The following is a 56,386-nucleotide window of genomic DNA, read 5'->3' as shown; positions in this document are numbered from 1 at the left end:
GGACGATATCTCGAAGCCGATCTTGCGCGCCTGGACGTTCTGACGCGGAATATGCTTTTCAGCGACCTTCCGCAAAAGCCATTTTCCTGTCTTGTCGCGGTGCTTATGCCGCCTCGGCAAATGGATCGCGAAGTCGATCAGCCGGTTCTCCAGGAACGGGACCCTGAGCTCGACGGACGCCGCCATGCTCAGCCGGTCGTGCCGGTTGAGTATGTCCTGCAGATGGGAATAAAGGTCATAGAGGCAATGTCCGAGGAAGGCACGATCGACGGGTGGCGCTACCGGCTGCAGGCGGTCGAAAATCTCGGTCTGGAGGAAGTTCAGCTCGGGCGACAGGGCGCGCAGGACCATGCTGCGGTCCATTTGCGACTGGCCACCAGCCGAGACCTTGTAGGGGGCATGGCGCAGATGTTCGAATTTCCGGTCGAGCGAGCGCTTCGAATGCAACAGACGCCGCGGCCACGACCAGGAACGCCACTTCCTCATGCTCAGGGCCTGCAGAGCGTAACCGCCAAACAATTCGTCGGCGCCTTCACCCGTCAGCAGCACCTTGATGCCATCGGCCCGGCATTGTTCGGCAAGCGCCAGCAGCCCGACATGGCTGGCGTGCCAGCCATCGCTTTCCAGATGCCAGATTACCCTTGGCCAAAGCTCGAAAAACCGGTCCCTGTCGACCGGCACCCGGCGCAAGGGCACACCGACATGGCGGCCCGTGCGTTCGGCATCTTCGGCTTCGCTGCGGCCGAGCTGCGGGTCGACGACATAACCATGGACCTCCGGCCTGAACCGCTTTGCCAGCGCCGTTATCAGGCCGGAATCGACGCCGCTGCTGCAGGCGGTGGCAACGCCGGTATCGGCGATGCAGTGAAGCCCGACGCTGTCCTTGAGCAGTGCCTCGAGCGTCGCCATGTGCTCGGCATCGGAGGCCACGTCGCCGGTGATGCGCGCCGTCTCCAGCACATCCAGCACGTGCCAGAAGCGGCGCTTTTCGATACCGCTGTCGGTGATCTTCCACAGGCCGGCGGGCGGCAGGCGCTCGATGCGGTCGAACAGGCTGTAGCTGGAATCGCGGCTCTGCCAGGCAAGCCGCAAGGTGATCTCGCGGCTGTCGATGTCGCGCACAAAACCGTCGCAGGCGAGGAGTGCCTTGTCCTCCGAGGCAAACACGATCCGATCCGGCATCTCCGTCACCGACATCGGCTTGATGCCGAGACGATCGCGGGCAAGCCACAGCGCACCGCTGCGGGCGTCGAAATAGGCGAAGGAAAACATGCCGTCGAACAGCGGCACGGCCTTTTCAGGACCCCAGTGATGCAGGGCTTCGAGCACCACTTCGGTGTCGCTGACAGTTCGAAAGACCAGGCCTTGCGCCTGCAGTGTTTCACGCAGCAAGCGGTAATTGTAGACCTCGCCATTGTAGACGAGCACGCCCTGGCCCGATGCGGTCAGCATGGGTTCGCGGGCGGCGGGCGAGGGGTCGATGATGGTCAGCCGGCGGTGCCCCAGCGCCAGCCGATTGTTGCTCCAGCTGTCATGATCGTCGGGGCCGCGATGCACCAGCGCCTGCATCATGCGGATCACATCCGACAGGTCGTTGGCGTCGATCGGGCTTCGCTTACGCCAGACGCCGGCTATTCCGCACATGGCCTGCCGGTCGATTTTGTCTGGATCATGAGTTGCAATCTAGCTGGAACCAAGCAAGCTGCAAGCGGGACTCTCCATGACGCAATTCCGGACGGAAAACCGCGCCCCACTTTTCCTGGAATTGCTTTTAGAACCCGTTTTCGATGCGCTCGAAGATGACGTTGGTGAAGGCCGAGATCTGGCTGCCGATGAACGGGCCGGTCAGCGCCACCACCAGCATGATGGCGACGATCTTGGGCACGAAGGTCAGGGTGATTTCCTGGATCTGGGTCAGGGCCTGGATCAGGGCGATGCCGATGCCGACCGCCATGGCCACCAGCACCACCGGCGCGGAAGCGACGAGCACCGTCCACACCGCGTACTGGACGATGTCGAGAGCGTCGGCCTCGTTCATGTGAGCGCGCCTCTACGGAAACCGGTCTAGCTGGCCGGCTTTATCGAAACGCCCGCACCGACCGGCACTTCGGTGCCGTTCTGAAGTACCGCGATCAGGCCGTTGCTGGCAAGCTTGACGGAGGCCACGACGCCGGTCGTCTTGCCGTCGGCCGAGGTGATCGAACGGCCGATCAGTGCGTCCGCCTGCGACAGCGCCGAGGACTGCATGATCTGGTCGAGCTTGGTGTTGGTCTGCACCGATTGCTCGACCTGCGAGAAGGTGGCGAGCTGGGCGACATACTGCGTCGAATCCATCGGTTTCGTCGGATCCTGGTTCTTCATCTCGGCGATCAGCAGCTTCAGGAACGACTGGTAGTCGACCGCTGTCTTCGACGTCTGCTGGGTGCCCTGGTTGGCGCCAGCCGGGATCTGTGTCGTCATGTCTACATTCATCAGTGTGCTCCCACGGCCACCGGGCGCTTCGCGCCCTGAACATCGTCATTGCCGCCAAGTGCGCGGCGTTCGAGCGGATAAAGCGCACGGATCGCCTTAAGCGCTTCATAAATATGGTCTTCGCCGACCATGCGGTCGATTTGCTTCAGCGCGCTGTTGATCTGCTCGTCCTCGAAGCTCGCCAGAAGCAAGGGCAACGAGCGGCGGAACATGGCGCGTGCCTCGACGGCGCCGGCCGGGTTCATCAGCATGACCTGCAGGATGAAGTAGAGCTGCTTGAGCGGTGTCGAGGCCTCTTCGGCCTGGATGACATGGTTCTCGAGCAGGAACTGCACGTCGTTCATCAGCTCGACGGTGACCTTGCGGTCGACGCGGATGACGGCGCCGTTGATGTAGATCTTCTCGTTCGGCTTCAGCGATATCTTCAGCGTGTTGGTCATTGAATGCCGTCCCGGATGATCTGGGACACTTCGATCAGGCCTTCGAAATTGTTGGTGCGGCCCTGGCGGATGTCCTCGGCCTCGCGCAGCAGCCACAGGCCGATGGAGATGAGGTTGGCGCGCAACTCCTTGGGCAGGACATTGTCGCTGGAGCCGAGATCCTCGACGAAGGTGGTCCAGACCCGGTTGGTGAAGTGCAGCGCCTCGATCGCCTCCATCGAAGTGTGGCCGACAGCCGCTGCCGCCGACAGCATTTCGATCGAGCGGGTCAAAAGCTGCCGCTCGCGATCCTTCGCGTCGGTGACGGAGTCGGTCTGGATGTCGGCGTAGGAGAATTGGTACATCGTTTGGCTCTACCGTTGCGGTTGAGATTGTCAGGTCAGGTAGTTCAGCAGGCTCATCTGCTGCAGGCGCGCGGTCAGCGCGAAGGACGTCTCGATATGCTGCGTCAGATCCGCGACGCGGGTGGCGGCTTCGGCCGGATCGACGCCTTCCAGATCGAGGATGTGGCGTTCGAAGAGATCGACCTGCGTCTTCATGCGGTCACTGGCGTCGGACACGCGCTTTTCGGCAAGGCCGGTCTCGGCTTGCAGCTGGCCGAGCCCGCCGAGCGCCTCGCCGACCATCGCCTGGGCGCGGCCGACAACGGTGGTCTTCGCCGCCTGGCTGATGTTGCCGGAAAGCAGGCTTGTGACCATGGCGGAAGCCATGGCGAGTTTGCGAATGCTGTCGTCATTGGCGCTGGCCGAGGTCTGGGTGGTTTCGCCGAGCGAAATGCGGCTGACGATCTGCTGGTCGGTGGCATTCGACCAGTTGGCCTGCCAGCCCGCACCCATGAACTGCGGCACGACATTGCTGGTGATGAAGCTGTCCATCTGGGCCGCGGTGATGTTGGCGGCGAGCGGATCGGTCTGCGGGAAGCCGAAATAGGAGGCGAAGGAAGCGTCGAATGCAGCCTTGGCCGGCGAGCCGGCGGCGGTGAAGTCGTCGATCGGCTTGACGTCGGTGTTGGTGCCGGCAAACAGATATTCGCCGTTGACGCTGGCGTTGAGGATCGAGGTCATCTGCTGCACGGCGGCCTTGCCGGCTTGCTGTGTGATGGTGCTCGAGGAATTGCCGGCGGCGGTCAGCGCGGTCAGCAAATTCTGCGCCGTGTCGGAGAGCTGGCCAAGCGCACTCTGTGTCGAGGACAGGCGCGCGGTGACCAGCGAATTGGAATCGATGATGACGTTCAGCCGGTCGAGATCGCGCGAGAAGGTCACCGCCTGCGAGGTGCGCGCGCCGAGCGCCAGGCCGACATCGGCGACGGTGCCGGTCGTCGATTCCTTGGTGGCTTTGACCAGTTCGGCCTGCATGCGCATCTGCTGATAGCGCGCGGCGTTGGAGAGGGCGGCTGAGGAGACGGATGTGGCTTTCATGGCTTATCCCACAGCATCGAGCAGCGACGACAGCATGTCGTCGACGGTTTTCATCATGCGCGCCGAGGCCTGATAGGTGTGTTCGAGGTCGAGCAGCAGGGACATCTCCTGATCGACATTGACGCCGGTGTCATTGGACAGCGCCTCGGCGGTGCGCGATGCCAGCGCTTCCTTGGCATCGGCATTGGTCGAGGCCTGCTGGCGCTGGCCTTCGAACCAGCCGATGGCGTTGGCGGCGTAGTCGGAGACGCTGGAGGTGACGGTGATGCCGGCCGAAGCGTCGAAAGGCATCGGCTTGTCGAGCTTGTCGCCATAGCCGATCAAAAGCTGCGAATAGGAGGCGTTGCCGGCGGTGTTGGCGATATAGGCAGCGCCATTGGCGCCGCCGTCGCGCAGCAGAACCGGGTTGCCGCCGACGCTCGGATCCATTGCGGCGTTGACCTTGATCGAGCCGGCAAGGCCGTCGATCAGCGTGCCGGCGGCCGGAATGGCGGGCGCGCCGGACCAGGTGAACAGGCCGGTTCGGTCGGGCTGCGCGGGTGCTGTCTCGGCAAAGGCGGTGATGAGCCCGCGCGCGACTTCGTCGAGCTGGCTCTGCATGGTCGCGGCGACGCCGTCGCGCAAGGTGATCAGCCCGGCGAGCTTGCCGTCGGCGCTGGAGTTGCCGCCGGTGCCGGCGCTGACCGGCACATTGTCGATATAGATGGTGTTGCCGGGCGTGCCGGCGGTGTAGCCCGCCGACGGCGTGAAGCTGACCGAGCGCGGAATGGTCTCGAACAGCGTCGTGCCGTCCTTGGTGGTGATGACCATGTCATTGTCGCCACGCGTGAAGGTCGATACCGGCACATAGTCGGCGATCTTCTTCAAAAGGGCGTCGCGCTGGTCGAGCGCGTCGGACGCGTCCGTGCCCGAACGGGTTGCGGAGATGACCGCCTTATTGGCATCCTGGAACTGGCTGAGCAGCGATTTGAGATCGTCGACGGCCGTCGATATTTCGCCATCGGCCTGGGTGCGGAAATCCTGGATCGCGTTGGTGCCGTCGTTCAGCGCGCGCACCACCTGCTGGGCCGCGTCGATGACGCTGGAACCGAGGTTCTGGTTGGATGGCGTGGCGGCGTAAAGCTGCAGCGCGTTCTGCAGGTTGCCGATCGCGGTCGAGGCAGAGGAGGCGTTGTCGACGCCGTTGACGGCAACGGCGAGGCGGTCAATGCCGCTGTAAAGCGTGCTCTGGCCGCTCCAGGCCGATTGCGCGCTGAGGTTCTGGCGAAACAGCAGGGCGTTGGCGGCGCGCTGGATTTCCACCGAGCGGGCGCCGGGCGCGCTGCTGACGACGACCGCCGTGCGGCGGGCGTAGTCAGGATTGCTAGCGTCGGCAATGTTACGGGAAAGGACGCTGGTCTGCTTCGATGTGGTCTGAAGCGACTGTTGGGCTATGGTCAATGCGGAAGTCAGCGACATGCGGGTCTTTCACGAGGCCAGTGGGGAGGGGATGACGTTTCTGCCCTGTTGGCGGCGTCAGCGTTCGGAAACCTCCAATTCCAAACCACACCGACTGGTTTGCCGGTGTGGCCTTGAATTCGAAATCCGCGCACCGCGCTGCTCTGGTTTGGGTTCATCCCACTAGCGCCCGTCGTTTATCTCTTCAGGTTGACAAGGACATCCATGAGGTCGGAACCGGTCTGGAATACTTTCGAGTTCGCGGTGTAGCTGCGCTGCGCCGCGATCATGTTGGTCAGTTCCTCGGCGATATCGACGTTGGAGTTTTCGAGCGCGCCGGAGATGATGGAGCCGAGCTTGCCTTCATTGGCAAAGCCGATGCGCACGGTGCCGGAGTCGGTGGATTGCGCATAGACGTTGCCGGGCAGTGCGGTGAGGTTGTCGGCGCTCTGGACGTCGGCCAGCGGGATCTTGAACAGCGGCTTGGTCGAGCCGTCCTGATACTGGGCGTAGATGACGCCGTCCTCACCGATCTGGATCTTTTCGATCGTGCTGGGGGCGTTGCCGTTGACCTTCGCTTCGGAGACGGTGAAGCCGGTTCCAAGCTGGGTCAGTTTAGACAGATCGAGATCGAGCGACGCGCCGCCCGGTACGGGGATCGTAATCGAGTCGACCGCGCCGGTGATTTTACCGGTGGTGGTGTCGAAGGTCAGGTTGGCCGAGGCCAGCGCGCCGCCCGTATAGGGGAAGGATGTGCCGGGCGTCGCCTTGGACTGGTCGAACACCGAAACCGACCAGGTGCCGGTGCCGGTGTTGGTGAAGTAGACATCGAGCAGCTTCTTGTTGCCGAGATTGTCGTAGGTGACGATCGAGGATTTCGACGTGTACTCTGCCGTCGCGCTGTTGGTGGACGGCAGCGGACCGGCGGGCGGGGTGGCGCCGGCCGGCAGATTGGCGTTGAAGTTGCCTGTGGTGCTGGGCGTCGCCGTCATTTCCTGGTCGGAGATCTCGACCGGCACCAGCCCTTCGAAGCCGTTGGCGGTGGCAGCAGGCACGCCGTTGGCGTAGCTGTAGGCCATCAGCTGGTAGCCGGCCGCGTTGACCAGCCTGCCCTGCGCGTCGGGAACGAAAGCGCCGGCGCGGGTGAGGAAAGGCGTTCCGCTGGGGTCCTGGACGACGAAGAAGCCGTTGCCGTTGACTGCTAGGTCGGAGACCGAGGTCGTGTACTGCAGCACGCCCTGGGCGCTGATTGCCGAGCGTATCGTGGTGTTGACGCCGCCGGAATTATAGGCGCCGCCGACCTGCGGCATGATCAGCGTCGAAAACTCGGCCGAGGATCGCTTGTAGCCGGTGGTGTCGGAATTGGCGATGTTGTCGGCTGTCGTCGACAGGCGGTTGGCCTGTGCGTTCATCCCGGAAACGCCGGTCCGCATCATTCCGTAAAGGCTCATCGAAACGTCTCCTCAATGCCCATGTCTGTGGTCGCGAGGGTATAATTTCTGTCTTGCGCGAGGCTGGCGCAGACCGCCATCAGAACACCAGCCGGTAGCCGAGGAAACGCTTGGAATCGATCGGGTCCTGGCCGAGCTTTTCGCGCAATTTCTTGCGCAATTTGGAGATGTGGCTCTCGACGACGTTTTCCTCGACCTCTTCGTCGAAGATGCCATAGATGGCGTTGAAGACCTGGGTCTTGGTGACGCGGCGTCCGCGGTTGCTCGCCAGATATTCGAGGATGCGTCGCTCACGGCGCGGCAAGGGCAATGGCTGGCCGTCGATCTCGGGATCGCGACCGTCCATGAAGATGCGCATGGCGCCGATCTCGGTGTAGCTGACGTCCTCATGGGCGCGGCGGCGGATGGCGGTGATGCGGGCCAGGATCTCGCGGATATGGACCGGCTTGCGGATGACGTCGTCGACGCCGCTCTCGAACAGCCGCAGGGTGTTTTCAAGCGAGTGCTGTTCGCTGAGCGCAATGACCGGAGCGCCGGTGCGGTCGCGGATCTGGCGTGGCGAGATGGCGCCTTCGCGGCAGTCGCCGATGAGGAAGGCGCGGACCGACTTCAAATCTGTGTCTGCTGCCGATGTCACCCACTCTCCGAATTCGCCAGGTGCGAAGCCCGCACAGGCGACCCCCTCGCGATCGAAAAGTGAGTTATACCCCTCAGTTACGAGCTCACGCTCGTCAACGATTACAATCATCGGCCCCGCCTCCGAATCAGATCATCTGCCCCGTGGGAAGAGGCGTAACCGGTGGCGAGAATCCTGAACAACCATCATTTCTTGTAGCTATTTTCTTGGGAGTTATTTCGGCTTTCGAAATAACAGCAGTCACAGGGTTGTATCGTCGGTTGCCGATACGGGTGACGCGCCGGGGCATCGGCGGGCTCGCGGCTTGGTCACATCTGCGAGAGGTGGTTGCGACTATGGGTTGCAGAAGCTGCGGGCGTTCGACGTCCATTTGCCGAAGCCGGTGGCGACCATGTTGGCGATGACGCGGCAGACATAGAATTTCTGCGCGGGATCGTTGTCGGGGCCGGCGTGGTAGCGGGCGACGGCCATCGACCAGCTGACATGGCGGGCATGCAGGCTGGCCAGGAAGCGCGCCGCGTAGTCGACATTCTGGCGCGGGTCGAGCATGTCGTCGACGCTGCGAAAATGCGATGCGTGATAGTGATGGTTGATCTGCATGCAGCCGAGATCGATGAGCGTCTTGCCCTCGCGCCGGGCCGCTTCGAAGGTCGCCAAAGCCTCGCTGCGGCTCCTTGGGAAAACGGCTTTTCCTCCTATATTCAAGGCATTAGGCTGAAGGCTGCCCTTCTTGCCGGTCTCAGTCAGGCCGACGGCATAGAGGATGCCGGCCGGCACGCCATAGCGATCGGCGGCGCGCAGGATCTCGGGCTCGCAAGGGTTGGTGGCGGCGTTGGCCGGTCCGGTGCCGAGGCTAGATAAACATATCGTCGCCAGCACGCTCGCGAACAGGCGCTGCAGGGCGGCCGAATTCCTGGGCATCGTCATTACGGTTTCTTCCCGACTGCTGGCCGCCCGAACCCGCATTGTTGCCGCTCGAGTTCCCGGGCTGAAAAGCTGACTGATCGCGGCCCTGCGGCATCGGCTGGGAGTTCGCCGCGTCGCTGCGCGCCGGCGCATGGACTGCTATCGAGGGTTGCAGGATGGTGACCTTGTCAACATCGAAACCGAGCCCGCGCAATGACTTGACGATGGCATCGCTGTCGGTGGCGAGACGGCGGTATGCCTCATGGGTTTCGGGCTTCAATTCTATCGAAAGTTGTTCCCCGGCGAGCCTGAGGCTGGCCGTGACCATGCCGAGCTCGGCCGGGTGAAGCTCGATCTTCAATATATGTGTCGGAACGGCAACAGAACCGGTCGTCTGGGCGCTCGTCGGCGGTGTCGAAACCGCTTGCTGCAGGCCGTTTTCCGAAGCGAGTGCGTCGATCAGAGCCGACGTCGTCTGGTTCATCGGGCTCTGCGCCGGTGCCGGGAAACTCTGCTCGGCGACAAGGTCGACGCGCCCCGCGGACGGCGCCTGTTTTTCGGGTGTGGACGATGCAGCGGGATGGGCTCCATCGATGGCCTTCCTCGACGGCGCAGACCGCTTTGCCTCAGATGCTGAACCGTCGCTTGCCGGCCCGTCCGCCGGCAGAGTTGGCGTCGCGCCATCCGGGATAGGCGGCTTGCCGGACTGGGGTCCGATCGTGGCCAGCTTCTGCCTCGGATCCTGTGCGGAAACGTCGGCGCCGGCCTTGGCCCGCTCGGGGCGTGGTGTCGTGTCGAGGCTGTTGTCGGGGCCGGATGTCGTGCGGAATTTCTTCAACGACAGAGGCGGCGTCTGCGCAGGAACGGTCTCGCCGTCGAGCGCCGGTTGTTCAGTCTGTTCATTCGCAGCAGGCCCGTTCCCGGTCGCCCTGGCCGCCGAGAAACGGTTGATATCATGCAACGCTATCAGCAATGGCAGATGGTCCTGCAGCGGAGCCGTGCCTGCCTCCTGTCCATCCGCCTCGGTGTCAGCTGATGGCTTGTCCGGACCGCTGTCGGCATGATCCTTTGCGGCTTTCCCGACAACCGGTTTGGCGGCCGTCTTGCCCGTCTCCGCGTGTGCTGTCTCGCCCTTGACGGGACCGGCCGCGCTGCGTCGTGTCCAGCGTGGCTCGTGCGGCGCGGCTTCGGTTGCTCCCTGGCCTTTCTGCATCGGCGGATTGTCCCCGTCGCGCACCAGTTCACCGAAGCTTTTGTCGTCGCCCTTGGCGTTCGGCGCCGACTGCTTCGATCCAGCGTGCACGGGTACAAATCCCGGCAGGGCTTGGCCAACATTGGTGGTCATTTCGGGGCTGCTCCAAGCATCTGGTCGATCAAATCGAGCTGGCGACGCGTCTTGGCCATGGCGGCGTCGGTGGGATCGGCGGGTTCGGCCCCGGCAGGCGCCGATGCCGGCACGACTGGCGCCGCATCGCTGGCGGTGGCGACTGCAGGCGCTTGCGGCGCCTTTGTCTGCGGCGTGCTTTGTGCCTGCGCGGCTGGCTCGCCTGGCGCCTTCGGCTGGTCGGTTGCGGCCGGTCCGCCCGATGCGCTGGCTGCTGGCTGCTCCGGCATTGCGCCTTCGACCGGCGGCAGTTCGGGCTCATCGGGATTTACTGCAGCCGCGGTCTTGACCGGCTCCTGTTTGGCCGCGGCAGGCGCGGGCTTGTCGGCAGGCAGCGGCGCCGGCGGCGCGATCACTTCGCCGGCCACGGCCTGCGCGGCATCGAGCAAGTCGCGGTCGCTCTGCGAAAGCTGGCTGCGATCGATCTTGGAAAGCTTGGCGCGGACCTCGTCGACGGTGCCCGACGTCACCGTGGACAGGCTGGAATAGAGTTGGGCGCGTGGGTCGTCGTGATTGTGGATTCCGTCGCGGCCCAGTTCTGCCCGGGCCGAGGCAAAGGCGGAGAGATCGGCGAGGCCGTCGATCGCGGCGCGGCGGGCGATGCGCAGATAGATAACCGTCTCGCGTTCGGGATCCATCATTGCGGTGATGTCGGCGAGCTTGTCCTGGCTGATCGCCATGTGCAGCGTGATCACGCCGGACACGAAGGCGTCGGCAAACTGGCTGGCATAGGGCGAATAGAGGTAGTCCTCGACATACTGCGTCGAGGCAAGCGCGAAGCGCGCGCCGTCGCCTTGCGCGGCGGCGATGCCGACCGAGCGGCGCAGCGCTGCTTCCTCGACCAGCGTGCCTGGGCTGAGCAGGCGAGCATCGTCGAGCAGGGCAAGTGCTGCGGCCGGTTGCTCGGTGGCGAGCAGTGAGCCTTTGACCAGCGCCAGGAAGGCACCGAGATCGGTGGGCAGCGTCATCGGGTCGATCGGCTTCAGCGCCTCGATCGCGGCCGCCGGGCGGCCATTCAGATAGTCGACAATGCCCTTGGCGATGGCAAGGCGTTGCGGGTCGGTCTTGGCGCGCGACACCGCCGCCTCGACGGTGACGGGGTTGCCGCCGCTCATGCCATAGACCAGCAGAGCGCGAAAATTCTTCGGGTCGCTGAAGTCCTGCGCGTCCGCCGCACGCAGCCTTGCGTCGGTCATTTCGAGCAGCTTGGCCTGCATCGGCAGCGCGGCATGGTCGCCGGCGGCGATGCGGTCCTGCACCAGCTGCAGCGAGCGCACCAGCTGATAGGGCTGCAAGCCGTCCTCGGCAAAAGCTGCCGGCACATGGACAGCGCTGAGCAGCAGCAGGCCGATGGCGCGGCCGATGATGGCGGAGCGCCTCATCCGTCGGTCGCCATCAGGATCTCGATGCGGCGGTTGGCGGCCGCCATCGGGTCGGCTTCAATTTTCGGCTCACGGTCGGCGAAGCCGGCGACCTCAGTGATGCGGCGCTCATCGACGCCGCCGCGCACCAGCATGTAGTAGGCGGAATGGGCGCGCGCCGTGGACAGCCGCCAATTGTCGTAAGTGTCGCTGCGGAACGGTCGCGCATCGGTGTGGCCGTTGATGCTGATCGTGCCTTTCTGTTCGTTGACGATGCGGCCGATCTTTTCCATCGCCAGCACCAGTTCACGCCGCGGCACTGCCGAGCCGATCTCGAACATGCCGAAATCGAACTGGTCGGTGATCGAGATGACGACGCCCTTGTCGGTTGCCTCGACGGAGACGCCGTCGTGCAGTTTGTCGCCTGGCTTGAAGGCCTCGGCCAGTTCCTGTTTGACCTGCGCCGCGGCCTTGACGGCGGCGGCACTCGGCGCCTTTTCCGTGGCTTCGGGCTTGGGCGCGGTTTGAGCTTCAGCGGCTTCGGCCTTTGCAGCCCCTGCCTTTTCGGCAGCGGCCTTCGCGGCTTCAGCCTTGGCCTCTGCCTTGACCTCAGCCTTGGTCTGCGGCTTGTCGGACGCGGATTTCGCCAGCGGCTGCAGTGGCGCATCGACCACCGGCGGCGCTGGCGGCACGGCCTTCACTTCAGCCACTTGCTCCTTTGCGGCTTTGTCGCCGGGCTTCACAGGATCGCCTTCGATCTTGCTGCGTTCGGCGGTGGCTTCGGCGCCTGGTGCGGCCACCTGCTGCGACCAGAAATCCGGCGCGAACGGGTCACGGTAGGATTGGCCGCCCGATGCGCCAGTGGCCGGGCCGGACGCCTGCGCGCCGCCATCGCCCTTTTCGCTGACATTCTGCATGACGCCGGTGTCGGTGGCGATCTCCGACAGCACCGCATAGGGATCGGCAAACAGATGCTCGTCGGAAAGGTCTGTCTTTTGCTCCAGATCCTTCGTCTGCTTTTCGGCTGGCGCGCTCGCTGTACCCTTTTCCGAAGCCGCCGAAGCGCTGCTCTCCGCCGTGCCGGAAGCGCCGCTCTCGTCCTGTCCGCTCTTGCTGGTCTTTTCCTGCGGGTCGCTTGACGATTGGCCGGCCGCGCTCGGACCGTTGCCGAGGTCCTCCAGGCCTTTGCGGCTGGCGTTGCGGTCGACCAGCTTGACCGGGTTGAAATAGCTGGCGACGGCGGCCTTGGTCTGCTCGTTGGCGGCATTGATCAGCCACATGACGAGGAAGAAGCACATCATGGCGGTCATGAAATCGGCGAAGGCGATCTTCCAGACGCCGCCATGGTGGGCGTCGTCGTGGTCGTCGTGACTGCGCCGCACGATGATGATCTCATGCGGGTGCTCGGCGGCGTCGGCGGCACTCATGACAGGGCCTCGGACAAGGCAGAAGACCATTCGGCGATACGGGTTTCGAACACCGCCTCGTCAATGGCGACGGTGAGGTCGAAGCCAGGCGCCTCGACGAAATCGAGATTGGCGGCGCGCGGCCCAAGCGAAGCCTTCAGCGTCTCGAATAGCGACAGCGGGCCGCGCACGGCGATGCGAACCGCCTCGCTGTCGCCGACGGCTTCGCGGATCGTGCCGGCAAGGGCTTCCAGCGAACGCTTCTGCAGGTCGTCGCTGACGATGCCGCCAATGATGCGGGCGACGGTGGCGCCGACAAGCTCGCTGACCTTCGCCTCCATGGCGTCGATACGGGCAGCAACGGCTACGCCGACATCGCCGCCGAAGCTTTCAAAAAAGGCCTTTGCCTCATCGGCGCTGGCCTGGCGTTCCGCTTCGAGCGCTGCCTCGTGAGCCACGGCAAGGCGGGCTTCGAGGGCCGCTTCGGCATCGACGACCGCTTCGGCGATCAGCGCGCCGATGTCGGCCTGCGGCGCCGGCGTCTCCGGCCTTGGCTCGGCCTTGGTCGCGAGCGGTGGCTGGCCGGCGCGCTGGGTGCGTGCGCCGAAATCCGGCAAAAGGTCGAAAAGCGCTGCCGAGACCATGGTCTAAACCGCCGCTTCCTGGGCCGCCCATTTGCGCAGGATCTGCGCGGTGCGCTCCTCGTTGAGATCGACCATGCGGGCAAGCCGTTCCTGCGGCGCCGGCCTGATCTTCTGGCGAAGGTCGTCGAGCGGGGTCGGGCCGGAGCGGCCGCTCGGCAATGCCGCCGGCGGGGGTTCGGCAGTGGCGGTGGTTTCAGGTGTCGGCAGCGATCGCTGGACATCGTCGAAGCTTGGACCGGCAAGGGCGGGCGTCGGCCGCGCGGTCAGTGCGGCGGCCATCGGCCTCAGGCCGAAGAAGGCGACCAGGAACACCACGACGATAAAAGCGCCGGCATTGATCATCGTGCCGGCATGGGTTCCGATCGATGCCATGATGCCCGGCTGCTCGATCGGCTCGCCGTCCAGTCCGTCGATGAACTCGACCGCCGAGACATCGATGATATCGCCGCGCTTGTCGTCGAAGCCGGTGGCCGAGGCCACCATCTTCTGGATGTCGGCGACGCGCTTGGCGATCTGCTCGGGCGTGGCGTCCTTGCCGAGGATGGTCATCAGCCGCTGCTGGTTGACGACGACGGCGATCGACATTTTGGTGACGGAATAGCCGTTGGAGACGGTGGYGATCTTCTTGGAGTTGATCTCGTAATTGGTGATCTCCTCCTTGCGGTCGTTCGCCGACGATGTCTGCGGACCTTCGGTGCTGGTCGCCTGGGTCTCGGGCAGGTTCTGCTCGACGCTGGCCGGGGTCGAGGCCTGCCTCTGGTTGCTGTTTTCGTTGGCGCGCACCGACTGCACCGAACGTTCGACACGCGACTCCGGATCGAAGATCGTCTCTTCGGTCTGACGGGTGTCGGTGTTGACATCGGCCTTGACGCTGGCGCGGAAATTGTCTGGCCCGAGATAGGGCGTCAGCGCGCGGCGAATGTTGTCGCCGATCTGCGCCTCGACAGTCTGCTCGACGCCAAGCGTGCGAGCAGCACTGGTGTTGGAGGGGTCGTCGCCGGCGGCGAGAAGATTGCCGTTGGAGTCGAGCACGGTGACCTTGTCGGCCGACAGGCCGGGGACGGCGGCGGCGACGAGATGGCGGATCGACATGGCGCTCTTTTCGGCGTCGATGCCGGAATAGCGGATCACCACCGAGGCTGAGGGCTGCTGTTCGTCGCGGCGGAAATTGGCGCGCTCGGACATGACGATGTGGACGCGTGCGGCCTTGATGCCTGCGATCGACTGGATGGTGCGGGCGATCTCGCCTTCCAGCGCGCGCACGCGGGTGATCTGCTGCATGAAGGATGTCAGGCCGAGCGAGCCGACATTGTCGAACAGTTCATAGCCGGCATTGGCGCTGGTCGGGAGGCCCTTTTCGGCAAGCAGCATGCGCGCCTGCGCGGTGGTGCCGGCCGGCACCAGCACGGAGGTACCGTCGGAGCCGACGTCGAAGCCGATGCCGGCCTCGCCGAGCACCAGGCCGATCTGATTCACGTCGGAACGATCGAGCCCGACATAGAGCGTCTCATAGGCAGGGCGGTTGAGATAGACCGAGCCGATGCCGATGACGGCCATGACCAGCACGGCAATGCCGGCCAGCATGGCCAGGCGCCGGACGCCAAATGCCCTGAGATTCGAGATGATGCTCTGGATCTGTTGCGGCACGATTCAAGCGCTCCCAGCATGATATTCCGTGGGAACACTAGACCGCGAAGCTTGTGCGAAGATGATAGAGCATGCCGCCCGCAAGTGTGCAGCGCTTCCTGGCCAACGACATGCTTCAAAACACGGCCACAAAGCAAAAGGGCCGCGCTGTTGGCGCGGCCCTTGATTCAAAGGGAAAAGTGGGGTCCGCTTACTGCTTGAACAGCGCCAGGATCGACTGCGAATTGCCATTGGCGATCGACAGCGACTGGATGCCGAGCTGCTGCTGGACCTGGAGGGCCTGCAGCCGCGTCGATTCCTTGTTCATGTCGGCGTCGACCAGCGCGCCGACGCCCTTGTCGATGGAGTCCGAGAGGTTAGACAGGAAGCTCTTCTGGGTGTCGATGCGCGACTTGGCGGCGCCGAGATAGGCAGCCCCGGTGGACAGCTTTGCCAGCGCCGTTTCAACGGCGCCGAGTGCGGTGTCGATGGCAGCCGGAAGGACCTGGGTGGTGCTCGGATCGAAGAAGGTCGCAGCAAGCAGGCCGCCGACGATGCCGCCGGTGCCGGCAATGTCGAGAACCTGCGTATCGGAAGCCTTGACGTCGATGGTGTCGATGGCGACGGTCGTGCCGGTGCGGTTGTAGGAAGCGACGATCTTCAGGTCGGAGGCGGCCGTAGCGTCGTTCTGCAGCAGGTTCGAGCCGGCATAGGAAGCGTTGGTGACCGACGACTTGATCTGGTCCTGGATAGCCTTGATTTCGGTCGCGATCTTCTGCTGGTCGTCCTTCGAGGCGCTGCGCGCGGTAACCAGCTTGGCCTTGATCAGGTCGACCTGGTCCTTGATGTCGGTGATGGCGGTGTAGGCGGTGTCGACCTTGCCGGCGCCGAGGCCGAGCGCGTCCTGAACGGCCGAAAGCGCCTTGTTGTCGGACTTCATCGTGGTGGCGATCGACCAGTAGGCGGCGTTGTCGCTGGCGGTGGCGACGCGGTAGCCGGTCGAAATGCGCGCCTGGGTCATTTCGAGCTGCTTGTTGGTGTTGTTCAAGCTCTGCAGCGCGGTCAGCGCCGAAGCGTTCGTCATGATGCTTGCCAAGATATCTACCCCTTTTCAAAAACTGGCGTGTCCTGCACACGCCGGATCAACTTCATCAGGGGGTAGGCATAAGCCCATCGACCGTCTGGTCTGCCCGCCATGGTATGGTTAACCATGACTAGCGGGATATGGTTAATGGCCTGTTAAAACAAGCCAATCCGGCCGCCGGCCAAAAGCAAAATCGGCCGCCATTTGAAGAGAAAATCGAGAGCCACAAAAAGAAATCGGGCCGCGCTGTTGGCGCGGCCCGATCGGATATTATCAGTCGTAAAGTCGAGAGATCAGCCGCGGAAGAGCGACAGGATCGACTGCGAGTTGCCGTTGGCGATCGACAGCGCCTGGATGCCGAGCTGCTGCTGGACCTGGAGGGCCTGCAGACGGGTCGATTCCTTGTTCATGTCGGCGTCGACCAGAGCGCCGACGCCCTTGTCGATGGAGTCCGACAGGTTCGACAGGAAGCTCTTCTGGGTGTCGATGCGCGACTTGGCAGCGCCGAGCGAGGCAGCGCCCGTGGACAGCTTGGCAAGCGCCGTTTCAACGGTGCCGAGCGCGGTGTCGATGGCGGTGGAAGCAACCGCAGTGGTGCTCGGATCGAAGAAGGTCGCAGCAAGCAGGCCGCCGACGATGCCGCCCGTGCCGGCAACGTCGAGAACCTGCGTGTCGGCAGCCTTGACGTCGATGGTGTCGATGGTGACGGTCGCGCCGGTACGGTTGTAGGAAGCGACGATCTTCAGGTCGGAGGCGGCGGCAGCGTCGTTCTGCAGCAGGTTCGAGCCGGCGAAGTTGGCGTTGGCGACCGAGGACTTGATCTGCGCCTGGATGGCGTTGATTTCGGTCGCGATCTTCTGCTGGTCTTCCTTCGAAGCGCCGCGAGCGGTGACGAGCTTGGACTTGATCAGGTCGACCTGGTCCTTGACGTCGTTGATGGCGGTGTAGGCGGTGTCAACCTTGCCGGCGCCGAGGCCGAGCGAGTCCTGAACGGCCGAAAGTGCCTTGTTGTCGGACTTCATCGAGGTCGCGATCGACCAGTAGGCGGCGTTGTCGCTGGCGGTGGCGACGCGGTAGCCGGTCGAAATGCGGGCCTGCGTCTGCTCGAGGGATTTGTTGGTGTTGTTCAGGCTCTGCAGCGCGGTCAGCGCCGAGGCGTTCGTCATGATACTGGACATGGCTACTCGTACCTTGATTTTTACAGGTGTTTTTTTTGCATACCGGCTTTTCCGGTATGACGGAGCGGCATCATGCCAATGATCGTGAGACCCGATCACCCGCCATCTGCGAGCAATATGCGGGCAAGTCCCTACCAAAGGGCTAAACGGGACGGTTAACCGGAAATATATTGGATAAAGTTTTAGCCAGGCGCCACGCAGGGTCGCCGGCGATCAGGTGAAGGATCGCACCAGGCTGCCGACAAGCAGGTTCCAGCCGTCGATGAGGACGAAGAACAGGATCTTGAAGGGCAGCGAAACGACGGTCGGCGGCAGCATCATCATGCCCATGGCCATGGTGATGGTGGCAACGATCAGGTCGATGACAAGGAACGGCAGCACGATCAGGAAGCCGATCTCGAAGCCGCGGCGTATTTCGGAGATCATGAAGGCCGGCACCAGGATGCGCAGGTCGACGGTTTCCTTGGCAACTACCTGGCCGCGCTCGCGGGCGAGATCGGCGAACAGGTCAAAATCCTTGTCGCGCACATTGTGCAGCATGAAGGTGCGGAACGGGTCCGAAATCTTCTCGAACGCCTCGGTCTGGCTGATCTGGTTGTCCATCAGCGGCTTGACGCCGGTGTTCCAGGCCTGGTCGAAGGTCGGCGCCATGACATAAAAGGTCATGAACAGCGACAATGAGATCAGGATCAGATTGGCCGGCGTCGACTGCAGGCCGATGCCGGCGCGCAGGATCGAGAAGGCGATGACGAAGCGGGTGAAGCTCGTCACCATGATCAACAGGCCCGGCGCCACCGACAGCACGGTGAGCAGGCCGAACATCTGGATGATATAGCCGACGGTGGCGCCGTCGGCCTTGCTGATGCCACCGAGGTCGAGCTGCTGGGCAGCGGCGACAGACGTGGCGGCGACGACGATCGCGGCGGCGAGGATGAGTTTTCTCATTCGAGCAGCAATGTCCTGATCAGAATCTGTTTGGCATGGCCACCGCTGCGGATCGCGGCGCGCTCCTCGAGGTCGGCTTTCAAATGCTGGTAGCCGCTAGCGCCTTCGATCTGATGCATCTTCAGGGTGCGGACCATGGCCAGCAGGTCCTGGTGGATGCTCTCGGTCATCTCCGAGGGTTGCGGCGCGTCATAGACCACCGACGCTTCCAGCCTTATCCAGATATCAGCCGGCGCGGCCAGATTGGTGGTGATCGGCGGCAGTTGCACGAGCGCCGGCCCGTTGCCCGGCGCATGTTCGGCGGCCGGGCCTGGCTGCTCGGCGTTGGACGCGTTCTCCGGCGCTGCCGGTACCGGCACCGGTCCGCCGACGCCCTTCAGATAGCCGCCAGAGACCCAGCCCATGCCGATGGCAGCGCCTGTCACTGCCAAAAGCATCGCGAGCTGGATGACTAGCGATGGGCCTCTCTTGGGCTGAACCTGTTCGACATTTGCCACGGCGCCGTTCTCCTGACCTAGAAGGGGAGGACTTGGTCGAGGATCTGCTGGCCGTAGGCAGGTTGCTGGACCTCGGCAATCCGGCCGCGGCCGCCATAGGAGATACGCGCCTCGGCGATGCGTTCGTAGGAAATGGTGTTTTCGGCGCCGATGTCGGAGGGACGCACCATGCCGGCAATGGTCAGCACCCTGAGCTCGTAGTTGACGCGCACCTCCTGCGAGCCGCGGATCATCAGATTGCCGTTGGGCAGCACTTCGGTGACGACAGCGGCGACATTGAGTTCGAGATTTTCGGAACGCTTGATCTCGCCGTCCGCGTTGGTTTCGGTGCTTGAGCTCAAGCCGGCATCGCCCTTGCCGCTGGTGCTGGCATCTTCCCATCCGAGCTTGACGTCATAGCCGAGCTTGCGCGCGGCGGTGCGGCTGCGGTCGTTCTGGTTCTTGAAGTTGGCCTTGTCGTTGAGCTTGATCCTGACGGTCAGGATGTCGCCATCGCGCAGCGCGCGCGGATCGGTGAACAATCGACTCTGCCGATCGTCCCACAGCGAGAATTTCTTCACCGGCGCCCGTGGCTCTTCCGGGTATGCATAGGGCGCATTGACGCTGCCGGTAATGCCGGAGCCGACCGGCGACATCACCGGCTCCCTGCCGATCTCCTTCGGGTCGATGGCACAGCCGGACAGTGAAGCGGCCGCGACCAGGGCGAGGATCTGCAACTTCATGACGGATCTACCCTTCGGGCCGCGCTGGCCATGATGCCGGTGAGCGCGGCCGCCGCCTTCTGGTCCATTTCGTTGAGGATGACGCCGGCCTTGCGCGAATCGAGTTTCATCAGGATGGCGGCGGCGAGATCGGGGGTGACCATGGCCAGGCGCTCGGCCGCGGCGTCAGGCTTCATGCCGGCATAAATCTTGACGACGCCGTCCTCGGCGCGGGCCAGGAAAACTTCGCGCCGCTTCAGCCATTGCTCGTATTCGGCGCGCTTCTCGTCCAGCGCCTTCATGCGCTGGTCGATGCCGGCCTGCAGCTGCTTCAGCTCTTCGGCCTGCAACGCGTAGCGGCGGTCGCGGGCGGCATCGGCGATGTTGGAGCAGAAGCGCTGGATTTCGCTTTCGTCCGGCGCTTTCTCGCGAACCAGCTGCTGGGCTGCCGGCGGCTGCTGCCCGCCGGGCAGAACCTGCCGCACCGCTTCTTCCGCGCTGACCGGCATGGCTGCCAGAAGCGTGGCGAAGGCGCAGGCTGCCAGGGCTGCGTTGCGGCGGTGTTTTGGGGAAAGGCGATCGATCATCTTCATGGCCTATTGAAGAACCAGATCGGCCTGCAAAGCGCCGGCCGACTTGATGCCTTGCAGGATGGCAATGATGCCGTCCGGCTTGACGCCGAGACGGTTGAGGCCGGACACCAGCGTTTCGAGATTAGGCCCATCGAGCACGGCGACGCGGGCGTCGGGCCGGGTGGCCTCGATGGTGGTGAAGGGTTCCTCAGCGGTCACGCCCTTGGAGAAGGGTTCGGGCTGGACGATTTTCGGCTGCTCGGTGATGCGCACGGTGAGCGTGCCGTGGCTGATCGCCACGCGCGAGATCTTGACCTCGTTGCCGATGACGATGGTGCCGGTGCGCTCGTCGATGACCACACGGGCCGGCGTGTCGGATTCGACCACCAGGTTCTCGATCTCGGCATAGAAGCGCGCCGCCGAAACATTCTTCGGCCGCCTGATCTGCACGGTGCGCGCATCGCGCTCCGCCGCCACGCGCATGCCGAAGCGCTGCGAGGTGTAGCCGTTGATGGCGTCGGCGATGCGGACGGCGGTGGAGAAATCGGGATTGCGCAGCTGCAAGGTGAGCAGCGACTGGTCTTCGAACTCGGCGCGCACGGTGCGCTCGACAATGGCGCCGTTGGGCACGCGGCCGGCCGTCGGCACGCCCTGCGTCAGCTTTTCGGCGTCGCCCTGGGCGGTGAAGCCAGAAACGATCACCGAGCCCTGTCCGACTGCATAGATTTCGCCGTCAGCCGCCTTCAGCGGCGTCATGATCAGCGTGCCACCCTGGAGCGATGTGGCGTCACCCATCGAGGAGACGTCGATGTCGATGCGGGCGCCCGACTGGACATAGGGCGGCATGTTGGCGGTGACGATGACGGCGGCGACGTTCTTGGCGCGCGCGCTGCCGCCTTCGGTGGCGATGCCGAGATTTTCCAGCATGGCGCGGATCGACTGTTCGGTGAAGGGTGAATTGCGCAGGCTGTCACCCGATCCGGCGAGGCCGATGACGAGGCCGTAGCCGACAAGCTGGTTGTCGCGCGAAGCCTGCAGCTGAGCGATGTCCTTGATGCGCGAGGCGACCTGGCCGGGCGGCAGCGAGCTTGGGCCGTTGGACACCCTGAACATGCGGCTGGTGGTGGCCGGGTCGTATTCGGGGTCGACAAAGGCGCCGCCATTCTGGCCGGCAAGATCGCGCTTTTGCTTCGGCGTAAGACCGTCGGCCAGCGCCGGCTGCAGGCCAAGAATGGCCGCGAGCAGAAGGGCAGGTCCGCGTCTCATGATGCGCTGACCCGGATGGTGCCGTCGGCCATCACCGTGCCGGAAAAGATTTTGCCGCTGTCGGTGTTGCGGACCTTGATCAGATCGCCCGCGGCACCCGGCTGCAACGACACCGCCGTGGCCGAAATGGTAAGGTCGCCGGCGATGAAATAGACCTGTACGGCGGCACCCTGTTCGACCAGCCAGGCATCGCGGATGGCGGCGACCGGAATGTAGCGGCCGGGCAGCAGCGTGCGCTTGGCAACTTTGCCCTGGAGTTCCTCGGCCTGCGTGGCCACCGCATCCGGCCTGTGCTTGCCGGGCAGCAGCGTCACCGGCTTCAAGGCGCCGGTATCGATCATCTCGCCGGGATAGATGACCCGGTTGGGGATCAACACGACTTCGCCGGCCGCCTGGCTGCTGGCGACCTGCGTTGCCTGCTGGTCTGCGCTCTCCTGCGCAAAAGCCGGTACGCCGCCAGCCACCAGCGCAAGGATCAGCGCGGTGCGGCAAAGCGCGAAGCGGGAGGCCACAGAGAGCATCAAACCTTACCTGATGTTCTTGGACACGACCGAGGCCATGTCGTCGGCGGCCTGGATGACCTTGGAGTTCATCTCATAGGCGCGCTGCGCCGAGATCAGCTCGGTGATTTCCTTGACCGGATCGACGTTGGACGCCTCGAGGTAGCCTTGCTGGACCGTGGCAAAACCGGGATCGCCGGGCACGCCGACATTGGCTGGGCCCGAGGCCGGCGTTTCCTGGAACAGATTGTCGCCGAGCGGGGCCAGGCCCGCTTCGTTGGCGAAGTTGGCGAGCTGCAGCTGGCCGAGCTGCTGGAGATCGGTCTGGCCGTCGATGCGGGCAAAGACCTGGCCGGTCTTGTTGACGATGACTTCGATGGCGTCGACCGGCACGGTGATGGCCGGGATGACATTGGCGCCGTCGACGGTCACCAGCTGGCCGGTGGCGTTGGTGTTGAAGGCGCCGGCGCGGCTGTAGAGCGTGCCGCCGTCGGCGCCCTCGATCTGGAACCAGCCGCGGCCGGTCAGCGCCATGTCGAAACTGTTGCCGGTCGAGGTCAACTCGCCCTGCGTATGGACGTTGCGCACCGCCGTCGTTTTGACGCCGAGGCCGATCGACACGCCTTCCGGCACCAGCGAGGAGTTGGAGCGGTTGGGCACGCCTTGCGAGCGGTCGACCTGGTAGAGCAGGTCGGAGAATTCGGCGCGCGCGCGCTTGTAGCCGGTGGTGTTGATGTTGGCGATGTTGTTGGCGATGACTTCCAGATTGGTCTGCTGGGCGTTCATGCCGGTCGCTGCAATGGCGAGTGCTTTCACGGCAAGTCTCCTCAGATGCCCATACGGCTGATTTCGAGATAGGCGGAGACGACCTTGTCGCGGATGGCGATCGTGGTCTGCAGGGCCTGCTGGGCGCTCATGACGGCGTCGACGACCTGGCGGGTATCGGCGTCGCCCTTGAGCGCCTGGATCGAGACCTGCTCGGCATTCTGCAAGGTGTTGACGGTCTTCGAGGCAGCCTGGCTCAGCGCCTCGGCGAAGGTGCCGGCGATTTCGCCGCCGGCCATTGGCGCCGTGGTGCCCTGGAACAGGTCGGTCGCGGCGTCAGTGCCGCCGATCTCCGGCTTGAGGGGAAGCGATCCGATACCGCCAATGCCGCTGATCATTACTGGTTCCTCATCAGGTCGATGGTCATGGAGATCAGATCACGCGCCTGCTTGATGACCTGAAGGTTGGCTTCGTAGGAGCGGTTGGCTTCGCTCATGTCGGCCATCTCGACCAGCACGTTGACGTTGGGCATCTTGACGTAGCCCTTGTCGTCGGCGGCCTCGTTGCCGGGCTGGAACTCGACGGGAAAGTCGCTGGGATCGCGGTCGATGGAGTTGACCTCCACCATCGTTCCGCCCGAGGCACGGTCGAGCTCGGAGACGAAGCTGATGGTCTTGCGGCGATAGGGGTCGGCGCCCGGCGTGTTGCCGGTCGACTGGGCGTTGGCAAGGTTTTCCGAGACGACGCGCAAACGGTCCGACTGGGCGCCGAGGCCGGATGCGGCAATCTTGAGGGCTGCGGTGAGCGCGTCCATGGTCAGGTCTTAACCGCCATCATCATCATCGAATGGAAGGCCTTGACGATCGCCGTGTTGAGCTCGAAGGAGCGGCGGACCTCGCCGGCCTTCATCAACTCGTTCTCGACCACCACGGTGTTCTTCGAAGGCATGATGGCGCCTGTGGTTTCTTCGGGCTTGACCGTGAAGCCGGCATTGGTGGCGGCGGTGCCGAGGTGGCCTGCCTGGGTGGCGGTCAGCGACACCGCCGTGCGGTCGAGCACCTTCTCGAACGGCTCGACATCGCCGGCGGTGTAGCCTGGCGTGTTGACGTTGGCGATGTTGCCGGCAATGGCGGACTGACGCACGGACAGCCATTGCGACTGCTTGGCTGCAAGATCGAAAAGGTTGACGGGCTCCATGGGGATCTCCAGGCTGGTACGCACCAGACTAGGCCGCCAGTCTTGCGCGGACCTTGCGCGGGCCCGGCCGCGCCGCAGCCGGCGGGCGCGATTATTTGGAGAGTTCGATCACCTGGTCGGTGCTGGTGACCATCACCCATTTGCCGCCGCGCTGCTCGATCGACGAGACGGTGCTGGCATCAGGCAGCTTCGAGCCTCGCTGGACGATCCACAGGCCGGCATCGTCCTCGATCATGGCGCGGCCATTGGCGACATGAACCATGCGGAATTTGGGATCACCCGGAAAAGGCTGCTCGTCGGCGCCGGGGGGCTGGGTCTTGTCCTCGGAGTCCTGCAGCGTGCCGGTGGCGAAAAGGTCGACATCGGGAACATCGTTCGCGGTCAGCGGCTGGCCGGAATTTTCCATTTGCGAGCCGCCGCTGACACGGCCGGCATTGGTGCCGCTGCCGCCGAACTTGATCGCCTGGACGCCGAACTGGTCCTGGTTGAAGAAGATATACCAGGGAAACAGCGCGCAGATCAGGCCGAGCGTGATGCCGAGCGCGGCAAAGACGATATCGCTGCGGCGGTCATCCTTCTTTTTCAGCCTGGGAAACTGCGCCCTTGGCGGCGGCGGCCAGTCGACGTCGGGAAAGAGCCCGTCGAGAAGCGAGTCACGGCTAGCCGCGATCGCCTCGTTGAGTTCGGCATGCGGAGCCTTGGGCAGTGGGGGCTTGGCGAAAGCGGGAGGAGCCGGTCTTGCCACCTCCAGAAAGGCAGGCTTGCCGACATCGCGCAATGCAGGTTCGACTGTTCTGATCGATACTGGCTTGGTCTCGCCGGTTGGAGCAGGCTTTGCCGTTTTTCGCGAGGCAGACTTGGCTGCTTTGCGCGCTGCTACTCTGGCCGCTTTGCGCGACGCCGCCTTGGACGCGCTGCTCGATATGAGCTTCGCGCTACCCGATGCAAGCCTGGATACACCGCGCAAGGCAGCCTTCGGTGCACCGACCAGGGCAAGCCTGAACGCGCCGGGTGTCGATGGCTCACCCATGCCGGGCAAGGCAAGGTTGGCTACGCTCGGCAAGGCCGCCTCAGGCGAGCCGAGCAAGGCAGGCTCGGGCACGCTGCGCAACGCAGGCTGGACCAGTCTCGGCAAGGGTTGCTTGGCCGCCCTGGCCAATGCGGCCTCGGTTTTGGCTGCCTTGGCGCGATCAGCTTTCGCCTTGGCAGCCCGTGCTTCGTCAGCCCTGGCTTCCTCGGCGGCGGTGGCCTCGGCCAGCATCTCGCGCAAAAGCCGCTCGGTATATTGGCGCTCAGTCTCCTGCGTCGACACTTTGCTTGCCTTTCAGATGACGGGCGAGGTCGGAGAATGCGTCGTTCGAGGCGCGGTCCTTCGGCGACTGCGTCAGCGCTTCGTAGATCAGCGGCACTTGGCGCACCGCAATGTCGAGCTCCGCATCGGCGCCGCCCTGGTAGGCGCCGAGCAGGCGGATGTCGCGCGTGTCCTCGAAGCGCGAGATCATCGACTTAAGCCTTGTCACCAGCATGCGCTGCTCGGGGCTCCATGCCTTGTCGGCGAGGCGTGAGATCGACGACAGCGGATTGACCGGCGGATAGCGGCCCTGCTCGGCAATGGCGCGGTCGAGCACGACATGGCCGTCGAGAATGCCGCGCACCGAATCGGCGACCGGGTCGTTGTGGTCGTCACCGTCGACCAGCACCGAGATGATGGCGGTGATGGATCCCTGGCCTTTGGCGCCTGGGCCTTCAGCGCCCGGTCCGGCGCGTTCGAGCAGCTTTGGCAGGTCGGTGAAAACGGAAGCGGGATAGCCGCGCGCGACCGGTGGCTCGCCGGTACCGGTCGCCACTTCGCGCAGCGCATGGGCAAAGCGGGTGATCGAATCCAGCACCAGAAGTACGCGGTGGCCCTGGTCGCGAAAATGTTCGGCGACGCGCATGGCGGTGTCGGGCGCGCGCCGCCGCATCATGGCGCTCTCGTCGCTGGTGGCGACGACGGCGACCGTCTTGGCCATGCTTTGCGCGCCGATCGTGTCTTCGAGGAATTCGCGCACCTCGCGGCCGCGTTCGCCGATCAGCGCCACTACCACCGTATCGAAAGCATCGGCGCCTGCCAGCATGGCGAGCAGCGTCGACTTGCCGACGCCGGATCCGGCAAAGACGCCGAGGCGCTGGCCGAAGCAGAGCGGCGTGAAGATGTCGATGACCTTGACCCCGGTCGTGAAGGCGGTGCCGACTCGTTGCCGCGCCATGGCGCCGGGCGTGGTGCCGTCGCCGCTTGCCGTTTCGCCGTTCCTGATCAGCGGCGGACCGCCGTCGATGACGCGGGTCAGCGCGTCGATGGCGCGTCCGCGCCACGAGGCGTGCGGCGTTACCACCAGCGGACCGCGGCGAAAGACGGCGTCGCCGATGCCGGCATCGGCGCTGCGTTCGAAAGGCGCGATGACGACCTCGTCGCGGCCGATCCTGACGATCTCGCCGCGCCGCGTGCCGGCTTGGCCGCGCTGCTCGACAAGGTCACCGAGCCTCGCGACTTCGGACAGGCCGCGCACCTTGTAGTGCGTCGGCGAAACCTCGGCGACGCGGCCGCCGCGCCGCAGCAGCGTTTCGGTATCGTCGAACCGGTGCCAGATGCGCTCCAGCGCAGCCAGCCGGTCTTCCGGTGCTGCTTCCGGCTGCCGTTCAAGCGCACGTATCGATGATTGCGGGCTCGACATGCGGCTTACGACTTGGAGCCGAGCGTCTTGATGGCATCGTCGGTCGAGGCGTCGGTCTGGCGCATCAGCGCCGCCGTGTTCTCGAAGGCGCGCTGAACCATGATCAGGCGCGTCATCTCGAGCACCGGATTGACGTTGGATTCCTCGACAAAGCCTTGCGCGACGCCGAGATCGGAGCGGTCGGTGACCGGCTCCGGCGCGCGTGAGGGAACGATGCCCGAATTGCCGTAGCGCACGAAATTCGGGCCTGGGTCGAAATTGAACAGGCCAATGGCGCCGACGAGCTTGTCGCCCTGGCGCAGCGAACCGTCGGCGCCCGCCTTGGGTGGGCCGTCGCGCGGGTCGAGCTGGATCGGCGCACCGCCGGCATCGAGCACCGGATGACCCTCGAGCGACATCAGCTCGCCGTTCTCGTTCATCGAAAAACGCCCGTCGCGCGTCATCACGGTGCCGGCTGGCGTATCGATACCGAACCAGGCATCGCCCTGGACGGCGAAGTCGAACGGATTGCCGGTCTGCGTCATCGCGCCATGCGCGCCGGACAAATAGGTTTTGCCGGAGGAGGCGAAAGATACAGATTTGGGGCCGCTGCCGGAGACGACATCCTCGAACTTCACGCCGGTGGCGCGAAAGCCGATGGTCGAGGCGTTGGCGACATTGTCGGCGATGGTGTCGAGACGGCGCTCAAGCGCGATCTGCGAGGAAAGGGCGACGTAAAGGCTGTCCTGCATGGTGCTCTCAGAATTTCAGTTTCTGCATGGCCATCATCAGATCGGTCGAGATGCCGACGGTGGTCGGTTGGGCAAACAGCACACCGACCGATGTCGATGCCGTCGAGGTCGGATGATTGATTTCCCACAGGCTGGTGAAGCGGGTCAGGAATTTGTCGAGCTTGGCCGGATCGGTGAAATCGGTGAGGTCGAGCTTTGCCTCGAAGGCCTGCGCCTGCTTGTCGATATCGGCGGTGGCGAAGGAATCGGGCAGGCCGATCGCGGTGCGCACCACGCTGGCCAGGGCGGTGTCGGCCAGCACGTCGTACCAGTTGGTGATGGTCGGCGCCTTGCGCTCGAAATATAGCGCCAGCCGCACGCCTTCATTGGTCTTGCCGGCATCCTCTTCCAGCGTCTGGCGCATGTATTTGTCGATGACCGGCTGCTGCGAGGCGACGCGGGTGGTCGCTGCCTCGCCGTAAGCCTCGAAGTTCAACGACGTGGCGAGCCTGGCAAAGGCTTTGTTGGCGGCCTTGTTGGCGACACTGTCCGGGTCGCTGACGCCGCCTTCCAGGACCCTGCGGATCAAGTCCTTGCTGACGCTTGAAGGATCTATCCCGCTGGCCGACAGAGCATAATTGTAGAGCCGGCTGTCGGCCATCAGGTCGTCGATCGATTTCACCTTGGTGATGTTGGCGTTGTAGTAATTCGTCTCTCCCTGAATAGCGTCGGCGTTCGGCGCGATGAGACCGAGGGTAGACAGGCCGGTGTAGAGTTTCGGCGTGTCCTTCAGTACCACGTCGCGCGTGGTTGTCTGGTCGCCATACTGGGCGAAATCGAAGGCGCTGACGAAGTTGGCATAGCTTTTGTCGGTCTGCAGGTTGGCAGGGCTGAACGGATCGGTGACGCCGCCATTGACCATGGTGCGGATCTGCTTCGGCGTCTGGGTTGACGCATCGATGCCATAAGCGGCCATGGCGAAGGTCAAGAGGCGCTTGTCCTTGATGAGATCGTCGATCGATTTCACCTTGGATATGTTTGCCGCGTAGTAGTCCGCTTCGCCCTTGATGTACTGGGCGGTCGGTTTCACCAGAACCAGCCCGGTCCCAGCCATCACCGCCTTGGGAACCGCCACTTGGACCGCGTCCCGAGATGTCGCCTGATCGCCGTACTGAACGAAATCGAAGGCAGCGACAAAAGCCGCGTAACCCTTGTTGATCGACTTGTTCGCGGGACTGTCCGGATCGGTGACACCGCCCTCGAGCATGGCCCGTACGGTCGCGGGCGGCTCGGCGTCGGCGTCAAGGCCGAATGCGGCCATGGCGTAGGTAAGCAACCGATTGTCTCCCATCAGATCGTCGATCGATTTGACCTTGGAGATATTGCTGATGAAATTGGACGTTTCGCCCTTGTAGTAGCTGTAGCCGTTCTGGAACGAGCCGAGGCCCACCTGTGCGGCATAGTTCTTGGTCACGCCCTGCTGGGCCGGGCTGTAGCTTGTGGCATCGGCACCAAGGGCCGCGAAATTGAAGGCCGAGACGAACTCGGCGTAGCGCTTGTCGGTCAATTTGTTGGCGAAGCTGTCGGGATCGGAGACGCCTTCCTTCAGGGCCTTGACCATGAAGGCCTTGGCGTAGGCCATATCGCCAAGACCAAACGCCTTCATGGCATAGGTGAACAGACGGGTGTTCTTGACGAAATCGTCGATCGATTTCACGCTGCCGATGTTGGCCAGATAGTAGTCGGTGTCGCGCTTGGTGATCGGGTCCGCCTCGATGCGGTCGATCGCCTTGGGAATATCCCGGGCGATGAGCTGGTAGCTGGTAAAAGTGCTCAACACGACATGCCTCCGGTCGCAGCTTCAGTGACAGAGTATGCGGACTTGCTTGCGCGAGGCTGAATCGCCTCACCATGCATGATTCAAGCCTCACACAAGGCACGAGGACTATCGGTTAGGCCTGACGTGATGTGGAAGGATCTGGCGTGGGCATTCTGATCGGACTGGTGGTGACGCTCGGCTGTGTTCTCGGCGGCTTCATGGCCATGGGCGGCCATCTGCATGTGCTGATGCAGCCCTGGGAAGCGGTGGTCATCTGCGGCGCCGCACTCGGCACCTTCCTCGTCGCCAATCCGATGAAGACGGTGAAGGACACCGGCAAGGGCATCCTGGAAGCCTTCAAGCAGGCGGTGCCGAAGGAGCGCGACTATCTGGAGACGCTGGGCGTGCTGCACAGCCTGATGCGCGAATTGCGCTCGAAGTCGCGCAGCGAGGTTGAGGCGCATATCGACAACCCCGAGGAATCGGCGATCTTCCAGGCCTTCCCGACCGTGCTGAAAAATCACGATCTGACGAATTTCATCTGCGACTACTGCCGCATCATCATCATCGGCAATGCCCGCTCGCACGAGATCGAGGCGCTGATGGATGAGGAAATCCAGACCATCAAGTCCGACAAGATGAAGGCCTATCACGCGCTCGTCGCGGTGGGCGACGGCCTGCCGGCGCTCGGCATCGTCGCCGCCGTGCTCGGCGTGGTCAAGGCGATGGGCGCGCTCGACCAGTCGCCGGAAATCCTCGGCGGCCTGATCGGCGCCGCGCTTGTGGGAACCTTTCTCGGCATCTTCCTGTCCTACGCCGTGGTCGGGCCTGTCGCCACCAAGATCAAGACGGTGCGCGAGAAGAAGAACCGCCTCTACATCATCGTCAAGCAGACGCTGCTCGCCTACATGAACGGCGCCCTGCCGCAGGTGGCAATCGAGTTCGGTCGCAAGACCATCTCGTCCTATGAGCGGCCGACGATCGACGCCGTCGAGCAGAGCACGATGAACACCGCCTCCGCCGAGAAGAAAGCGGCCTGAGCCATGCATGACGACAGACAGGACCGCACGCCGTCATGACAAGTCCTGGCAGCCCCTCGCAAGCCCGCTCGCTGATCATCGAGCGTCTGGTCGGTGACAGCGGCGAGGCCGCTCATGTCATCGGCACCGGGCGCTCGATGGGTGAGCGCGCGCTGCCGCTGCTGCAGAAGAGCCTGGCCGGCGAACTCGGCGCTCAAGTCACAGTCGACCTGCGCGCGGTCGAGGTCAGCCGCGTGCCGGATGCGCGCGTGCATGCCGGCGACAGCTTTGCCATGACCATCATCCCATCGCCGACCTCTTCCGATGCGATGACGCTGGTGATCGATGCACCAGCGATCGCAGTGATGGTCTGCGCGCTGTTCGGTGGCGATCCGGATCAGCCGGTTGCACCGATCGAGCGCGAGTTGTCGCAGATCGAGACGGATGTGGCGACGACGGTCTTCCATGAGGTTGCGCAGGCGCTGAACGGATCGGGCCGCCGCTCGCTCGAATTGCGGCTGCCGGTGCCGCGGGCGCTTTCGGGCAACGAAGCCAGGCGCCGCGTGCTTCGCGATGGCGCTGCGGTGCGCATCGTGTTCGGCATCTCGACGCCGACCGACAGCGGCACGGTCACGGTGATGATCCCGCAGCGCATCCTGCTGGCAACCCGCGGTATCGCCGATGCCCATGACAGCGAAGGCACGACCTCCGACTGGCGGGCACGCTTTTCGGAAGAGGTGATGCGCTCGACGGTGACGCTCGAAGCGACCATGCCGTTGGCACGCCTGACGCTCGGCGACCTCGCCGGCTTCGAACCTGGCCAGGTCATCGAATTCGAGGAAACGGCGCAGTCGCATGCAAAGCTGAGCGCACGCGACAAGACCTTGTTCGTGTGCGAGTTCGGCAAACTCGGGCAGAATTACACCGTCCGGATCAGGCACCCTTACGATGCCGGTCAGGATTTTATCGATGGGCTCATGCCGGGCTGACGCCGGGCAAGCCCAAGCATTTGGAGACGACTTATGGCCAAGACCAAGGTGGAAGCCAATATCGACCAGCCGGACGAGCAGCTCGACCGCGCCATCGAAGAATTGCGCGGCGTCCTCCAGGAGGAGGAAAAGCGCCCCGACGCCGGCTTGCGGGCCGCCATGTCCGGCACCAATTCGAACATCATTATGAGCATCCCGGTCGACGTGCAGATCATCCTCGGCAGCACGGAAATGCCGGTGTCGGACCTGATGGCGCTGCAGAAGGGCTCGACGGTGGCGCTGAACCGGCGCATCGGCGAACCGGTCGATGTGGTGGTCAATGGCCGCAAGATCGCGCGCGGCGAAATCACCGTGCTGGAAAGCGATCCGTCGCGCTTCGGCATCAGGCTGACTGAAATCATCGCTGCCACCAAGAGCGCCTGAGGAACAAACGATATGCGGTCTCAGCCACGGTCGGAGCGTATGCCATGACGACGCAGGTGACGCTCACGCGGCCGCAAAAGGCAGCCGCCATCTTGGTGGCGATGGGCAAGCCGTCGGCCAGCCGGTTGCTGAAATTCTTCAAGCAGGAAGAGCTGAAGGCGCTGATCGAAGGGGCGCGTCTGTTGCGCACCATTCCGCAGAGCGATCTCGAACGCATCGTCGCCGAATTCGAGGCCGAATTCACCGAAGGCGCCGGCCTGCTCGATTCCGCCGACCGGATGGACACCATCCTCAATGAATCGCTGTCGCCCGAAGAGATGAGCGCCATCATGGGCGACAAGCGCTTCGAGGTTGCGCCGGAAGGACCGCCGCCGATCTGGCCGGAGCTGGAAAAGCTCGAACCGACACGGCTCGGCACCTTCCTTGCCGCCGAACATCCGCAGACCGCGGCCATGGTGCTGTCGAAGCTTGCGCCGCAGACGGCGGCCAACATCCTGCTGACCATGGAAAAGCCGATGCGCAGCGAGATCATCAAGCGCATGGTGACGATGGCCACCATTCCCGACGCGGCCACCAGGATCATCGAGAACCAGCTGCGCGCCAGCGTGCTGGCGCAGACCGCGACCAAGGACATATCGGCTGGACAGGCACGCGTTGCCAGCGTGCTCAACGAAATGGACAAGCCGCAGCTGGAAGAGGTCATGCAGGACCTCGAAGAGGCTGGCACGCCGGATCTCGGCGGCGTCCGCTCCAGGCTGTTCGCCTTCGACGATCTGCCGCTGCTGACCCAGAAGGCGAGGGTGCTTCTGTTCGACGGGCTGTCGACCGAACTGATCACGCTGGCGCTGCGCGGTGCTGCGCCCGGATTGACGGAATCGGTGCTGTCGGCAATCGGCGCCCGGTCGCGGCGCATGATCGAGTCCGAACTCGGACAGGGATCGGAAGGCATCCAGCTTGCCGACATCATGACGGCGCGCAAGAACATTGCGGTGGCGACAATCCGGCTTTCGCGCGAGGGGGCTTTCGAACTTCCGTCCTCGTCGCAGCAGAGCGAAGCGGCCTGAAGCTGAGCAACAGACCACACAATGGCTGAAGCGGCGGACAAAGACTCCAAAACCGAAGACGCGACAGAAAAGAAAATCCGCGACACCATCGAACAGGGCAAGCTGCCCCATTCGCGGGAAGCGGCCCTGCTGGCGTCCTTCATTGCCATATTGGTGTTCACTGTCTTCTACGCCAGGGACGCGGTCGTCGATCTCGGCATGTTCCTGTCCATGTTTCTGGAAAAGCCGGAGGCGTGGCCGATGGAGACCGAAACCGACGTCATCGCGCTCTACAAGACCGTGTTGATGGAGATCGGCCGTGCCGTCGTCAGTCTGCTGGTGCTACTGGTGGTGGCCGGCATCGGCGCCTCGGTGCTGCAGAACATGCCGCAATTCGTCGGCGAGCGGATCCGGCCGCAGCTGTCACGCATCTCGATAGCCAAGGGCTGGACCAGGACGTTCGGTATTCAAGGCTGGGTCGAATTTCTGAAATCGCTGGGCAAGCTCGGCTTCGCCAGCATCGTGCTCTACTTCACGCTGTCGCAGGACTACCGCCAGCTGCTGGCCGGCATGATCACCAACCCGGTCGCTTTCGGCCTCGTCATTAAAAGCATCACCGTCGACATACTGGTGGCGATCGTCTTCGTCATGGGGTTGATTGCAGCTGTCGACGTCGTCTGGTCGCGCTTCCACTGGAAGCAGGATCTGCGCATGACCAAACAGGAGGTCAAGGACGAGGTCAAGCAGTCCGAGGGTGACCCGATCATCAAGTCGCGGCTGCGCTCGCTGGCGCGCGACCGGGCGCGCAAGCGGATGATGACGGCGGTGCCGCGCGCGACGCTGATCATCGCCAATCCGACACACTTTTCCATTGCGCTTAGATATGTCCGCGACGAGGATTCGGCACCCGTGGTGCTGGCCAAGGGCCAGGACCTGGTGGCGCTCAAGATTCGCGAGATCGCCAAGGAGCACAACATCCCGATCTTCGAGGACGTGGCGCTCGCCCGCTCCATGTACAAGCAAGTTTCGGTTGATAGCGTGATCCCGTCGCAATTCTACCAGGCCGTCGCCGAACTGGTGCGGATCGTCTACTCGAAAAAGGCTGAGCGGAGACAAATTTCATGAACCGCCAACCGCACGCAAAATCCCGCGAACTCATCGTCGCCAAAGCCATCGAGCAAGTGGTGGACGAGTTGCGGCTGATCGATGTCGCCGACTATATCGCCTTCATCCGGCTCGAGCACTTCGCTTGCCTGTCGGACCTGGTGGATTCGGCGGTTGAGCTGTTCTTCCTGCCAGGCACGCTGCGGCTCGGCCATGGCGGCGAAGCGCATGTCGACTGGAGCGGCAGTCCGCGCATCGTGCTCGATCTCGAGCTCAGGCCGCCGGGTGTGACCGTCTATTTCCAGCTGACGCTGAGCGAGGAGAGGTCTTCGGTCGCGGTCAACTATGTGTCGTTCGAGAAGCCCGGCGAAGACCCGGAGCACAACACGGTCTTGCTGGAGACGGTGATCGAAGAAGCGCGCATCCGGAGGACCGAACCGCTCGCCTATCGCTGAGTGTCTGATCCAAAAGTCGCCATGCCGGGCTGCAAATGGCGCTTTCTGCGCTTCCGGTGCTCGCGTACCTTCATGTACGCTCCGCTCCGGTTCTCGAAATTACCATTTTCGCCTGCGGCCTGACGATTTTTGATTCAGACACTTCGTGCCTGACTGAGCCGAAGGCTTCCGTTCCATCCATCACTCGATCAGGCCCAGCCGCAGCGCCTTGGCCACTGCCTGGTTGCGGTTGACCGCGTTGAGCTTCTGCGTGGACTGGGTGAGATACTGGTTGGCGGTGTGGACGGACAGTTTCAGCAGCCTGGCGATCTCTTCGCTGGTGTTGCCGTTGGCGGTCAGCTTCAGGCACTCCAACTCGCGCTTGGAGATCGAGCGCATCCGGCTGGCGTCGTTGGGACGAATGCGGGCAACGGCGGCGAACAGCGAAAAGCAGCGGGCGTGGATCTCGTAGAGCGTGTCCTCCGGCAGAGCGATCGTCGAGCCCAGGAACACCACCAGCCCGCAATGGCCGCGATCGGCATGGACGGGAAAGGCAATGCCGTTGGTGCCTGGCGCCAGCGGCGCCGTGCGCTCCGCCCAGGCGAGATTCTGGAAGACTGTGTCCGAGCCGGCGATGCCGTCATCGACCCACCAGCGCGGCGCGGTCGAGGCGCCGCTGTGGCGCACCATCTCCTCGCCATTGGCGCCGGCGATGAACTTGGTCGTCACCGCGGTGGCTGGATAGTCGGAATCGAAGCTCGGCACCAGGCGCGCGCGCTCCGGCGAGGGGCTGACGAAGTAGAGGCCGAAGGCCGACGCGTTGATGTCGACGGCGATCCAGCGGCAGCGGCGCACCGCGTCCGGGATGGTGACGGCGTGGTGCGTCTCGGAGCCGATGGAGAAGGCGCCGAACGGGTTGCGCTGCTCGTTGAAAAGGGCTTCGGCAGCCGCCTTGATGTCAGCGTGTTTCAAATGATGCCGCTCCTGATCGCCGTGGCGATGGCCATCGCGCGGTTCGAGGCCGCGAATTTCTGGATGGCGTGGGTGATGTAGCTGTTGACGGTGTTGGACGAGACCCCGAGGATGACCGCGACCTCGTCGGTGGTCTTGCCTTCCGACACCCAGAACAGGCACTCGCGCTCGCGGTCGGACAGCGGGTCCTGCATGGCGGCGGCGGCGACCAATTGCGGAATGGCKGACAGTGCATAGCAGCATTTCAGCTGCGCCTTCATCAGCGCCGGCTGGTCGATCTTGCCGGCCTCGGCGGCTGAGAACAGCGCGAACAGCCGCTGGCGGCCGACGTTCAACCGCAGCGAATAGACTTCCGCATGGCCAAGCACGTCGAGCAGGCGCGCCTCTTCGCCGGTGACCAGACCGTCGGTGTCGGGTGCGACAGAGGCAACAAGCGGCTTCGGGCGAATGCCGGGCGCGACGGTCAGCGGTCCCTGGGCAAGGCCGGCGATCAGCCGCTTGCCGATCAGTTCAATCGCGTCGAAGATCCAGTTGGACGAGACGATGCGGGCGTCGTTGCGGTCCTGGTCGTGGACGATGGCGACGAGCATGTAGCTGTCGGCGCCGATCTCGGCGGCAAGCTGCATGAAAAAGCTGGTGAGGTCGCCGCGCGATGTCAGGCGCGAGCCCAATGTATCGGATTGCAGGAGCGCGGCGGAGCTGCTCATTGGATGCTTTGGTTGTATGTCATGGCCGGAATCTTTTCTTGAGCCCGGATGCTGGGGGCACCAGCGGCCGAACTTGAAGACGCATTACGTTTACGAAGCACTCACACAGGCGCGGCGGTCGCGCCGATCACCGAATCCCTCTAGGGAACGCGAAGCCGTCCGCGTCTGGTGCCGGTCAGAGGCCGGAACTTGAGACTTTGGGTGGTCGCCGCGCCCCCCAGGACCGGCTGATTCGGGTCTAATCTACCCGCAGATGAATCCGACATCAAACGCGATTTGACAAAATCGTTTTTTTTGGACTCAGGCGACTCAGAGCCGGCTTTCGTGGGCTTTTCCTGCCTCGAACGACGACACGAAAAAGACAGAGGGTGTTGCGACACTGCCGTATCGAGGGCCGATCGATTCCAATAGGTTCTCGGCGACCGGCAGGGGTGGGCATCCCTCCGGTCGTAAAAGGCGGATTTGGGCGCGCTTGCTTCGCGGCCATCAGCATCGGGGGTAGTGATGAAGCAGGTTTTCCTGGCGTTCACGGTGGTGCTTGCGTTTTTTGCCGGCGCGGCAGCGCCCGCCAGGGCCGAGCCGATCGTCACCTATGCGCTCGACAACGGGCTGCAGGTGGTGCTGGTGCCGGACCATCGTGCGCCGAAGGTGGTGATGAACCTGCGCTACCGCGTCGGCTCAATGAACGAGCCCGCCGGCCGCTCGGGCTTTGCGCATCTGTTCGAACATCTGATGTTTTCCGGCACGCCGGCGTGGCCGAACGTGTTCGGCGCGCATGCCGCGCTCGGCAACGAGATCAATGCCTGGACCACCGAGGACGGCACGGTTTATTACGTCGACGGGCTGTCGTCGTCGCTGCCGATGATCCTGTCGCTGGAAGCCGACCGCATGGCCAATCTCGGCCGTTCGGTGACGCAGGCCAAGCTCGACCTGCAGCGTTCGGTGGTCAAGAACGAGATGCGCCAGAACGTGCTCGACAAGGCCGGCGCCTCCGGCTGGGAAGCCTTCTGGTCCGGCCTGTTCCCGAAGCCGCATCCCTATAGCCGCATGGTCATCGGCTCGGTCGCCGACCTCGATGCGGCGACGCTCGACGATGTCAGAGGTTTCTTCAACAGCTACTATCTGCCCAACAATGCGGTGCTGGTGCTGGTCGGCGATCTCAATGTCGACGACACCAAGGCGCTGATTGCCGATACGTTCGGCCGGGTGCCGCGCGGCGCCGACGTGGCGCGGCCGGCGGTGCCGGAACCGACGCAGGCGCGGCTAAAGCTGGTGCTCGAGGATCGCGTGCCGAGCGCGATCGTCGTGGTCGGCTTCAGTGGCCCGGTGGCGCAGTCGCCCGACAATGGCGCGCTCAGCATTGCCGCCGAACTGCTCGGCAATGGTGAATATGGGTTCCTGCGCAACCGGCTGGTTTCGCAACTGGGCATCGCCACCTATGCCAGTGCGAACTGGACCGGCGGCCTGCTCGGCGGCCGCTTCACCTTCGAGGCGGGCGCGGCCGAAGGTGTTAAGCCGGAAGCGCTGGAAAGCGCGATGAAAGCGGCGTTCGCGGATTTCCTTAGGACGTCGCTCGATCCGGCCGATGTCGAGCGCGCACGCACCGGCCTGTTGCAGGCGGCGCGGCTCGGCAATGAAGGGCTGGAGGATCGCGCCGGCACCGTCTCCTACAATGCCGACGTGCTCGGCGATGCGCAGAGCGCGCTGGTCGACGATCCCAGGGTCAAGAATGCCAGCATCGCCGATATCGAAGCAACGATGAAGCGGTTGTTGAAACCGGAAGACGCCAGCGTGCTGGTGCTGAAGCCCGGCCCGCGCGGTGGCTATCCCGACGCGCTGATCGGCTCGTCCGGCACGCCGCAGCCATTCACCGCGCCGGAGCGGGCAGCGATCGACATTCCAAAGCATGCGGCCGGCGAGGCGCCTTCGGCGACATTGCCGGCGATGGAAACAGCGACGCTGTCCAACGGCATCAAGCTCGTCCACTACACGATGCCGGAAGCGCCGATGGTCTATGTCGCGGCCATTGCCCAAGGCGGCTGGAACAGCGTGCCGGAAGGCAAGGAGGGGCTGCTGGAGCTTGCCGCCAGTATGGCGACGCGCGGAGCCGGGGATCGCGGCTCGGCTGACTTCGCCAAGGCCGCCAGCGACATCGGCGCCGGCGTTGGTTACCAGGCCGGCGCACTGACCACGACGATGACGCTTGGCGTGCCGCCGGAAAAGCTCGACCAGGGTCTCGGCCTGCTTGCCGACGCGGTGCTGAAGCCGCGTTTCAACAAGAGCGAATGGACGGTGCTGATGGCGCAGACGGTCGACTGGCTGAATGGCCGCGAGGCCGATCTGCCGGGCGTTGCCGGCCGCGTGGCGAAGGCGGCGCTCATTCCACCGGTGCCTGGCAAGGCGGCGGTCGATTGGTCAGCAAAGGCGCTGGCCTCGATCTCGCTCGATGAGGCGAAAGACGCGTTCAAGGCGGAGTTCACGCCGAAGGCGGTGACCTTCTACAGCGTCGGCCCGATGCCGGTCGCGACTGTTGCAGCCGGCCTGGAAAAGTCATTCGGCGCGTGGACAAGTGACGCCGCCGGCTACGCCGTCGAGCAAGCGCCAGCAGCGCATTTCAACGGTGGCCAGAAAGTGCTGCTGGTGCCGGAACCCGGCGCCAGCCAGTCGGCGCTGTTCGTGGCGCGGCCGGCGCCCGGCACCGACGAGAGCGAGCGCGCCGAATCGACCGCGGTCTCCAACCTGCTCGGCGCCAATTTCTCCAGCCGGCTGAATTCAGTGATCCGCGAGGAGAAAGGATACTCCTACGGCGTGTCGAGCTATCTCATGAGCCCGATGAAGGTCGGTTCGGGACTGGTCGTGGCAACCACCGTCGAGCGCGCCAACACCGGCCCAGCGATCACCGAGATACTGAAGGGCTTTGCTGGCCTGACCACCTTGCCGGTGGCGCAGGATGAGGTCGATCGCACGGTGACGGTCTATCGCCGGGCGCTGGCCGGATCGGCCGAGACCTCGGCCGGCCTGTTCTCCTCGCTGATTGCCGCGGTCGGCAGTGGCTCGACGCTGGAGGACCAGCAAGGCCGCATGGCGGCGCGCACTAAACTTACGCTCGACGCCGTGCAGAAACAGGCGTTGGCCTTGTCGTCGCTCGATCCATCGCTGATCGTGGTGGCGGGCGATCCTGACGTGGTGATGCCGCAGCTTGCCGCGATCGGCCTCAAAGACGTGCTGGTCGTCAAACGCGAGGAGACGGAGGAGCAGACGGCGATGCGGGCGCTTGATCTTCTCGGCAACAAGCGGCAAGCGCCGCTGTCGGCTTCGCCGTGGCGGGTCGGCGATGGCGGCACGACGCGGGCGGTGCACGCCTGCGCAGGCGACAGGGATTGCGGTGCGCAGATCCACGCAGACTAGTCAGTTCGGCGCGCGGCCGCCGGCCGCGTTGAAATTTTAGGTAACTTTGTTTCGGGGGAAACGATGAGCGATTCATTTCGGGAAGTAACGTCCGTCTCGTGGTTCGGGCGGATCAAGCGCGCGGTCGGCGGGGTCATTTTCGGCCTTATCCTGATCGTGCTGATGGTGATCGGGCTGTTCTGGAACGAGGGCCGCGCCGTGCAGACGGCACGCTCGCTGGCCGAGGGGTCGGGCGCGGTGGTCTCGGTCGGCGCCGATAGTGTCGATGCCGCCAATGACCGCAAGCTGGTCCATGTCAGCGGACCTGTGACGGCCGATAGCGGCCTGGCGGATCCGGATTTCGGCATCGCGGCGCAAGGGCTGCGGCTGTCGCGCAGCGTCGAGATGTATCAGTGGAAGGAAGAGTCCAAGTCGGAGACGACGAAGAAGCTCGGCGGCGGCGAAGAGACGGTGACCACCTACAGCTACTCGAAGGTCTGGGACGACAGCCAGATCGACTCGTCCGATTTCAAGAAGCCGGACGGCCATCAGAATCCGCCAATGGCGATCCACAGCCGGACCTTCCAGATCCCGCAGGGCAAGCTGGTCGCCTTCGACCTGGATACGCCGGTGCTGGATCGCATCGAGGGCGACAAGGACTATTCGCTGTCGGCCGATCAGTCGGCAGCGATAAAGGCCGCCTATACCGGCACGAAACCGCTCAGCATCGTCGATGGCAAGATCTATCTCGGCAATGACAACACGACGCCCGCTTTGGGCGATTACCGCATCGGCTACGAACTGGCGCCGCTTGGCGTCGTCAGCATCGTCGCGCGCCAGGCCGGCAGCCATTTCGAACCGTACCAGACGCAAGCGGGTGATGCGTTGCTGATGGTGGATACCGGCAACGTGCCGGCCGAAAAGATGTTCGCCGACGCGGTCAGCGCCAACACGCTGATCACCTGGCTGCTGCGCGGTGCCGGCCTGCTGTTGCTGACCATCGGCTTTGCGCTGTTCCTCAGCCCGATCGGCGTGATCCTCGACGTTATCCCGTTCCTCGGCAGCATGGCGCGGATGGGCACCGGCATCATCGCCTTCGTCCTCGCCATCCTGGTCGGCACGACGACGATCGCCATCGCCTGGTTCTGGTACCGGCCGCTGCTGGCGGTCGGAATCCTGGCGGCAGGCGTGATCGCGGCGGTGATCGTCTACAGGATCGGCCGATCGCGAAAGCCAGCCGTTCCAGCAGCTGCGCCGACCGCCGGCGCAGCTGTCTAGGTTGAGTTCCGGGGGCGGCTGTGGCCGCCCTTATCTCTTTGGCTCAATTCCGGACGGAAAACCGCTTCACACGTTTCCTGGAATTGCTTTCCTACTTGTCCTCGAAGCCGGCCAGTACGCCGACAGCGTTGATGCCGATCTCCTCGACGGCATAGCCGCCTTCCATCACGAACAGCGTCGGCCGGCCGAGCTTGGCGATGCGGCGGCCGATCTTCGGATAGTCCGGACTCTTCAGCTTGAACTGGCTGATCGGGTCCTTCTCGAACGTGTCGACCCCGAGCGAGACGATGACGATGTCGGGCGCATAGGCGGCGAGCCTGGCACAGGCGTCTTCGAGCGAGGCGTTCCAGCTTTCCCAGTCGGTGCCGAAGGGCATGGGATAGTTGATGTTGAAACCTTCGCCGGCACCGGCGCCGCGTTCATCGGCATGGCCGAGGAAGAAGGGATACTCGACCATCGGATCGCCGTGCAAATTGAGAACCTGGACGTCGGCACGGTCATAGAAGATTTCCTGCGTGCCGTTGCCGTGGTGATAGTCGACATCGAGGATCGAGACGCGTTTTGCGCCCTGGTCGAGGAACCATTGGGCGGCCACCGCCGCGTTGTTGATGAAGCAGTAGCCGCCCATGAAACCGGCGCCGGCGTGATGGCCGGGCGGCCGGCAGAGCGCGAAGGCCGAGCGCTCGCCACCTTTGATCAGGGCAGCCGCGGTCAACGCCACGTCATAGGACGATTTGATGGCGGTCCAGGTGCCTTCGACGAAGGTGGCGCCGGCGTCGAAGGAATAGTAGCCGAGCAAGGCGTCGACGCGCTGCGGCGGCACGTCGTCGCGCAGGCCGCGTGTCGGCCAAGTGAAAGGCATGGCCGTGCCCTTGTGGCCTTCGGCGGTCCATCGCGGCCACACCGTCGGCAGGAAGTCGATGTAATCGGCTTTATGGATGCGCTTGGCGGCGGTGAGATCATGCTCGACCGGTCCGATGATCGGTCCGAGCTTCTCGCTCTCGACCCGCGCCTTGATGAACTCGGCCCGCGACGGCTTTTCGAAACCCGGCACGATGGCTGACGTGACCAGTTCCATCTGGCCGGCATGGCCGGCGTGAAGCGGCGAATAGACAGTCTTCATGAAATTCCTCTCGAAGTGCGCAGTCAGTCAAGGTTGAGATAGGGGGTCACCAGAGCGAGCCACATTCGTTCCACATCGTCCTCGATGAGGTCGTATGTCTTGCGGTCCCGTTTCAGCCCCACGAGCCGGCAGGCATGCCCGACGTCCATCATCAGCACGCCGAGCCGGCTGGCGATCTTGTCTTCAAGGGCCGGGTTCACATGCTGCAGCCATGCGGCGTAGAGCGCGATGATCTGCTCGTCATATTCGTCCTGGATCGGCCTGAGGTCGGCATTGCCGGAAATGGCCTCGATCACCGGCATCAGGGTGGCGTTCTCGAGATATATTTTGGAGGTATCGATGAAGAGCTTGCGCACTTCCTGGCGAAACTCGTCGCGGTTGGTGGGCGGAGCGACCTTGATGCGCTTGGCGATCACTTCGGGAAAGGATGACAGCCAGCGCCGGGCGAGGTCGAGGAGAATGGCTTCCTTGTTGGGGAAGTATTGGTAGACCGAGCCGACCGACAGGCCCGCGCGCTGCGCAATGGCAAGCGTTGTCGGCGTCTTGGTTCCTTGCTCGCGCGTCAAGATCAAAGCCGCGTCGAGGATCCGGTCGACCACCTTGCTCGACCGTTCCTGCCGCGGTTGCTTGCGCGGTTCGAGCGCCATCCTGGTTTCGCGGCTGAGGTTACGCTTCACGTCCCGATGCCCTCGTTCCCCCGTCCCAAGCGCCGGATGTTGTCCACAATACATTCGAAATTCGGCACGTTGACAAACGCGAATAATTAGTCGCATTCTTTTATCCACGCTGTTTTCGGAGATCACAAGGGGAATTTCAAAACAGCGCACTGGCATCAGTTTTCGTCCGATAGCGCCGCTCCAGCGGAGGGGAAGCTTGTCGGACAAGAGGGTTGTCGGTCTCAGCCAGTCGTCAAAAGCGCGGAGTCGCGATGTCTGTCACGGGTGCGGGTGCTGATCTGATCGTCATCAATGGTCGCGTGCGGACCATGGACGATGACAATCCCGCCGCCGAGGCCATTGCCGTTAGGGATGGCGCCATCATCGCCATTGGCAGCCGCGCTACCATCGAAGCGCTCAAAGGGCCGGCCACCAAGATTATCGACGCCAAGGGCGGTTCGGTGATCCCGGGCTTCATCGAAGCCCACATGCATCTGTTTTCGGGAGGGGCCGAGCTCGCGCATCTCCAGCTTGGCGGCATCCACGGCTTCGAAGCGCTGCAGCAGGCGATCCGCGATTATGCAACTACACGGCCCGAGGCGAAAATGCTGGTCGGGCAGGGCGTCGACTACACCGTGCTCGGCGACGAGCGGGTGACCCGCCACCATCTCGACGCCATCCTGCCGGATCGCCCCTTCTGCATGGCGGCGCCCGACCATCATACGATGTGGGCCAACACCAAAGCGCTGGAGATGGCCGGCATTCTGCACGGACGCACGCTCGGTCCGGGCAATGAGATCGTCATGGGCGAGGACGGCCTGGCCGCCGGCGAATTGCGTGAGGGCGAGGCGTTCGGTCCGGTGCTCGACCTTGCCGGCGAAGGCCGGGTGCGGCTGGGACTGTCGACCGGCGGCGAGCCCGACCCGATGCCGTCGGCCGCCGAACGGGCGGCCGACCGCGACATCATGCGGCGCGGGCTTGCCTGGTGCACCCGCCACGGCATCACCTCGATCCAGAACATGGACGGCAACCTCTACCAGCTCGAATTGCTCTCCGAGATCGAGGCCGAGGAAGGCTTGCCCTGCCGCGTCAAAATTCCGTTTCACTACAAGAACTTCATGACCCTCGACATGCTGGAGAAGGCCTCTGTCATGGCCGAGCGCTACGACAGCGAGTGGCTGTCATCAGGCTTGGTCAAGGTGTTCTATGACGGCGTGCTCGATTCCTGGACCGCGGTAATGGTCGAGCCCTATGCGGACCGTCCCGACTGGGTCGGCGAGCCGTTGTTCACGCCGCAGCAATTCATCGATCTTGCCGTGGCCATCGACAAGCGCGGGCTGCAGATCGCCGTGCACTCGATCGGCGATGGCGCGGTGCGCGCCGTGCTCAACGGCTATGAGGCGGCTCAAAAGGCCAATGGCAAGCGTGACAGCCGGCACAGGGTCGAGCATATCGAGGTCACCACCGCCGCCGATGTGCCGCGTTTCGCCGAACTTGGCGTCATCGCGTCGATGCAGCCGTCGCATCCGCCAGGGGCCATGGATTTCCCGCTGGAGCCGACCGTATCGCGCATCGGGCGGGACCGCTGGCCGCTGAGCTATGCCTGGCGCACCTTGAAGGAAGCCGGCGCCCATGTCGTGTTCGCCTCGGACTGGCCGGTGGCGGCGATCGACCCGATCCTGAGCATCCAGGCGGCATTGCTGCGCAAACCATGGGCAGAAAGCGACCCCGACCAGAGTTTCTCTCTGCAGGAAGGGCTCGCAGCCTACACGGTCGAGGGCGCCTATGCCGAATTCGCCGAGCAGCGCAAAGGCGTGCTGAAGCCCGGCTATATGGCGGATCTGGTGGTTTTGTCGGCCGATATCGAGAAGACGGCGCCGGCTGAATTGCACAAGGTGCGGCCGGTGACGACGGTCTGCGGCGGCAAGGTCACCTACCAGGCCTGACAATGGCATGCGGCTTGCAAAGCTTGCGGCTTGCAAGGCGAATTGACGGACTGAACTGTGATTCAATGCCGGACTTGCCAACCTACCGGCCGTGTGGTCACATCGAACAGGGGAAAAACTCCGCCGACAAGAGCGGGGTCAACAGTGAGGCGTATCGTGCCGGAAAAACCGGATCGGAATGCAATTGAAGTCGTAAACGTCAGTAAAATTTTCGGATCAGGGGAAGGGCAGGTCGCGGCCCTCGACACGGTCTCGGTATCCATCCGCGAGAACGAGTTCTTCACCCTGCTGGGCCCATCAGGTTGCGGCAAGACCACGTTGCTGCGGCTGATTGCCGGCTTCGATTTTCCAACCGCCGGCGAAATCCTGCTCTACGGCCAGGACATTGCGCCATTGCCGCCGTTCAAGCGGCCGGTCAACACCGTCTTCCAGTCCTACGCGCTGTTCCCGCACATGACCGTCGCCGACAATATCGGCTTCGGCCTCGAAATGCTGGGCAAACCGAAGGCCGAGATCAAGGCACGCGTCGCCGAGATGCTGAAACTGGTGAAGATGGAGGCGCTGGCGGGTCGCCGCACCAGCCAGATCTCCGGCGGCCAGCAGCAGCGCGTGGCGCTCGCCCGCGCACTGGCGCCACAGCCCAAGGTCCTGTTGCTCGACGAACCGCTCTCGGCGCTCGATTACAAGCTGCGCAAGGAGATGCAGATCGAATTGAAGCGGCTGCAGCACGAGACCGGCATCACCTTCATCTTCGTCACCCACGACCAGGAAGAAGCGCTGACCATGTCGGACCGCATCGCGGTGATGTCGTCGGGCAAGATCCTGCAGGTCGGTTCGCCGCGCGATATCTACGACCGGCCGGCCGAGCGCTTCGTCGCCGATTTCATCGGTGAATCGAACTTCCTCAAGGCGGATGTCGTCGGCGTGACCAGTGGACGCGCGACGGTCAAGCTATCGTCGGGAACGGAAATCCCGGCCTCGTTGCCGGACGGTTTCAGCCCCAGCGGCAAGGTCACCATTGTCGTGCGTCCCGAACATGCGCAACTGGGTGCGGCGAGCCCCAGCGCTTCGCTGTCCGGCACCGTCGAGAACATCGTCTATCTCGGCACCGATACGCACTTCCATCTGCGCCTTGCCGGTGGCGAGCCGTTCATCGTGCGGCGCCAGAACAGCCGCGGCGCCGGTGACGGCATCGTGCAGGGCGGCCAGGTCGGCATCATGATCGGCAACGACGCCGCACAAGTGCTGAAGGACTGATCATGGCGACCGCGGAAGAAGTCGCCAAGGCAGCGGAGCGGCGCGATGTGCGCGACCGCTGGCTGCTGTCAGCGCCAGCCTTGCTGGTGATTTTCCTCGCCGCGACCGGCCCTTTGCTGATCGTGCTGATCTACTCGTTCCTGACGCCCGGCTCCTATGGCGACGTGAAGTGGCAGTTTTCGCCCGATGCCTGGCTGTCGGTGTTCATGGAACGCGATATTTTCGACGATACGCTTTCGCTTGCGGCGGCGCATGTCACCATTTTCTGGCGCTCGATCAAGCTTGCCATAGTGACGACCATCGCCTGCCTGGCGCTTGGTTTCCCAACCGCCTATTTCATGGCGACGCGCAGCGAAAAGACCAGGGATCTCTGGCTGTTCCTGATCACCATTCCGTTCTGGACAAACCTTCTGATCCGCACCTTTGCCGTGCTGCAGATCATCCGCAACGAAGGCATCATCAACACCATCCTCATCAAGCTCGGCATCGTCTCGGCGCCGGTGCAGATCCTCTACACCGACACCGCGATCCTGATCGGCATGGCCTATGTCTACCTGCCGCTGATGGTGCTGCCGATCTACGCCAGTATGGAAAAGCTCGATTTCCGCCTGGTCGAGGCGGGCTATGATCTCTACGCTACGCGCTTCAAGGTGCTGCGCAAGATCATTTTCCCCCTGGTCAAACCCGGCGTCATTGCCGGCTCCATCCTGGTCTTCATTCCGGCGCTTGGCGCCTATGTAACGCCGAGCGTGCTTGGCGGTGGCAAGAACATGATGCTGTCCAACCTGATCGAATTGCAGTTCGGGCAGGGCCGCAACTGGCCGCTCGGCTCGGCGCTGTCGATCACGGTCATGATCATCGTCATGGTGGCGCTGCTCGCCTATGTCCGCAATGCCGGCAATTCGGGGGTGCGGCATGGCTAGCAACTTCTCAGTCAAGCACCAGGCCGGCTTCACGGCGATCGCAGCGACCTGTTTCGTCGTGCTCTATCTGCCGATCATCGTGCTGGTCGCCTACGCCTTCAACGCGGCGAACTCGACGTCGGAATGGGGCGGCTTTTCGCTGCGCTGGTTCCAGTCGGCCTACCAAAACACGCAAGTCATCGACGCGACGCTGCGCTCGTTCCAGATCGGCGCCATCGCGGCGGTGCTGTCGACCATCTTTGCCACCATGGCGGCGCTCGCCACCACGCGCACGGCGCCCTATCCCGGCCTCACCTTCAAATATGCGGCAATCAACCAGCCGCTGATGGTGCCCGAGATCGTCACCGGCGTGGCGCTGCTGATCTTCTTCTCGCGCATCAAGATTTTCACCGGCTATTCCGGCCTCGGTTACTTGATTGCCGCGCACACGGCGTTCTGCATTCCGTTTGCCTATCTGCCGATCCGGGCGCGGCTGGAGAACATGGATCTGACGCTGGAGCGCGCCGCGGCCGATCTCTATGCGACGCCATGGAAGACTTTTCGGCGCATCACGCTGCCGCTTTTGTGGCCAGGCATCCTGGCCGGACTGATGCTGGCCTTCGTCATCTCGCTCGATGACGTCGTCATCACCGAGTTCGTCAAATCCGGCGGGCAGGATACGCTGCCCACCTACATGCTCGGCCAGATCCGCCGCGGCATCACGCCCGAGATCAACGCGATATCGACCGCCTTCCTGCTGCTTTCGGTCGCGATCGTCACGTTGTTTTTCTTCGTCAGCAGGAAACAAGACTGAACCGACAATGGGAGTTAAAACCATGAACTGGAAAACAACGACAGCCGCCATGGGGTTGGCGCTGCTCGCAACGACGGGCCTGGCCCGCGCCGATGGCGAGCTGAACATCTACAATTGGGGCAACTACACCAGCCCCGACGTGATCAAGAAGTTTGAAGCCAAATACAACGTCAAGGTCACCATCACCGATTACGATTCCAACGACACGGCGCTCGCCAAGGTGCGCCAGGGCGGCACCGGCTTCGACATTGCCGTGCCGTCGCAGACCTACGTGCCGATCTGGATCAAGGAAGGTCTCGTCCAGGAGACCGATCCGGGCAAGATGGAAAACTTCAAGAACGTTGCGCCCGAATGGGCCAATCCCGATTTCGACCCCGGCCGCAAATATTCGGTGCCGTGGGCGCTGGGCACGGTCGGTGTCGTCGTCAACACCGACGTCTACAAGGGACCGGCCGACTCGTGGGGCATCATCTTCAACACGCCGGACGAGCTCAAGGGCAAGACCAATGTCGTTCCCGAGATGAATGACGTAATCTTCGCGGCGATCAAATATGTCGGCGGCCAGCAGTGCACCGACGACAAGGCGGTGCTGAAGAAGGTGCGCGATACGCTTGTCGCGGCCAAGCCGAACTGGATCGCCATGGAATACAACACCATCGAGAAGATGGGCGCTGGCGACTTCAAGGCGACCAGCGACTGGAACGGTTCGGCGCTGCGCCAGCGGCTGGCCAATCCGGCCATCCATTACAACTATCCGAAGGAAGGCTACGGCCTGTGGAGCGACAACGTCGTCGTTCTCAAGGAGGCCAAGAACGTCGAGAACGCCAAGCTGTTCCAGAACTTCATCATGGATCCGGAAAACGCGGCGGGCCTCTCGGCCTTCCACCGCTACGCCAACGCCATCACCGGCTCGGACAAATTCATGCCGGCCGATATGAAGGACGCGCCGGAAGTCGTCATTCCGGAGACTGCGAAGGCACAGGGCGAATTCCAGAAGATGTGCGCGCCTGAGATCCAGGACATCTACACCAAGATCTGGACCGAACTGCAGAAGTAACCGCTTCTTTGAGAGACCCGGCGATCTTTCCCGCCGGGTCTCTTCCTTTCCGGAATGGCTTTCATGGACTCCTATCGCAACAGCGATCCGCGGCCGCCGATCATGCAAGGCTCGCCGCCGCAAATGGTGCTGCCGAAGCTCGACTGGGACCGGCCGCCATGGAACCGCTGGGCCTTCCAGCACATCCGCGAATTCCTGCCGACCGTAGAGGTCTGGCGCGGCAACGGCCATCGCCATCGTTTCGAGCGCGCCGAGACCGATCTCGACGCGCTTGCGGTCGAGGACAGCGAGGGCCGTCCGACGACACTCGCCGGTCTGCTCGACGAGACCTACGCGGATGGCTTCCTGGTGCTCAAGGAGGGGAAGGTCGCCTATGAGCGCTATTTCAACGGCATGGACGAGCGCACGCTGCACCTGTCGCAGTCGATGGCGAAGTCGGTGACTGGTACAGTGTTCGGCATACTGGTCGGACGTGGCCTGATCGATCCGGCGAAGCCCGTGACAAACTATCTGCCTGAACTCGGCGCTACCGGCTGGGCCGGCGCCAGTGTGCAGCATGTGCTCGACATGACCACCGGCGTGCGCTTTTCCGAGGAATACACCGATCGCTATTCCGATATCGGCCAGGTCGATGTCGCCGGTGGCTGGAAGCCGGTACCGCCGGGCAGCGATCCGGCGTTCCAATGGCCGTCGCATATGTACGAGCTGATCCTGGGGCTCAAGGAAACAACCCGGCCGCACGGCGCTGCCTTCGAATACCGCTCGATCGAGACCGATGTGCTCGCCTTCATCATGGAGCGAGTGACCGGCAAGCGGCTGGCGCAGCTGGTCTCGGAGGAACTCTGGCAGAAGCTCGGCGCGGATGAGAGCGCCTGCTTCACCGTCGACAGCGCCGGCTATGCCATCGCCGATGGCGGCTTCAATGCGACGTTGCGCGACTATGGGCGCTTCGGCCAACTGATCCTCGACAAGGGCCGCGGTATCGTGCCGGCCGACTGGATCGAGGCGACGCGCAATGGCAGGCATGGGCCGGATTTCAATCCGAGCTTGCCGGAAGGCAGCTACCGCAACCAGTTCTGGATCGAGAACCCGCGCTCGCGCGCGCTGATGTGCCGGGGCGTGTTCGGGCAAATGATCCATATCGACTGGGACACCAGCATGGTCGTGGTCAAGCTCTCGACCTTTCCGGATTTCAGCAACACCGCCTATTCGGTGGCGACGCTGAAGGCCGTGCATGCCATCGCCAAGGCGCTTGGCTGAAACCACGCAAACCATCCCTTTGAGGAAACGTTCATGACCGGCAAGACCGTGTTCGAGACCCGCTACGGCTTTCGCCGCAACGAGGTGTTGCTTTCCAACTGGCGCGAAAGCCCGTTCAACCAGTGGTCGTTCCAGAATCTTGGTGAACTGGTGCCGACCGCTCCAGTCGCGGCAACGCCCGGAAGGGTCGAGGCGCCCGCGCGGGACATGAGCGGGCTGCTTGGCGAAAAGGTCTCTGTCGCCGGCGCGCCGGAAACGGTAGCCGAATTTCTGGTCCGCTCGAGCAGCGACGCGCTGACGGTGTTGAAAGGCGGCAAGGTGATCGGCGACTGGTTCGCGCCCAACATGGAGTTCGGCGCCCGCCACATCATCTTCTCAATCAGCAAGTCGGTTACCGCCATCATCGCCGGCATATTGGAAGGCGAGGGCGTGTTCGATCCGGAAGCACCTGTGGCGCGGTACATTCCGGAGGCAGCCGGCTCGGCCTATGCCGACGCGAGCTGCCGGCATGTGCTCGACATGAGCGTCAGCCTCGATTTCGAGGAAGCCTATCTCGATCCCGAAAGCGCCTTTGCCCGCTATCGCCGCGCCACGCTGTGGAATCCGGGCGGCGGCACGGAAAGCCTGCGCGAATTCATCCTGACCTTGCAGCGCCTTGCCGAGCCGCATGGCGAAACCTTCCGCTACCGTTCGCCCAATTCCGACCTGCTCGGCATCCTGCTCGAGCGCGCTTCCGGCCAGCGCTTCCCGGACCTGATGCGCGAGAAACTGTGGCTGCCGCTCGGCGCCGTCAGCGAAGCCTCGATCGGCGTCGACATGGAAGGCACGGCGCGCACCGCCGGCGGCATTTCGGTGACGCCGCGCGATCTGGCGCGCGTCGGCGAGATGATGCGGCAAGGCGGAACGGCCAATGGCCGGCGCATCGTGCCGGAAGCCTGGGTGCGCGATACGACCGTCACCGGCGGCAGTGCGGAAGCCTGGAAGCGCGGCACCATGGCGCATCTGTTCCCGAAGGGCCGGTATCGCAACAAATGGTACCAGACGGGACACCAAAACGGCGCCTTCTGCGGCATCGGCATCCATGGCCAATGGCTCTACGTCAATCCGAAGACCGAAGTGGTGATTGCAAAGATGGGGTCGCAGCCGGTGCCGGAGGAGCCTGCGCTCGAACGCGAGATCGTTGCCTTCTTCGAGGCGCTGAGCGGGCTGGTTTAGCTATCCCAGACATCCGAACTGCGGTGCGCTTTCCTGTGGACCTCGCGCGCTGGTGAAGACGCGACGGTTGGCTGCGCTGCCATCTGCGCCTATGGTCGCCGCTCTTTGCGACAAGGACAAGCATGGCATCGGACAGCAAGCGCATCGCAGCAATCATCGCGGCCGAGATCGGCGCGCGGCCGGAACAGGCGGCGGCAGCCATCGGGCTGCTCGACGAGGGGGCGACCGTGCCGTTCGTGGCCCGCTACCGCAAGGAAGTCACCGGCGGGCTCGACGACACGCAATTGCGCGACCTTGCCGAGCGGCTGGCCTATCTGCGCGAGCTCGATGCGCGACGCGATACGATCCTTGGTTCGATCCGCGAACAGGGCAAGCTGACCGAAGAGCTTGAAGGCAAGATAGTAGCGGCCGTCACCAAGGCCGAACTGGAAGACATCTACCTGCCCTACAAGCCCAAGCGCCGCACCAAGGCCGAGATTGCCTGGGAGCGAGGGCTGGGGCCGCTGGCCGAGGCCATCCTTGCCAACCGCTCGCTGGTGCCCGCGGAACTGGCGCTCGCCTATGTCACCGAAGAGGTGGTCGACACCAAGGCAGCGCTGGAAGGCGCGCGCGACATCCTCTCTGAGCAATTCGCGGAAAATGCCGACTTGGTCGGCAAGCTGCGCAGCTACATGAAGGAGCGCGCCTTCATGCGTGCCCGTGTCGTCGACGGCAAGCAGGAGGCAGGGGCGAAATTCTCAGACTATTTCGACCATGTCGAGCGCTGGGCGAACGTGCCGAGCCATCGCGCGCTTGCGATGCTGCGCGGCCGCAACGAAGAGGTGCTGTCGCTCGACATCGAGGTCGACGCCGACGATGCCTCGCCGGTGAAGCCGGTCGAGCGGATGATCGCCAATGCCTACGCCATCGGCCCCAGCCTGCCGGGCGACCGCTGGCTGATGGACGTCGCCGGCTGGACCTGGCGCATAAAACTGTCGCTGCACCTGACGCTCGACCTGATGCGCGATCTGCGCGAGCGGGCGGAGGAAGAGGCGATCCATGTCTTTGCCCGCAATCTGAAAGATTTGCTGCTGGCGGCGCCCGCCGGCTCGCGGCCGACCATGGGGCTCGATCCCGGCATCCGCACCGGCGTCAAGGTTGCGGTGGTCGATGGCACCGGCAAGGTGCTGGCGACGACGACGGTCTATCCGTTTCCGCCAAGAAACGATGTGCGCGGCACGCAGATCGAACTCGCAGCCCTCGTCCGCCAGCACAAGGTCGAGCTGATCTCGATCGGCAATGGCACCGGCAGCCGCGAGACCGAAAAGCTGGTTGCCGACATGCTGTCCGATATGCCGGCCGGTGCAGGCCCGAAGCCGCTGAAAGTGATCGTCAGCGAGGCCGGCGCTTCGGTCTATTCGGCTTCGGCTACGGCAGCGGCCGAATTCCCAGGCCTCGACGTGTCGCTGCGTGGTGCTGTGTCTATCGCGAGGCGGCTGCAGGATCCGCTGGCCGAACTGGTCAAGATCGAGCCGAAGTCGATCGGCGTCGGCCAGTACCAGCACGATGTCGACCAGTATCGGCTCGGCCGTTCGCTGGAAGCGGTGGTGGAAGACGCGGTCAATGCCGTCGGCGTCGATCTCAACACCGCTTCGGCGCCACTTTTGGCGCGCGTGTCAGGGCTTGGCGCGTCGTTGGCGGACGCCATCGTCGCGCATCGCGATGCGACCGGGCCGTTCGCCAGCCGCAAGGAGCTGCTCAAGGTGGCGCGGCTTGGGCCACGCGCGTTCGAACAATCCGCCGGCTTCCTGCGCATTGCCAATGGCAGCGAGCCGCTCGATGCTTCGTCCGTGCATCCGGAAGCCTATGGCGTGGCCAAGAAGATCGTCGCCGCCTGCGGTCGCGACGTGCGCTCGCTGATGGGTGACAGCACAGCCCTCAAGGCGCTCGACCCGCGCGTCTTCGTCGATGAGCGGTTTGGTCTGCCGACGGTGCGCGACATTATCGCCGAGCTGGAAAAGCCTGGCCGTGACCCGCGCCCCGGCTTCAAGACGGCGACCTTTGCCGACGGTGTCGACGACATCAAGGATCTGAAGCCCGGCATGCTGCTCGAAGGCACCGTCACCAACGTCGCCGCCTTTGGCGCTTTCGTCGATATCGGCGTGCATCAGGACGGGCTGGTGCACGTCTCGCAACTGGCCGACCGCTTCATCAAGGACGCGCATGAGGTGGTGAAGGCTGGCGACGTGGTGAAGGTGCGGGTCGTCGATGTCGACATCAAGCGCAAGCGCATCGCGCTGTCGATGCGCAAGGATGGCGGAGAAGGCGGTGCACCGAAAGGTCCGCGTGACAATGGCGGCGGCAAGCCGGCGCCACGTTCGCCGGCGCCGCAGCGCCAGCCGGAACGGCCGTCGCAGGGTGCGTTTGGTGCAGCGCTGGCGGATGCCTTGAAGCGGAAGTAGCTACCAGGCCAGAACAGCCGGTTCCTTCTCGACCTGGCCCAGCAGCCAGTCGCGAAAGCTGGCGACCGGCGGGTGGCCGCGCTTGTCGTGCGGGACGACGAGGTAGTAGGCACTGCGGCTTTGCATCGGCTGGCCGGGAGTGGGCACGAGCTGACCGCGCTGCAATTCGCCGGCGATGAGAACCTGAGGCAGCAGCGCGACGCCAAGTCCGGCCATACAGGCCTGGGCGACGGTGCCGAACTGCTCGAACTGCATGCCGGGTCCGGTCGGCGCGCTCAGGTCCTGCTCTTCGAACCACTCGCTCCAGGCGCCGGGGCGCGTCGCCATGTGCAGCAGCGGCAGGCGACTGATGTCGGCTGCCGTAGCGATATGGCGGCTGGCCAGGAAGTCGGGCGAGACCACGGGCATGACGGTTTCGCGCATCAGCAATGTGGAGTCCGCGTCCGGCCAGTCTGGCAGGCCGTGATGGATTGCGGCGTCGAGGCGCTCGCGAGCGAAATCGAACCGGCCGATGCGGGTGACGAAGTTGATGGTGATGTCGGGGTTCTCGGCGACGAAATCCGGGATCAGCGGCATCAGCCAGCGTGTGCCGAAGGTCGGCAATATGGCAAGGTTCAGCATGCCACTATGCCGATTGCTCATCAATCCGAGCGCTGCGTCGCGCAACTGGCCAAGTGCCGAGCGCACCGCCTCGGCATAGGTTTCGCCTGCAGCCGACAGCCGGACATTGCGGCTGTCGCGCTCGAAGAGCCTGCGGCCGAACTGCTCTTCCAAAAGCCCTATCTGCCGGCTGACGGCGCCCTGGGTCAGGTCGAGTTCCTGGGCAGCGGCGGTGAAAGAGCCGAGTCGTGCCACCGCCTCGAAGGCGGCAAGGGCACTGGTGCTTGGCAAAAGGCGACGCTGGACGTTCATGATTCATTACTAAACCTCATTGATCGGTGATGCAATTTCGTTTGATTTTTTCGAGGCGGAGGCGGATAAGCCCGGGCAATCAAGATTTTTGCTGGGAGAGACCGAGCCATGGCCGCCGACAAGAACGCGTTCGTCTGGGAAGACCCTTTCCTGATCGAGAACCAGCTTTCCGAGGATGAGCGCATGGTGCGCGATGGCGCAGCCGCCTTTGCCGCCGACAAGCTGGCGCCGCGCATCGAGGAGGCCTATCTCGAGGAAAAGACCGATGCCGGCATCTTTCGTGAGATGGGCGAGGCCGGTCTGCTCGGCATCACCATTCCGGAGGAATATGGCGGGCTCGGCGCCAATTACGTGACCTACGGGCTGGTGGCGCGCGAGGTCGAGCGTGTCGATTCCGGTTATCGCTCGATGATGTCGGTGCAGTCGTCGCTGGTGATGTATCCGATCCATGCCTATGGCTCGGAGGCGCAGCGCAAGAAATACCTGCCGAAGCTCGCCTCGGGCGAATGGATCGGTTGCTTCGGCCTCACCGAGCCGGACGCCGGCTCTGACCCGGGCGGCATGAAGACGCGGGCCGAGAAGACCGCGAATGGCTACAAGCTCTCCGGCTCGAAAATGTGGATTTCCAACGCGCCGATCGCCGATGTGTTCGTCGTCTGGGCGAAGCTGAAGGGCGACAACGGCAAGGACGAGATCCGCGGCTTCGTGCTGGAAAAGGGCATGAAGGGGCTGTCGGCGCCGAAGATTGGCGGCAAGCTGTCGCTGCGCGCGTCGATCACCGGCGAAGTGGTGATGGAAGGCGTGGAAGTGGGCGAAGATGCGCTGCTGCCCAACGCCAAGGGCCTCGGCGGCCCGTTCGGTTGCCTTAACCGCGCCCGCTACGGCATTTCCTGGGGCGCCATGGGCGCGGCCGAGGATTGCTGGCGCCGGGCGCGTCAATATGGCCTCGACCGCAAGCAGTTCGGCAAGCCCCTCGCCGGCACGCAGCTGTTTCAGAAGAAACTCGCCGACATGCAGACCGAGATTGCGCTCGGCCTGCAGGGTTCGCTACGCGTCGGCCGGCTGATGGACGAAGGCAAGATGGCGCCGGAGATGATCTCGATCGTCAAGCGCAACAATTGCGGCAAAGCGCTCGACATTGCCCGCCAGGCCCGCGACATGCATGGCGGCAACGGCATCCAGATCGGCTACCACGTCATGCGCCACGCCCAGAATCTGGAGACCGTCAACACCTATGAAGGCACGCACGACGTGCATGCGTTGATCCTGGGAAGGGCGCAGACAGGCATCCAGGCGTTCTTCTAGGCGACCTTAGCCGGCAATGCTGCTTAAATTAGGTGCAGCGCAACATCTCTGCTTGGAGAATGGCCGCCAGATGTGTCAGGGTTCGGCGAATTCGTTTGAAACGCCGATCTCCGGGGCCCCATGGCAATTCTGGCAGCCGTCTACCACCTGACCCACTACAAATATGACCGGCCCGTGGTGCTCGGGCCCCAGGTCATCAGGCTGCAGCCAGCGCCGCATTCCCGCACCAAGGTGCTCAGCCATTCGCTGAAGGTCGGGCCGGCGAACCACTTCGTCAACCTGCAGCAGGACCCTTACGGCAATTTCCTCGCCCGCTTCGTCTTCCCGGAGCCGGTGACGGAACTGAAGATCGAGGTCGATCTCGTCGCCGACATGACGGTCTACAATCCGTTCGATTTCTTCGTCGAGCCGTCGGCCGAGACCTTTCCGTTCGACTACCCGGAAGAGATCAGGGACGATCTCGCCATCTACCGCACGCCCGAGCCGGCGGGGCCGCTGCTGTCGGCCTTTCTGAAAACCATTGATCGCAATCCAACCAACACCGTCAATTTCGTCGTCGACCTCAATGCGCGGCTGCAGCGCGAGATCGCCTATATCGTGCGCATGGAGACCGGCGTGTTCTCGCCGGAGGAGACACTGGCGGCGAAAAAGGGTTCATGTCGGGATTCGAGCTGGCTGCTGGTGCAGATCCTCAGGAATCTCGGCATCGCCGCGCGTTTCGTCTCCGGCTACCTGATCCAGCTCAAGCCCGACCTAGTGGCGCTGGATGGCCCGGCCGGAACGGCTGTCGACTTCACCGACCTGCACGCCTGGTGCGAGGTCTATATTCCGGGCGCCGGCTGGATCGGTTTCGACCCGACCTCGGGCCTGCTCACCGGCGAAAGCCATGTGCCGCTGGCGGCAACGCCGCATTTCCGCAACGCCGCGCCAATCTCGGGCATGGCGAGCTTCGCCAATGTCGAGTTCGGCTTCGATATGCGGGTCGACCGCATAGCCGAACATCCGCGCATCA

The 56,386-nt window shown here is 63.8% G+C and carries 54 protein-coding genes (2 of these 54 only partly in view); 18 read left to right on the top strand and 36 right to left on the bottom strand.

Features of this window, described 5'->3' with window-relative positions; genetic code table 11:
- The 31 genes from asnB to AC1DYJ_RS14190 all read right to left on the bottom strand — a co-directional run.
- Positions 1-1,644, bottom strand: partial view of an asparagine synthase (glutamine-hydrolyzing) gene (gene asnB / locus AC1DYJ_RS14340; protein ID WP_477288314.1) — the 5' portion only. It extends 225 nt beyond the left edge of the window; only the first 1,644 of its 1,869 coding nucleotides appear in the window; it begins with the start codon at positions 1,642-1,644; its stop codon lies beyond the left edge, outside the window.
- Between the two features lie 127 nt (positions 1,645-1,771).
- Positions 1,772-2,038: a flagellar biosynthesis protein FliQ gene (gene fliQ / locus AC1DYJ_RS14335; protein WP_192254461.1), complete on the bottom strand. Its 267-nt coding sequence runs from the start codon at positions 2,036-2,038 to the stop codon at positions 1,772-1,774.
- A 26-nt stretch (positions 2,039-2,064) separates the two neighbouring features.
- Positions 2,065-2,472, bottom strand: coding sequence for a flagellar hook assembly protein FlgD (gene flgD, locus AC1DYJ_RS14330; RefSeq protein ID WP_477288311.1), 408 nt, complete (start codon positions 2,470-2,472; stop codon positions 2,065-2,067).
- A complete protein-coding gene (gene flbT, locus AC1DYJ_RS14325; protein WP_477288309.1) occupies positions 2,472-2,912 on the bottom strand; it encodes a flagellar biosynthesis repressor FlbT in 441 nt (146 codons plus the stop codon). Before flbT ends, flgD begins: the two co-directional genes overlap by 1 nt.
- Positions 2,909-3,256 (bottom strand): flagellar biosynthesis regulator FlaF, encoded by a 348-nt coding sequence (gene flaF, locus AC1DYJ_RS14320; RefSeq protein ID WP_477288307.1) that lies wholly within the window; start codon positions 3,254-3,256, stop codon positions 2,909-2,911. The genes flbT and flaF overlap by 4 nt, the downstream gene beginning before the upstream one ends.
- 30 nt (positions 3,257-3,286) lie before the next feature.
- Positions 3,287-4,330: a flagellar hook-associated family protein gene (locus tag AC1DYJ_RS14315; RefSeq protein ID WP_477288305.1), complete on the bottom strand. Its 1,044-nt coding sequence runs from the start codon at positions 4,328-4,330 to the stop codon at positions 3,287-3,289.
- Positions 4,331-4,333: 3 nt separating this feature from the next.
- A complete protein-coding gene (gene flgK / locus AC1DYJ_RS14310; RefSeq protein WP_477288303.1) occupies positions 4,334-5,788 on the bottom strand; it encodes a flagellar hook-associated protein FlgK in 1,455 nt (484 codons plus the stop codon).
- Positions 5,789-5,964: 176 nt separating this feature from the next.
- Positions 5,965-7,218 carry a flagellar hook protein FlgE gene (locus tag AC1DYJ_RS14305; protein ID WP_477288301.1) on the bottom strand — a complete coding sequence of 418 codons (1,254 nt, stop codon included), beginning with the start codon at positions 7,216-7,218 and terminating at the stop codon, positions 5,965-5,967.
- A 79-nt stretch (positions 7,219-7,297) separates the two neighbouring features.
- Entirely contained in the window at positions 7,298-7,966 is a 669-nt protein-coding gene (locus AC1DYJ_RS14300) for a response regulator transcription factor (RefSeq protein WP_112559323.1), read from the bottom strand.
- 222 nt (positions 7,967-8,188) lie between these two features.
- Positions 8,189-8,776: a transglycosylase SLT domain-containing protein gene (locus AC1DYJ_RS14295; protein WP_477288354.1), complete on the bottom strand. Its 588-nt coding sequence runs from the start codon at positions 8,774-8,776 to the stop codon at positions 8,189-8,191.
- The gene (gene fliK, locus AC1DYJ_RS14290; protein ID WP_477288299.1) at positions 8,709-10,106 is read right to left on the bottom strand and encodes a flagellar hook-length control protein FliK; all 1,398 of its coding nucleotides are present in this window, start codon (positions 10,104-10,106) and stop codon (positions 8,709-8,711) included. Before fliK ends, AC1DYJ_RS14295 begins: the two co-directional genes overlap by 68 nt.
- Positions 10,103-11,527 carry a chemotaxis protein MotC gene (locus AC1DYJ_RS14285; protein WP_477288297.1) on the bottom strand — a complete coding sequence of 475 codons (1,425 nt, stop codon included), beginning with the start codon at positions 11,525-11,527 and terminating at the stop codon, positions 10,103-10,105. Before AC1DYJ_RS14285 ends, fliK begins: the two co-directional genes overlap by 4 nt.
- Positions 11,524-12,933 (bottom strand): MotB family protein, encoded by a 1,410-nt coding sequence (locus AC1DYJ_RS14280; RefSeq protein WP_477288295.1) that lies wholly within the window; start codon positions 12,931-12,933, stop codon positions 11,524-11,526. Before AC1DYJ_RS14280 ends, AC1DYJ_RS14285 begins: the two co-directional genes overlap by 4 nt.
- Positions 12,930-13,556, bottom strand: coding sequence for a hypothetical protein (locus AC1DYJ_RS14275; protein ID WP_477288292.1), 627 nt, complete (start codon positions 13,554-13,556; stop codon positions 12,930-12,932). The genes AC1DYJ_RS14280 and AC1DYJ_RS14275 overlap by 4 nt, the downstream gene beginning before the upstream one ends.
- 3 nt (positions 13,557-13,559) lie before the next feature.
- Positions 13,560-15,203: a flagellar basal-body MS-ring/collar protein FliF gene (gene fliF / locus AC1DYJ_RS14270; protein ID WP_477426120.1), complete on the bottom strand. Its 1,644-nt coding sequence runs from the start codon at positions 15,201-15,203 to the stop codon at positions 13,560-13,562.
- Positions 15,204-15,393: 190 nt separating this feature from the next.
- Complete coding sequence (locus AC1DYJ_RS14265) at positions 15,394-16,278, bottom strand: flagellin N-terminal helical domain-containing protein (protein ID WP_477288288.1); 885 nt, start codon at positions 16,276-16,278, stop codon at positions 15,394-15,396.
- A 281-nt stretch (positions 16,279-16,559) separates the two neighbouring features.
- The gene (locus AC1DYJ_RS14260; protein ID WP_477288286.1) at positions 16,560-17,444 is read right to left on the bottom strand and encodes a flagellin N-terminal helical domain-containing protein; all 885 of its coding nucleotides are present in this window, start codon (positions 17,442-17,444) and stop codon (positions 16,560-16,562) included.
- A gap of 213 nt (positions 17,445-17,657) precedes the next feature.
- Positions 17,658-18,389, bottom strand: a complete 732-nt coding sequence (fliP, locus tag AC1DYJ_RS14255) for a flagellar type III secretion system pore protein FliP (RefSeq protein ID WP_477288284.1) — start codon at positions 18,387-18,389, stop codon at positions 17,658-17,660.
- Positions 18,386-18,886 (bottom strand): flagellar basal body-associated FliL family protein, encoded by a 501-nt coding sequence (locus AC1DYJ_RS14250; RefSeq protein ID WP_477288282.1) that lies wholly within the window; start codon positions 18,884-18,886, stop codon positions 18,386-18,388. The genes fliP and AC1DYJ_RS14250 overlap by 4 nt, the downstream gene beginning before the upstream one ends.
- Before the next feature lie 17 nt (positions 18,887-18,903).
- Positions 18,904-19,608 (bottom strand): flagellar basal body L-ring protein FlgH, encoded by a 705-nt coding sequence (gene flgH / locus AC1DYJ_RS14245; protein WP_477288280.1) that lies wholly within the window; start codon positions 19,606-19,608, stop codon positions 18,904-18,906.
- Entirely contained in the window at positions 19,605-20,180 is a 576-nt protein-coding gene (locus AC1DYJ_RS14240) for a MotE family protein (RefSeq protein ID WP_477288278.1), read from the bottom strand. The genes flgH and AC1DYJ_RS14240 overlap by 4 nt, the downstream gene beginning before the upstream one ends.
- Positions 20,181-20,183: 3 nt before the next feature.
- Positions 20,184-21,425: a flagellar basal body P-ring protein FlgI gene (locus AC1DYJ_RS14235; protein ID WP_477288276.1), complete on the bottom strand. Its 1,242-nt coding sequence runs from the start codon at positions 21,423-21,425 to the stop codon at positions 20,184-20,186.
- Positions 21,422-21,946 carry a flagellar basal body P-ring formation chaperone FlgA gene (gene flgA, locus AC1DYJ_RS14230; protein ID WP_477288274.1) on the bottom strand — a complete coding sequence of 175 codons (525 nt, stop codon included), beginning with the start codon at positions 21,944-21,946 and terminating at the stop codon, positions 21,422-21,424. Before flgA ends, AC1DYJ_RS14235 begins: the two co-directional genes overlap by 4 nt.
- Positions 21,947-21,952: 6 nt before the next feature.
- Entirely contained in the window at positions 21,953-22,741 is a 789-nt protein-coding gene (gene flgG, locus AC1DYJ_RS14225; RefSeq protein WP_477288272.1) for a flagellar basal-body rod protein FlgG, read from the bottom strand.
- Positions 22,742-22,752: 11 nt separating this feature from the next.
- On the bottom strand, positions 22,753-23,088 hold the full coding sequence (gene fliE, locus AC1DYJ_RS14220; RefSeq protein ID WP_192254420.1) for a flagellar hook-basal body complex protein FliE: 336 nt from the start codon (positions 23,086-23,088) through the stop codon (positions 22,753-22,755).
- A complete protein-coding gene (gene flgC / locus AC1DYJ_RS14215; protein WP_142865957.1) occupies positions 23,088-23,504 on the bottom strand; it encodes a flagellar basal body rod protein FlgC in 417 nt (138 codons plus the stop codon). The genes fliE and flgC overlap by 1 nt, the downstream gene beginning before the upstream one ends.
- Before the next feature lie 2 nt (positions 23,505-23,506).
- Positions 23,507-23,887, bottom strand: coding sequence for a flagellar basal body rod protein FlgB (gene flgB / locus AC1DYJ_RS14210; protein ID WP_112559338.1), 381 nt, complete (start codon positions 23,885-23,887; stop codon positions 23,507-23,509).
- Positions 23,888-23,978: 91 nt separating this feature from the next.
- Positions 23,979-25,199: a hypothetical protein gene (locus AC1DYJ_RS14205; RefSeq protein ID WP_477288269.1), complete on the bottom strand. Its 1,221-nt coding sequence runs from the start codon at positions 25,197-25,199 to the stop codon at positions 23,979-23,981.
- Positions 25,180-26,601 carry a flagellar protein export ATPase FliI gene (gene fliI / locus AC1DYJ_RS14200; RefSeq protein WP_477288267.1) on the bottom strand — a complete coding sequence of 474 codons (1,422 nt, stop codon included), beginning with the start codon at positions 26,599-26,601 and terminating at the stop codon, positions 25,180-25,182. Before fliI ends, AC1DYJ_RS14205 begins: the two co-directional genes overlap by 20 nt.
- A 5-nt stretch (positions 26,602-26,606) precedes the next feature.
- On the bottom strand, positions 26,607-27,332 hold the full coding sequence (gene flgF, locus AC1DYJ_RS14195) for a flagellar basal-body rod protein FlgF (RefSeq protein ID WP_112559340.1): 726 nt from the start codon (positions 27,330-27,332) through the stop codon (positions 26,607-26,609).
- 7 nt (positions 27,333-27,339) lie between these two features.
- A complete protein-coding gene (locus AC1DYJ_RS14190) occupies positions 27,340-29,151 on the bottom strand; it encodes a DUF1217 domain-containing protein (protein ID WP_477288265.1) in 1,812 nt (603 codons plus the stop codon).
- Between the two features lie 143 nt (positions 29,152-29,294).
- Here AC1DYJ_RS14190 and motA point away from each other — a divergent pair, with 143 nt between their 5' ends.
- From motA to AC1DYJ_RS14160, 6 genes are read left to right on the top strand one after another with little or no spacing between them, the layout of a single operon-like run.
- Positions 29,295-30,170, top strand: coding sequence for a flagellar motor stator protein MotA (gene motA, locus AC1DYJ_RS14185; protein ID WP_477288263.1), 876 nt, complete (start codon positions 29,295-29,297; stop codon positions 30,168-30,170).
- 35 nt (positions 30,171-30,205) lie between these two features.
- Positions 30,206-31,138 carry a FliM/FliN family flagellar motor switch protein gene (locus tag AC1DYJ_RS14180; RefSeq protein ID WP_477288261.1) on the top strand — a complete coding sequence of 311 codons (933 nt, stop codon included), beginning with the start codon at positions 30,206-30,208 and terminating at the stop codon, positions 31,136-31,138.
- Positions 31,139-31,171: 33 nt separating this feature from the next.
- Positions 31,172-31,561 carry a flagellar motor switch protein FliN gene (gene fliN, locus AC1DYJ_RS14175; protein ID WP_477288259.1) on the top strand — a complete coding sequence of 130 codons (390 nt, stop codon included), beginning with the start codon at positions 31,172-31,174 and terminating at the stop codon, positions 31,559-31,561.
- A gap of 44 nt (positions 31,562-31,605) precedes the next feature.
- Positions 31,606-32,625: a flagellar motor switch protein FliG gene (locus AC1DYJ_RS14170; RefSeq protein WP_477288257.1), complete on the top strand. Its 1,020-nt coding sequence runs from the start codon at positions 31,606-31,608 to the stop codon at positions 32,623-32,625.
- 21 nt (positions 32,626-32,646) lie between these two features.
- Positions 32,647-33,729: a flagellar biosynthesis protein FlhB gene (gene flhB / locus AC1DYJ_RS14165; protein ID WP_477288255.1), complete on the top strand. Its 1,083-nt coding sequence runs from the start codon at positions 32,647-32,649 to the stop codon at positions 33,727-33,729.
- Positions 33,726-34,163, top strand: a complete 438-nt coding sequence (locus AC1DYJ_RS14160) for a hypothetical protein (protein WP_477288253.1) — start codon at positions 33,726-33,728, stop codon at positions 34,161-34,163. The genes flhB and AC1DYJ_RS14160 overlap by 4 nt, the downstream gene beginning before the upstream one ends.
- 180 nt (positions 34,164-34,343) lie before the next feature.
- On the opposite strand, the gene AC1DYJ_RS14155 is transcribed toward AC1DYJ_RS14160, so the two are convergent.
- The gene (locus AC1DYJ_RS14155) at positions 34,344-35,114 is read right to left on the bottom strand and encodes a helix-turn-helix transcriptional regulator (protein ID WP_477288251.1); all 771 of its coding nucleotides are present in this window, start codon (positions 35,112-35,114) and stop codon (positions 34,344-34,346) included.
- Positions 35,111-35,821, bottom strand: coding sequence for a helix-turn-helix transcriptional regulator (locus AC1DYJ_RS14150; RefSeq protein ID WP_477288249.1), 711 nt, complete (start codon positions 35,819-35,821; stop codon positions 35,111-35,113). Before AC1DYJ_RS14150 ends, AC1DYJ_RS14155 begins: the two co-directional genes overlap by 4 nt.
- Positions 35,822-36,325: 504 nt before the next feature.
- On the opposite strand from AC1DYJ_RS14150, the gene AC1DYJ_RS14145 reads away from it, so the two are divergent.
- Complete coding sequence (locus AC1DYJ_RS14145) at positions 36,326-39,229, top strand: M16 family metallopeptidase (RefSeq protein ID WP_477288247.1); 2,904 nt, start codon at positions 36,326-36,328, stop codon at positions 39,227-39,229.
- A 63-nt stretch (positions 39,230-39,292) separates the two neighbouring features.
- Entirely contained in the window at positions 39,293-40,486 is a 1,194-nt protein-coding gene (locus AC1DYJ_RS14140) for a TMEM43 family protein (protein WP_477288245.1), read from the top strand.
- Positions 40,487-40,577: 91 nt separating this feature from the next.
- On the opposite strand, the gene AC1DYJ_RS14135 is transcribed toward AC1DYJ_RS14140, so the two are convergent.
- Complete coding sequence (locus AC1DYJ_RS14135) at positions 40,578-41,609, bottom strand: histone deacetylase family protein (protein WP_477288243.1); 1,032 nt, start codon at positions 41,607-41,609, stop codon at positions 40,578-40,580.
- 23 nt (positions 41,610-41,632) lie between these two features.
- A complete protein-coding gene (locus tag AC1DYJ_RS14130) occupies positions 41,633-42,493 on the bottom strand; it encodes a TetR/AcrR family transcriptional regulator (RefSeq protein ID WP_477288241.1) in 861 nt (286 codons plus the stop codon).
- Between the two features lie 44 nt (positions 42,494-42,537).
- On the opposite strand from AC1DYJ_RS14130, the gene AC1DYJ_RS14125 reads away from it, so the two are divergent.
- The 8 genes from AC1DYJ_RS14125 to AC1DYJ_RS14090 all read left to right on the top strand — a co-directional run bounded on the left by AC1DYJ_RS14125 (position 42,538) and on the right by AC1DYJ_RS14090 (position 53,157).
- Positions 42,538-44,211, top strand: coding sequence for an amidohydrolase (locus AC1DYJ_RS14125; protein ID WP_477288239.1), 1,674 nt, complete (start codon positions 42,538-42,540; stop codon positions 44,209-44,211).
- Positions 44,212-44,367: 156 nt separating this feature from the next.
- Positions 44,368-45,468, top strand: a complete 1,101-nt coding sequence (locus AC1DYJ_RS14120; RefSeq protein ID WP_477288352.1) for an ABC transporter ATP-binding protein — start codon at positions 44,368-44,370, stop codon at positions 45,466-45,468.
- A gap of 2 nt (positions 45,469-45,470) precedes the next feature.
- Positions 45,471-46,391 (top strand): ABC transporter permease, encoded by a 921-nt coding sequence (locus AC1DYJ_RS14115; protein WP_477288237.1) that lies wholly within the window; start codon positions 45,471-45,473, stop codon positions 46,389-46,391.
- Positions 46,384-47,184, top strand: coding sequence for an ABC transporter permease (locus AC1DYJ_RS14110; protein WP_477288235.1), 801 nt, complete (start codon positions 46,384-46,386; stop codon positions 47,182-47,184). The genes AC1DYJ_RS14115 and AC1DYJ_RS14110 overlap by 8 nt, the downstream gene beginning before the upstream one ends.
- Before the next feature lie 22 nt (positions 47,185-47,206).
- Positions 47,207-48,241, top strand: a complete 1,035-nt coding sequence (locus AC1DYJ_RS14105; RefSeq protein WP_477288233.1) for an ABC transporter substrate-binding protein — start codon at positions 47,207-47,209, stop codon at positions 48,239-48,241.
- Positions 48,242-48,304: 63 nt separating this feature from the next.
- Positions 48,305-49,501, top strand: coding sequence for a serine hydrolase domain-containing protein (locus AC1DYJ_RS14100; RefSeq protein WP_477288231.1), 1,197 nt, complete (start codon positions 48,305-48,307; stop codon positions 49,499-49,501).
- A gap of 33 nt (positions 49,502-49,534) precedes the next feature.
- On the top strand, positions 49,535-50,716 hold the full coding sequence (locus AC1DYJ_RS14095) for a serine hydrolase domain-containing protein (RefSeq protein WP_477288229.1): 1,182 nt from the start codon (positions 49,535-49,537) through the stop codon (positions 50,714-50,716).
- 122 nt (positions 50,717-50,838) lie between these two features.
- Positions 50,839-53,157: a Tex family protein gene (locus AC1DYJ_RS14090; RefSeq protein WP_477288227.1), complete on the top strand. Its 2,319-nt coding sequence runs from the start codon at positions 50,839-50,841 to the stop codon at positions 53,155-53,157.
- On the opposite strand, the gene AC1DYJ_RS14085 is transcribed toward AC1DYJ_RS14090, so the two are convergent.
- Positions 53,158-54,069, bottom strand: coding sequence for a LysR family transcriptional regulator (locus AC1DYJ_RS14085; RefSeq protein WP_477288226.1), 912 nt, complete (start codon positions 54,067-54,069; stop codon positions 53,158-53,160).
- A gap of 108 nt (positions 54,070-54,177) precedes the next feature.
- Between AC1DYJ_RS14085 and AC1DYJ_RS14080 the strand changes: the two genes are divergently transcribed.
- Together AC1DYJ_RS14080 and AC1DYJ_RS14075 are read left to right on the top strand one after the other, a co-directional pair.
- Positions 54,178-55,374, top strand: a complete 1,197-nt coding sequence (locus tag AC1DYJ_RS14080) for an acyl-CoA dehydrogenase (RefSeq protein WP_477288224.1) — start codon at positions 54,178-54,180, stop codon at positions 55,372-55,374.
- Positions 55,375-55,494: 120 nt separating this feature from the next.
- Positions 55,495-56,386, top strand: the 5' end (the start) of a protein-coding gene (locus tag AC1DYJ_RS14075) for a transglutaminase family protein (protein ID WP_477288223.1). Its footprint extends 2,468 nt past the window's final position; the window shows 892 of its 3,360 coding nt (coding positions 1-892); the start codon lies at positions 55,495-55,497; its stop codon lies beyond the right edge, outside the window.

This window comes from Mesorhizobium sp. P2_B11, from assembly GCF_056404855.1.
The sequence above is the reverse complement of the archived record's forward strand: the minus strand, read 5'-3'. Positions and strand labels throughout refer to the sequence as shown.

Excerpts from the sequence above, each read along its gene's own strand:
- AC1DYJ_RS14170 (WP_477288257.1), top strand. The coding sequence starts at position 31,606 with ATGACGACGCAGGTGACGCTCACGCGGCCGCAAAAGGCAGCCGCCATC.
- fliN (WP_477288259.1), top strand. The coding sequence starts at position 31,172 with ATGGCCAAGACCAAGGTGGAAGCCAATATCGACCAGCCGGACGAGCAG.
- AC1DYJ_RS14305 (WP_477288301.1), bottom strand. The coding sequence starts at position 7,218 with ATGAGCCTTTACGGAATGATGCGGACCGGCGTTTCCGGGATGAACGCA.
- AC1DYJ_RS14095 (WP_477288229.1), top strand. The coding sequence starts at position 49,535 with ATGACCGGCAAGACCGTGTTCGAGACCCGCTACGGCTTTCGCCGCAAC.
- flaF (WP_477288307.1), bottom strand. The coding sequence starts at position 3,256 with ATGTACCAATTCTCCTACGCCGACATCCAGACCGACTCCGTCACCGAC.
- AC1DYJ_RS14105 (WP_477288233.1), top strand. The coding sequence starts at position 47,207 with ATGAACTGGAAAACAACGACAGCCGCCATGGGGTTGGCGCTGCTCGCA.
- AC1DYJ_RS14140 (WP_477288245.1), top strand. The coding sequence starts at position 39,293 with ATGAGCGATTCATTTCGGGAAGTAACGTCCGTCTCGTGGTTCGGGCGG.
- AC1DYJ_RS14275 (WP_477288292.1), bottom strand. The coding sequence starts at position 13,556 with ATGGTCTCGGCAGCGCTTTTCGACCTTTTGCCGGATTTCGGCGCACGC.
- fliK (WP_477288299.1), bottom strand. The coding sequence starts at position 10,106 with ATGACCACCAATGTTGGCCAAGCCCTGCCGGGATTTGTACCCGTGCAC.
- fliP (WP_477288284.1), bottom strand. The coding sequence starts at position 18,389 with ATGAGAAAACTCATCCTCGCCGCCGCGATCGTCGTCGCCGCCACGTCT.
- flgH (WP_477288280.1), bottom strand. The coding sequence starts at position 19,608 with ATGAAGTTGCAGATCCTCGCCCTGGTCGCGGCCGCTTCACTGTCCGGC.
- AC1DYJ_RS14280 (WP_477288295.1), bottom strand. The coding sequence starts at position 12,933 with ATGAGTGCCGCCGACGCCGCCGAGCACCCGCATGAGATCATCATCGTG.
- AC1DYJ_RS14260 (WP_477288286.1), bottom strand. The coding sequence starts at position 17,444 with ATGTCCAGTATCATGACGAACGCCTCGGCGCTGACCGCGCTGCAGAGC.
- AC1DYJ_RS14110 (WP_477288235.1), top strand. The coding sequence starts at position 46,384 with ATGGCTAGCAACTTCTCAGTCAAGCACCAGGCCGGCTTCACGGCGATC.
- AC1DYJ_RS14145 (WP_477288247.1), top strand. The coding sequence starts at position 36,326 with ATGAAGCAGGTTTTCCTGGCGTTCACGGTGGTGCTTGCGTTTTTTGCC.
- flgB (WP_112559338.1), bottom strand. The coding sequence starts at position 23,887 with ATGGAGCCCGTCAACCTTTTCGATCTTGCAGCCAAGCAGTCGCAATGG.
- fliI (WP_477288267.1), bottom strand. The coding sequence starts at position 26,601 with ATGTCGAGCCCGCAATCATCGATACGTGCGCTTGAACGGCAGCCGGAA.
- AC1DYJ_RS14100 (WP_477288231.1), top strand. The coding sequence starts at position 48,305 with ATGGACTCCTATCGCAACAGCGATCCGCGGCCGCCGATCATGCAAGGC.
- AC1DYJ_RS14295 (WP_477288354.1), bottom strand. The coding sequence starts at position 8,776 with ATGCCCAGGAATTCGGCCGCCCTGCAGCGCCTGTTCGCGAGCGTGCTG.
- AC1DYJ_RS14235 (WP_477288276.1), bottom strand. The coding sequence starts at position 21,425 with ATGAGACGCGGACCTGCCCTTCTGCTCGCGGCCATTCTTGGCCTGCAG.
- AC1DYJ_RS14160 (WP_477288253.1), top strand. The coding sequence starts at position 33,726 with ATGAACCGCCAACCGCACGCAAAATCCCGCGAACTCATCGTCGCCAAA.
- fliQ (WP_192254461.1), bottom strand. The coding sequence starts at position 2,038 with ATGAACGAGGCCGACGCTCTCGACATCGTCCAGTACGCGGTGTGGACG.
- flgC (WP_142865957.1), bottom strand. The coding sequence starts at position 23,504 with ATGGACGCGCTCACCGCAGCCCTCAAGATTGCCGCATCCGGCCTCGGC.
- AC1DYJ_RS14240 (WP_477288278.1), bottom strand. The coding sequence starts at position 20,180 with ATGAAGATGATCGATCGCCTTTCCCCAAAACACCGCCGCAACGCAGCC.
- AC1DYJ_RS14180 (WP_477288261.1), top strand. The coding sequence starts at position 30,206 with ATGACAAGTCCTGGCAGCCCCTCGCAAGCCCGCTCGCTGATCATCGAG.
- flgK (WP_477288303.1), bottom strand. The coding sequence starts at position 5,788 with ATGTCGCTGACTTCCGCATTGACCATAGCCCAACAGTCGCTTCAGACC.
- flbT (WP_477288309.1), bottom strand. The coding sequence starts at position 2,912 with ATGACCAACACGCTGAAGATATCGCTGAAGCCGAACGAGAAGATCTAC.
- flgF (WP_112559340.1), bottom strand. The coding sequence starts at position 27,332 with ATGCAGGACAGCCTTTACGTCGCCCTTTCCTCGCAGATCGCGCTTGAG.
- AC1DYJ_RS14125 (WP_477288239.1), top strand. The coding sequence starts at position 42,538 with ATGTCTGTCACGGGTGCGGGTGCTGATCTGATCGTCATCAATGGTCGC.
- fliE (WP_192254420.1), bottom strand. The coding sequence starts at position 23,088 with ATGATCAGCGGCATTGGCGGTATCGGATCGCTTCCCCTCAAGCCGGAG.
- AC1DYJ_RS14090 (WP_477288227.1), top strand. The coding sequence starts at position 50,839 with ATGGCATCGGACAGCAAGCGCATCGCAGCAATCATCGCGGCCGAGATC.
- flgD (WP_477288311.1), bottom strand. The coding sequence starts at position 2,472 with ATGAATGTAGACATGACGACACAGATCCCGGCTGGCGCCAACCAGGGC.
- AC1DYJ_RS14080 (WP_477288224.1), top strand. The coding sequence starts at position 54,178 with ATGGCCGCCGACAAGAACGCGTTCGTCTGGGAAGACCCTTTCCTGATC.
- AC1DYJ_RS14300 (WP_112559323.1), bottom strand. The coding sequence starts at position 7,966 with ATGATTGTAATCGTTGACGAGCGTGAGCTCGTAACTGAGGGGTATAAC.
- AC1DYJ_RS14285 (WP_477288297.1), bottom strand. The coding sequence starts at position 11,527 with ATGAGGCGCTCCGCCATCATCGGCCGCGCCATCGGCCTGCTGCTGCTC.
- flgA (WP_477288274.1), bottom strand. The coding sequence starts at position 21,946 with ATGCTCTCTGTGGCCTCCCGCTTCGCGCTTTGCCGCACCGCGCTGATC.
- AC1DYJ_RS14115 (WP_477288237.1), top strand. The coding sequence starts at position 45,471 with ATGGCGACCGCGGAAGAAGTCGCCAAGGCAGCGGAGCGGCGCGATGTG.
- flhB (WP_477288255.1), top strand. The coding sequence starts at position 32,647 with ATGGCTGAAGCGGCGGACAAAGACTCCAAAACCGAAGACGCGACAGAA.
- AC1DYJ_RS14315 (WP_477288305.1), bottom strand. The coding sequence starts at position 4,330 with ATGAAAGCCACATCCGTCTCCTCAGCCGCCCTCTCCAACGCCGCGCGC.
- AC1DYJ_RS14135 (WP_477288243.1), bottom strand. The coding sequence starts at position 41,609 with ATGAAGACTGTCTATTCGCCGCTTCACGCCGGCCATGCCGGCCAGATG.
- AC1DYJ_RS14085 (WP_477288226.1), bottom strand. The coding sequence starts at position 54,069 with ATGAACGTCCAGCGTCGCCTTTTGCCAAGCACCAGTGCCCTTGCCGCC.